Here is a 43,374-nt window from a genome sequence, read left to right on the forward strand (position 1 = left end):
GCTACCGCTTCGAGCGAACGGGAGAGATCAGCTTCCGGACGCCAGATTCAATATACAAGTAACCAAAGAAAGCAGCTTCCGATACGCCCGCGGTCACACGCAATTTGGGTAGTTCTCTCGTTGCAGATGGCACTCGCCTAAAGAGTGCCATCGAAGGACTAACCGGGCTTGGATCGCGCACGGTCTGACAAGCTAGTTTTCCAAGGGCGCTGGATCAGCACGAAACAGCTTCGGCACAGCGCTACGCGCTGCCGCCGGGTCTGCAAGGGAAACCAACGTGAGGAACACGCGGCGTGGTCAGAGGGAAGGGTAAGTAGAGAAGCACTCGCGGACCCGATTGGCCGTTCGGCCGCGAAGCGGGCTGGAGCTATTTGGTGCTGAACCAGTTTGTTGTGTGGTGCGATGACACAGACCGTGCGCGAGCCAAGCCCGATGGGGCCTATGAGGGCACTCTTTAGGCAGCCCACGATGGACGAGAGGACTACCCAAATTGCGTGTGACCGCGGGCGTATCGGGAGCTGCTTTCTTTGCTTACTTTCTTTGCAGCAGCAAAGAAAGTGAGTGCCGCCCCGCACAGGGGCAGTGCTAATAGACCGACACGAACAAAGGATTTCACGAGAGCGGAAGCGAACAAGCAACGCAACGCAACGCAACGCAACGACAACCCCCGGAGGGACACTTCAATGCCAACATTGATCCGCGGCGGCACCATCATCGACGCTGACCGCACCTACCGCGCCGATATTCTCTGCGCAGACCCGCAAGCCGGTGGCACGATCCTGGCGATAGGCCTCGACATAGAGGCACCGGCCGATACGCACACCATAGACGCCGGCGGTCAGTACGTCATGCCGGGCGGCATCGATCCGCACACGCACATGGAACTGCCCTTCATGGGCACCACCGCGAGCGACGATTTCTATACCGGCACCGCAGCGGGATTGTCAGGCGGCACGACGAGTATCATCGACTTCGTGATTCCGAGCCCGAAGCAACCACTCATGGATGCGTTCAAAGAATGGCGCGGCTGGGCTGAGAAAGCATCGGCGGACTACGGCTTTCACGTCGCGGTGACGTGGTGGGACGAGTCGGTGCATCGCGACATGGGCCTGCTCGTTCACGAACACGGTGTGTCGAGCTTCAAGCACTTCATGGCCTACAAAAACGCAATCATGGCCGACGACGAAGTGCTCGTGAACAGCTTCACGCGCTCGCTTGAACTCGGCGCGCTGCCGACCGTGCACGCGGAAAACGGCGAGCTCGTCTTTCAGTTGCAGAAGCAACTACTTGCGAAAGGCTTCAGGGGACCGGAGGCGCATCCGTTGTCGCGTCCGCCCGAAGTGGAAGGCGAGGCGGCCAATCGCGCGATCCGCATCGCGCAAGTGCTCGGCGTGCCGCTCTATATCGTGCATGTGTCGGCGAAAGATGCAGTCGATGTCATCGCCAAGGCGCGCAACGAAGGACTGCGCGTATTCGGTGAAGTGTTGCCGGGCCATCTGGTGATCGATGAATCGGTGTATCGCGATCCCGACTGGACGCGCGCCGCCGCGCACGTGATGAGCCCGCCGTTTCGCACGAGCGAGCACCGCGAAGCATTGTGGCACGGGCTGCAATCGGGACAGCTTCATACGACGGCGACGGATCATTGCGTGTTCTGCGCATCGCAGAAGGCGATGGGCCGCGAGGACTTCACGAAGATCCCCAACGGTTGCGGCGGCGTGGAAGATCGCATGTCGGTGCTGTGGCATCACGGCGTCAACATGGGACGTCTCACGCCGAACGAATTCGTGCGCGTGACATCGACGAACGCGGCGCAAATCTTCAATCTCTATCCGCGAAAGGGGGCGGTGCAGATAGGCGCGGACGCAGATCTCGTCGTATGGGATCCGAACGCGACCCGCACGATCTCCGTAAAGGCGCATCATCAAAAGGTCGATTTCAACGTCTTCGAAGGCATGCAAGTGCAGGGCGTCGCGACGCACACGCTCACGCGCGGCGCGCTCGCGTGGACCGACGGCGATCTGCGCGCGGAACGCGGCGCGGGACAGTATCTGAAGCGTCCGCCGAACGCGTCGTACTTCGAGGCGGCGCGCGTCGCCAACAAGCTGAAGGAACCGCATCCCGTGAATCGCGCTGAGTCGGCTTGATTTGCGCATCGGTCGACGAAGCTCCGCGTTGCATTCGACGCGGAGTTTTGTCACGTTTCGCGGCGTGGTCACGCGCCTGCAAGCATAATCCGGCAGGCTATCGATTTTTTGCGCCGCCCGATCATGCCGATGAAAATCACAAAGAAGCTACGCCGCCTCGCCGCGCCAGGTTTGCTCTGTCTGCCGCTCGCGTGCGCGGCAAATCCCAACGCGCTGTGGGAAATCGTCCACGACTACTGCGAGCCCGCCGCCGAGGGCGCGCAGGTCCGGCAGAAATGCGCGGACGTGAATCTGGCGGGCGGCTATGCGGTGCTGAAGGATATCGTCGGCGCCGCGCAGTATCTGCTGATTCCGACCGCGCGCGTGAGCGGCATCGAAAGTCCCGAACTGCTCGAGCCCCACGCGCCGAATTACTTTCGCGACGCATGGAATGCGCGCGGCTATGTCTTTCGCGCGTTGCGCCGGACGCTGCCGCGCGACGAAATTTCGCTCGCGATCAACTCGGCAAGCGGGCGCACGCAGAATCAATTGCACATTCATATCGACTGTCTCGCGTCGGATGTCGCCCAGACGCTGCGCGAACTGGGACCGGGCATCGGCACGGCGTGGAAGCCGCTGCCGGTGAGATTGCGCGGCCATGTGTACAGCGCGATGCGTATCGATGATGCTGATCTCGCGCATACGGATCCCTTCAAGCTCGTCGCGCCCTATGCCGCAAGCCGCGGCCAGACCATGGGCGAACAGACGCTGCTGCTCGTCGGCGCCGTGCGTGGCGATGGCGTGCATGCGTTCTTTCTTCTCAACGATCACGTTCAGCCAGGCAACTGGGCGTCATCCGAAGAGCTGCAGGATCATACGTGCTCGTTGGCCAATCGGTCTATAGAAAAGCCGTGAGGTTTTCAGAAGAATGAAGTGACGCAAATCGTTCGGAGTTCGGATGAATCGCAATCCGCAAATCAGAACTTTCGCGCCTTGTCACTTCTACTTCTGGGAACCACAATGAATGCACTTCGACATCACCTTTGACCCGTTGAAGGACGCGATCAATCGGCTTCAGCATGGTGTGTCGCTGGAGCTTGCGAGGGAGATTGCGTGGGACGATGTCGCGCCGAAGGTTGATGGTCGTCGCGACTATGGAGAGGTACGCGAAGTCAATTTCGCGCCCATTCGAGGCTTCATGTTTTGCGTAGTGTTCACGCAGAGAAGCGAAACGCGGCGCATCATCAGTTTGCGCCGCGCCAACAGAAGAGAGATAAATCGGTATGCAACAAACGTATAAAGGGTTCATCCTTCCTACGCCCGAGGAAGAGGCGGCGATTCAGCGCGGCATCGAACTCGATCCGGATACGTGGAATCTGTCCTACGAAGAGTTTGAGCGACTGGAATCATCCGCCGCTTATCATCGTCGGCAGTCGATGTCTGGCGAGCTTCCGGCCGCATGACCCTCACCCCGCGTCGCGCGTGTTCATCCGATGCGCAAACACACGCGGCGCAATCCCTTCGACACGCGCTTCCGGCAACACGCGCTTCAACGTTCGCAAGGTGAACGCAAGGTCTTCGCTAGCAGTATCGAATTCGAGCCGCAGTTCGCAACCTTCACGCTGCGCCTGACTCACGTAGATGCCAAGCGGCGAATGAAACAACGCGCGTATGCGTTCCCGCGACGCTTCGCTATCCGCGAAATGCGCAAGCGCCAGAACCCGCACACGTTGACATGCACCTAACCCATCATCCTGCAATTTTCGACGGCTGACCGCCCACGCAAGCGACATATCCATGGCCGTTGCTCCATCACGTTTCCCTTGTGTAGAAGGATAGGGCGGCTCGCGTCAACGTCGCGCAAAGACACGTGCGCCGCGTGTAAAAAACGTATCAATCGAAGCCATGAAAGACCGCATCGTCCGGACCGATGGAAGCAGGCGACTTCCATGCCGCATCGCGCATCGAGTGACGCACCTGATGCTCGACGCCGAGCAGCACCGCGAAAATCGCCATGCGAACCGCAATGCCGTTGTCGGTCTGACGGAAGATCGCGAGGCGCGAGTCGTGATTCAGATCGGTGGCGAGATCGTTCGCACCGGGGCGGCTGTCGCGCGGCAGCGGATGCATGATGAGCGTGTCGCGTCCGCATACATCGTCGACGAGCGCCTGGTTGATCTGGAAATCCGGCGTATAGCCTTCGATGGACTCATCGGCGAAACGCTCTTTCTGGATGCGCGTCGCGTAGACCACGTCGGCGCCCGCGAGTCCCGCGCGCAAGTCGCTCGTCTGTTCGATCACATGATCGCCGCGCGCGATGCGCTCGATGATATGCGCCGGCATCTCCAGCGAACCCGGCGACACGAGCGTGAACTTCAGCCCCTTGTAAAGCGAGAGCAGCTTGGCGAGCGAATGCACGGTGCGGCCGTACTTGAGATCGCCGACCATCGCGATATGCGCGCCATCGACGATCTTTCCGAGACGCGAAAACTCGCGCTGGATCGTATACAGATCGAGCAGCGCCTGACTCGGATGCTCGCCGGGGCCGTCGCCGGCATTGATGACGGGAATGTTCGTCGCGCGCGCGAATTCCGCGACGGAGCCCTGCTCCGGATGCCGCACGACAATCGCGTCGGCGTATCCGCTGATGACGCGGCTCGTGTCGTAGATCGACTCGCCTTTCGCCATCGAGGAAAAGGTGAAGCCGGTCGTGTCGCACACGGAGCCGCCGAGGCGCGCGAACGCCGCGCCGAAACTCACGCGCGTGCGCGTGCTGGCCTCGAAGAACAGATTTGCAAGCACCGCGCCTTCGAGCACGCGCGTGATTTTTTTGCGCCGCGCGATGGGCTGCATCATGTCGGCCGTGCGGAACAGCGCTTCAGCCGAGTCGCGCGAAAACTGGTCGATCGAAAGCAATTGCGGCCGGCCTTCGAAGTCGATGGCCAAATGTGCGCTTTGCGTATATGGGCCACCTTCCGGCAAACCGCCGAGAATCTCGCCGACATAGCGCGCGGCGATCTCCGGCATCGCGCGCGACTCCGGCGATTCGTCCGGCAGCAACCATGTGTCCAACGCACGCCGCGACACGCCGATGCGCGATGCGAACGCGTCGCGCGTCATGTTCAGACGCCGCATCGCATCGCGAAGAATCGTCTGCTGCTGAAGTTCCTGAGTCACCGTCACCGCTCCCGAAATATACGCGGTGCGTATATTAGGTCACTCGCCGATCAGATGCAAGACGAGTTCGCGCTGATGCTGCGCCGTCCGGTGCTCGAACACGTAGATGCCCTGCCAAGTGCCGAGCACCATCCGGCCAGCCTCGACGGGAATCGAAAGCTGCACCGTGGTCAGCGCGGTGCGCAGATGCGCGGGCATGTCGTCGGGGCCTTCGGTGTCGTGCACGTAGCGGCCGGGCGCTTCGGGCGCGACCGACTCGAAATAGCGTTCGAGATCCACGCGCACGTCGGGGTCGGCGTTCTCCTGAATCAGCAACGATGCCGACGTATGCCGGCAAAACAGCGTGAGCACGCCAGTGCGGATGTCCTGAAGGTCGATCCAGTGATCGACGTCGCGGGTGACTTCGTGCAGGCCGCGCGAGCCTGTCGCGACCGTCAGATGGTGGAGTGCCTGTTTCATGTCGGTCTCGGTGCGAGGAATGGGCGGTGCGCCACATCGTGAGTTTACCGACTTCCCGCGTGGCGTTCGATTCGACGCGATGAACTATGCTGTCTGGACGATGGCTCCACGAAAGGCGCGCACGATGACACGAAACGCGGCTTACGGAACGCTCGCGCTGGCGGCTGTGCTCGCCGCGGCCCCGTACGGGACACACGCCGAAGAAAGGCGCGAGAACCGCGGCAACGATCCGTTTCTGCACGTTTCGAGCGCCATCGCCGATTGCGCCGCTCCGCGCGGCCCGTTCGAAACGCATCAGGAATGGCTCGACGAAGCGCATTACCGCATCGAACGCGGCAATAGCTGCTGGATCGCGGGGCGCTGCCGGCTCGCCAACAGCTACGACTACGACAAGGAAATCGCCGAAAGCGTGACGCGGCGCCTGAATTCGCTCAACGCCTCGCTGCAGTGGCGCGAGAAAACGAGTTTGTGGCTCACGTTGCAGCGCCGCTTCATCTATCTCGACGGCTGCGTGTCGGGCGACTTCGACACGGCGCGCTTCGTGAAAGAGCTCGGCGAAACGGCCGATGTCGAAAAGGTCATCGACCGAACGACGCGCCGGCCGTGATCTCGCAATTGACCTAAGCTAAAAGAGAGACCAAACACGAGGAACCGCCGCGCATATGCGCGTCCGGCTTTCGCCGATGAAAACGAACTTCGCTGACTGGCTGTGCAGACGCGTGCGCCACGCGCTGCTGCTGATGGCGTTCGCCCTCGTGCCGATGAGCGCCGTAGCCGCCGTGGCGGCGCCCGTCGTCGTGATTCCGCTGAAGGGCGCGATCGGGCCGGCGAGCGCGGATTACGTCGTGCGCTCGCTCGCCCGCGCCGCAGACGAGCACGCGCAACTCGTCGTGCTCGAACTCGACACGCCCGGCGGCCTCGATCTCTCGATGCGCTCGATCATTCAGGCGATGCTCGCGTCGCCGGTGCCGGTCGCCGCGTTCATCGCGCCGAGCGGGGCGCGCGCTGCGAGCGCGGGCACGTACATCACGTACGCGAGCCATATCGCCGCGATGGCGCCCGGCACGAATCTGGGCGCGGCGTCGCCGGTGCAGCTTGGCATCGGCGGATCGGAGCGCGAGGGCAAGGCGGCGTCAAACGCAGACGCGCAATCGACCGAAACGCGCAAGCAGATGCAGGACGCCGCCGCCTACATCCGCGGCCTCGCGCAACTGCGCGGACGCAACGTGCAATGGGCCGAGCGCGCGGTGCGCGAGGCGGTCGCGTTATCGGCGACGGAAGCGCTGGAGCAGGAGGTCATCGACGTGACCGCCAACGACGTTCCCGACCTGCTCGCGAAACTCGACGGCCGTCATGTCAAAACCGCGAGCGGCGATCGCGTTCTCGCGACGAAACAGGCGCCGCTCGTCGTGCTGCAACCCGACTGGCGCAGCCGCTTTCTCGCGACGATCACCGACCCGAGCGTCGCGCTCATCCTGATGATGATCGGCATGTACGGCCTCTTCTTCGAGTTCGCGAATCCGGGCATGGTGCTGCCGGGCGTCGCGGGCGCGATCTGCCTGCTCGTCGGATTGTTCGCTTTGCAACTATTGCCGATCAGTTTCGTCGGACTCGGATTGATCGTGCTCGGCATGGGCTTTCTCGTCGCGGAAATGTTTCTGCCGACATTCGGCTCGCTCGGCATCGGCGGAATCATCGCGTTCGCGATCGGCGCGCTCATGCTGATCGATACCGACGTTCCCGGCTTCGGCATTCCGGTCGGGCTCGTTGCCGGGCTCGCGCTCTTCACGGCGCTCTTCGTGTTCACCGTGTCGGGCGTCGCGTTGAAAGCGCGCAAGCGGCCCGTCGTGAGCGGCGGCGAAGCGATGCTCGGCACCATCGGCGTGATGCTGGCGCACGAATCCGGCAGCGGTTGGGCGCGCGTGCAGGGCGAACGCTGGCGCGTGCAGGCGGACGCGCCGCGAGCGTTGCCGCAAGAAGGCGCGCGCGTGCGGGTGATTTCGCGCCACGGTCTCACGCTGACCGTCGAGCCGCTCGAAGGCGAACGCGAGGCGGGCCATTCCTGAACACATCGACAACGAGGCTTGAAAAATGGGGCTTACCTTCGGTTTCAGCGGCATTGTCATTGCGTTCGTCATCTTCATCGTCGCGGCGGTGCGTATTTTTCGCGAGTACGAGCGCGGCGTCGTGTTCATGCTCGGGCGCTTCTGGAAGGTGAAAGGGCCGGGGCTCGTGCTCATCATTCCGGTCGTGCAGCAGGTCGTGCGAATGGACTTGCGCACCGTCGTGTTCGACGTGCCGCCGCAGGACGTCATCACGCGCGACAACGTGTCGGTGAAGGTGAATGCGGTCGTGTACTTTCGCGTCGTCGATCCGGAGAAGGCGGTGATTCAGGTCGCGCGTTTTCTCGAAGCAACGAGCCAGCTCGCACAAACGACGTTGCGCGCGATTCTCGGCAAGCACGAGCTCGACGAGTTGCTGTCCGAGCGCGAGCGCCTCAATACCGACATCCAGCGCGTGCTCGATTCGCAGACGGACGCATGGGGCATCAAGGTATCGAACGTCGAGATCAAGGACGTCGACATCAACGAAACGATGATCCGCGCGATCGCCCGCCAGGCCGAAGCGGAGCGCGAGCGGCGCGCGAAGATCATCCATGCGGAAGGCGAGTTGCAGGCATCGGAGAAGCTGCTGCAAGCGGCGCAGATGCTCGCGCAGCAGCCGCAGGCGATGCAGTTGCGCTATCTGCAAACGCTCACGTCGATCGCCGGCGACAAGAACTCGACGATCGTCTTTCCGGTGCCGGTCGATCTCGTGAGTTCCGTCATCGACCGGCTGACCAAAGGCTCGACGCAAACTTAGACGAGAGCAGGGAAGTCGATCACCGTGTCGTTCACGCGGTTCACGAGGTTCGTGAAATTGATGACGCTCATCGCAAACAGCGTGTCGATGACTTGCGCTTCCGAATAGCCCGCTTCGCGCACTTCGGTAAGACGCGCCGCGTCGATCGTGCCGGTCGTGCCCGCGACATGCCGCACGAAGCGCACGAGCGCATCGCGCTTTGCATTGCCGGTCGCTTCGCCCGCGCGAATTTGCTGCGTTTCCTTCTGCGACAGCCCGACCATCTTGCCGACGAGCGTATGCGCGGCGGCACAGTAATCACAGCCCGCGAGTTCGCTGACGGCGAGCTTGATCGCTTCGACATCGGCCTTGTCGAGGCTGCTCTTCGCGAGAATCGCATCGCCGTTGAGCGCTGCGCCGAGCGCGGCCGGGCTATGCGTGCCGATGGTCGCGTAAGCGTTCGGCACCTTGCCCGCGGCCTTCTTGATCGCGGCGAAAAGATCGGCGGTGACGCCCGTTGCTTCGTTGACGTTGATTTGGGAAAGACGTGACATGGTGTGCTCCTTCGTTCGGTGGTTGGCCATGTGGATGGCATGGGTTGAACTTTAGGCGCGTGCGTCTTTCGCGTGAATGCTCGCGCGGCTCGTAAAACCGCGCGATCGTCTCATCGTGCGAATGCGGCGGCTTCGTGCCATGATCGGGGCTTCCGCACGCATCGCGAACGCGCACATGGACTATCTGACGAGCCTGAAGGTGTTTTGCACGGTGGTCGAAGCGAAGAGCTTCGCGCGTGCGGCCGACATACTCGGCTTGTCGCCGCCCGTCGTATCGCGTGCCATCGCCGGCCTCGAAGACCGCCTCGGCAGCCGGCTCTTCAATCGCACGACGCGGCAGATCTCGCTGACGGAAACCGCCGAGCGCTTCTTCGCCGACTGCTCGCGTCTGCTCGACGAATTGCAGGCGATGGAAGAGCGCGCGTCGAACCGCGCGAGCGAAGCGACCGGCCTGTTGCGGCTCGTCTCGCACACGACCGTGATGATGAGCCGCTACGCGCCGCTCGTCGCGAGCTTCAGGCGCGCGCATCCGCATGTGCGCCTCGACGTGACGCTGACGGAGCGACCCATCGATCTCGTCGGCGAAGGCTACGATCTCGCCATCGTGCTGCCTTTCATGCTATCGACCGATACCGCCGTCACGCGCCTGCTGGAAACCATTCCGCTCGTGCTCGTCGCGAGCCCCGCGTATCTCGCGCAACGTCCCGCGCCGCGCCATCCGTCCGAACTCGCCGATCATGTGTTCGTGCCGATGTCGCCGTCGATCCGCAAGCCGGCGCTCACGTTCCGCATCGGCGGCGAGGAACTGCGCGTGCCGCTCAGTCACGACATCACGTCGAACAGTGCGGTGTTCAATCGCGAGATGGCCTTGCAGGGCTTCGGCATCGGCGTGTTGCCGACGGCGCTCGTGGCCGACGAGGTCGCGTCGGGGCGGCTCGTCACGCTGCTCGACGCCTACGAGCGCGTCGATTCCGCGATCGAAATCCGGATCGCGTACAGCACGCGCGCGCTGTTGCCGGCCAAGGTGCGCGCGTTCGTCGAGCATGCCGTGCGCTTCTGCGCCGACGAGAGCCTGCGTCCCGACGCGCCGGCAAACCGTCTTCGCGCCTTGTAGCACAAGGCTCGGCGCGATTCTTTCCGTCTGCGTCATTCATTCATGCGCGCCGTGACGGTTGACTTGGTGCATATGCACAACTAGTCTTCCGGGCTATGACGGGCAATGGATTCAGGCCTTCCTTCAAACTTAATTGTGCATATGCACTTATCGCAAATGACGACTCCTACGACGAATATTCCTTCGGTAGCGGCGCCGGCGCTCGCGCGGCCCACGCGCAAGATTCCCTGGATGCTGCTCGCGCTTGGCCTGGTCGGGCTCGTGCTGATCGCGGCGGCGACGTACTGGGCGCTCGTGCTGCGCTTCATTCAGACGACCGACGATGCCTACGTCGGCGGCGATGTCACCGTGCTCGCGCCGAAGGTGAACGGTTTCGTCACCGACGTGCTCGTGCAGGACAATCAGCCCGTTAAGGCGGGGCAAGTGCTGATCCGCCTCGACGCCCGCGACTACGATGCGCGCCTCGCTCAAGCCGACGCCGAATTGTCGGGCGCGCGCGCGGCGGTGGTCGAGTTGCAGGCGAAGGACGCGCTGCAGGCGGCCGTCATCAACCAGCAGCAGGCGGAAGTGCGCGCGTCGTCGGCGGAACTCACGCGCACCGGGCAGGACCGTTCGCGCTATCGCCAACTCGTGAAGGACGATGCGGTGTCGAACCAGATCGTCGAGCGCGCGGACGCGGACTACACGAAGGCGCAGGCGGCGGTGGATCGCAGCGGCGCGTCGCTCGTCGCGGCCAAGCGTCAGTTGAGCGTGATCGAAGCGCAGATCGCCGATGCGCAGGCGCGCGTCGCGACAGCGGAAGCGGCACGTCGTGTCGCGGAGCTGAACGTCGAATACACGACGATCCGCTCGCCGGTCGATGGCTATGTCGGCAATCGCACGGCGCGCGTGGGCGTGCTCGCGAACGTGGGCACATCGCTGCTGACCATCGTTCCGTCGACGGGCCTTTGGGTCGATGCGAACTTCAAGGAAGATCAGTTGAAGAAGATGCGCGCGGGCGACGAAGCCGACGTCGAACTCGACGCATCGAGCGTGCCGCTCACCGGTCACGTCGAAAGTCTCGCGCCCGCGACCGGCGCGACCTTCAGCGTGCTGCCCGCCGAGAACGCGACGGGCAACTTCACGAAGATCGTGCAGCGGGTGCCGGTTCGCATCCGCCTCGATGTGCCGAAGGGCATGGAAACGGTGCTGCGTCCGGGCTTGTCGGCGACGGTGAAGGTGCATCTCGCGAAGCAGTCGAACGGCTGAGGAGCGCGGCGATGACACACACCATTCCTTCCGATCCCGCGAGCCAGCCGATACGGCAACGCGTGTTCGCCTTCGCGCTGATGTGCCTCGGCTTCTTCATGGCGACGCTCGATATCCAGATCGTCGCGTCGTCGCTCAAGGATATCGGCGGCGGATTGTCGGCGAGCCAGGACGAGCTGTCGTGGGTGCAGACGTCGTATCTGATCGCCGAAATTCTGGTCATTCCGATGTCGGGCTGGCTCTCGAAAGTGTTCTCCACGCGCTGGCTGTTCGTCGCATCGGCAATCGGCTTCACGCTCACGAGCATGTTGTGCGGCATGGCGTGGGACATCAATTCGATGATCCTCTTTCGCGGACTGCAAGGCGCGCTCGGCGCCGCGATGATCCCGACCGTCTTCACGACCGCCTTCGTGCTGTTCCCCGGCAAGCAGCGATTGATTGCATCTACAACTATCGGCGCGCTGGCGTCGCTCGCGCCCGCAGTCGGACCGGTGATCGGCGGATGGATCACCGATCAATGGTCGTGGCACTGGCTCTTCTATCTGAACGTGGTGCCGGGTCTCGTCGTCGCGTTGCTCGTGCCGAAGTACGTGCACGTCGACGAGCCCAATGTTTCGCTGCTGAAGAAGGGCGATTACATCGGCATCGTGCTGATGTCGGGCTTTCTCGGCTGTCTGGAATACGTGCTCGAAGAAGGGCCGCGCAAGAACTGGTTCGGCGACGACGTCATCATCGTCTGTGCGTGGATTTCGGGGATCTGCGGCTTCCTGTTCCTCGTGCATGCGTTCACGGCGAAGGATCCGATCGTCGATCTGCGTGCGCTCGCGGTGCGCAACTTCGCGATCGGCAGTCTGCTTTCGTTCGTGACGGGCATCGGCATCTTCGTGTCGGTGTTTCTGACGCCCGTGTTCCTCGCGCGCGTGCGTGGCTTCGATTCGCTGCATACGGGTCTCGCGCTGCTTTCCGTCGGCTGTTTTCAACTGCTTTCCATCGGCGTGTACGGGTTCGCGTCGCGCTTCATCGACATGCGCGTGCTGCTCGCATTCGGTCTGATCTGCTTCGGCGCGGGCTGTTACTTCTATACGCCGCTGACGCACGACTGGGGCTGGCAACAGTTCCTGCTGCCGCAGGCGCTGCGCGGCATCGGCCAGCAATTCGCGGTACCGCCCATCGTGACGATGGCGCTCGGTTCGCTTCCGCCATCGCGGCTCAAATCGGCGAGCGGGCTGTTCAATCTGATGCGCAATCTCGGCGGCGCAATCGGCATCGCGGTGAGCGCGACGATGCTCAACGATCGCCTCAATCTGCATTACCTGCATCTGAACGAGAGCGTGACGATTGGTCGGCCGGTCGTCGACGACATGATCGCGCGCAGTTCGGCGCATCTCGCTTCCGTCGCCGGCGATGCGTTGAACGCGTCGCAAGCGGGGCTGGCATCGCTGCACGCGCTCGTGATGCGCGAGGCGCTCGTGCTGACCTTCGCCGATTGCTTCTACGTGCTCGCGCTGTGTTTCCTCTTCGGCCTGATGACGGTGATGTTCGCCAAGCCGATCACGAGCGCGCCGCCTTCGTCCGACGCGCATTGAACCGGGCCTTATCTGGATGCTTCGATCATGAAGAAACTTCTCGTCGCAATACTTTCCGGCGTGACCGCGCTGACGCTCGCCGCGTGCGCGGTGCAGCCCGCCACGCACGCCGATCTTCCCGCGACGGTCAACGCGACCGCGCCCACGGACTGGAGCGTCGATGTGCCGAGACAGGCCGTCGATCCCGCTGCATGGTGGAATCAGTTCAACGATCCGGTGATGCATGAACTCGTCGCGTCGGTGCTGAACGATAACCTCGATGTTCAAGCCGCCGTCGAGCGCGTGAAGCAGGCGCAAGCGCTCACGACGCAACGCCGCGCGGCCTTGCTCCCGCAACTGGATGCGAGCGCGGGCGGCGCGTACACGCGGCAGAACACGCCGCCGCCGCTCGGCTATGTGAAGCAGGCGGGCTTCGGCCTCGCGCTGAGCTGGACGCCGGACGTGTTCGGCGGCGAGCGGCTGGAACTGCTGGCATCGCAGGCGCAGCTCGTCGGCCGCGAACACGCCGCGGATCAGATCAGGCTCGCGCTCGCCGCGGATACGGCCGCTGCGTATGTCGACCTTCGCTGGGCGCAGGCGGAATCGAAGATCCTGCAAGACAATCTGCAGATTCGCGAACGCGCGTTGAAACTCACGCAACGACGCCTGCAATACGGTCTGTCGACTCAGCTCGATGTCGCACGTGCGCAGAATCAGTTGAGCGACCTGCAATCGCGCATCCCGCGCACGCAATCGACGATCCAGCATCAGCTGAGTCTGATCGCGGTGTATTCGGGCCGCACGCCGGAATCCATCGACAGGCTGATGCTCGTGGATGCGGGCGACGCGCCCGTGATTCCCGTTCCCGCCAGCGGCGCGCCGCAGATGTTGCCGTCCGATGCCTTGTTGCGCCGCCCCGATGTGCTCGTCGCGTATGCGACCGTTCAGCAGCGCGCGGCGGAAGTGGGCGTCGCGCGTGCCGAGCGTTATCCGAAGTTCTCGCTGCGCTTGTCGGATGGCTTGCTCGCCTCGTCGTATCTCGGCTTGCCGACGCTGACCGATAACCTCTTTTCCGCCGCGCTCAACGCGACGAGCCCGATCTTCAACGCCGGACGCATCACGGCGCAGGTCGAGCAGAACGAGAGCCGGATGCGCGAGTCGGAACTGCATCTGCGTCAGACGATGCTCGAAGCGCTGAAGGATGTCGAGGATACGCGCAGCGATCTCGTCAGCACGACCGAATCGACCGCGCGTCTCACCGAAGCGCTCTCGGCATCCGGTCAATCGCTCACGCTGTCGACGCAGTTGTACAAGGGCGGCGCGGCCAGCTTTCTCGATGTGCTCGACGCGCAACAATCGTATCTGCGCGATGCCGATGCGCTGAATCAATCGAAGCGCGAACACGCGCTTGCCGCGGTGGCGCTTTATCGCTCGCTCGGCGGCGGTTGGAGCGCGACCGGCGACGACGATGCGATCAAGACCGCCAGCGATAAAACGGAGACGCCGAAATGAGTTTGATCGAAGAAACCGCCGCCGGCCTCGACGGTCTCGCGCAATTGCGCAGATTGATCGCAAGCGGGCGCAAGCCGGGCATTCTGGTATCGCTGGATTTCGATTTCATCGAAGTGGAAGCGGGCAGGGCAGTGTTCGCGGGCGTCCCCGGCGATCACGCGTATAACCCGATCGGCACCGTGCACGGCGGCTATGCGGCGACGCTGCTCGATTCCGCGTGCGGCTGCTCGGTGCATTCATGCCTGACCGCGACGCAGGCGTACACGACGCTCGAACTGAAGGTCGCGTATCACAAGGCGCTCACGCGCGACTCGGGCGTGTTGCGCGCGGAAGGACGCGTGCTGTCGATCGGACGGCGCGCCGCGTTCGCCGAAGCGACGCTCAAGGACGCGAGCGGCAGATTGTTCGCATCGGCGACATCTACGTTGCTTGTCATGGAGCGATAAAAAGCCCGGCTTTCCATCGCAGGAAGCCGGGCCGCGAGCAACCGCAAAAGCCGCTTATTTCACGCTTTCCAGCGCCTTTCGCACCGTCGCGAAGATCTGATCGATCTGATCGTCTTCGATGATGAGCGGCGGTGAGAACGCGAGGATATCGCCGGTGTAGCGCACGAGCACGCCCGCCTCGAAGCACTTGACGAACACTTCATACGCGCGCGCGCCGGGTGCGCCTTCGCGCGGATCGAGCTCGATGCCCGCGACGAGGCCAAGATTGCGAATGTCCTTCACGAACGGCGCATCGCGCAGCCCGTGTGCGGCGCTTTCGAACTTCGCGGCCTTCGATGCCGCGCGCTCGAACAGCTTGTCGCGCTGATACAGATCGAGCGTCGCGATGGCCGCTGCGGCCGCGACCGGGTGCGCCGAATAGGTGTAGCCATGGAACAGTTCGATGGCGTTGGCCGCGCCCGCGTTGACGACCGTGTCGTGCACGTTGCGATGCGCGGCGACGGCGCCCATCGGAATGGTCGCGTTGTTGATGGCCTTGGCCATCGTGATGAGGTCGGGCGTTACGCCGAAGTATTCACTGGCCGTCGCTTTACCCAAACGTCCGAAGCCGGTGATGACTTCGTCGAAGATCAGAAGAATGCCGTACTTCGTGCAGATATCGCGCAGCTTTTGCAGATAGCCTTGCGGCGGCACGAGCACGCCTGTCGAACCGGCGAGCGGCTCGACGATCACGGCGGCGATCGTCGACGGATCGTGCAGCGCGACGATGCGCTCGAGGTCATCGGCGAGATGATCGCCCCACGCGGGCTGGCCTTTCGTGAATGCGTTGTGCGCGAGATCGTGCGTATGCGGCAGATGATCGACCGACGGCAGCAGCGCGCCCGAGAACGTCTTGCGATTCGGCGCGATGCCGCCGACCGAAATGCCGCCGAAGCCGACGCCGTGATAGCCGCGCTCACGGCCGATCAGACGCGTGCGCTGGCCTTCGCCGCGCGCGCGGTGATACGCCAGCGCGATCTTGAGCGCCGTATCGACCGACTCGGAGCCCGAGTTCGTGAAGAAGATGCGGTCGAGGCCTTCGGGCATCAGGCTCGCGACTTTGGTCGCCGCTTCGAATGCGAGCGGATGGCCCATCTGGAAGGTCGGCGCGAAATCGAGCGTCGAAAGTGCCTTTTGCACCGCATCGACGATCTCGTCGCGGCAATGGCCTGCGTTCACGCACCACAGTCCGGCCGTGCCGTCGAGCACTTCGCGGCCATCGGTCGAGCGGTAGTACATGCCCTTGGCGCTGTCGAGCATGCGCGGCGCGGCCTTGAACTGGCGATTGGCGGTGAACGGCATCCAGAACGACGAGAGGTCTTCGATCACGGGGCGAGCGGTCATCACGGGGTCTCCTGAAGAAGTACGGCCACTGTATTCCCCGGCAAAATTGCAAGGCATAGACAGTTGCTTCACTGCGCTGCCAACTGTGCTGGCAGAATGCTGCAAACTGTATTGGCCGGCGGACTTTCTCCGCGTTATTCTCGACGCCATGATCGAACTCAAGCTGGAGCGCGGCGCGCGGCAGGCGCCGACGCTCGTCGAACAAATCGTGCGCGCGTTCTCCTCGGCGATCGAGGAGCAGACGTTGCGCGAGGGCGCGCTTCTGCCGTCGGTGCGGCGTCTTGCCGAAGCCGAAAGTCTCAGCACGTTCACGGTGACGGAAGCGTATGGCAGGCTCGTGTCGATGGGCCTCGTCACCGCGCGGCGCGGATCGGGTTATCGCGTGGCAATACGCGGGCGCAGCGAGCGCGTGCGCGCCGTCGAATGGCAGCCGCCGAGCCTCACCGCGACGTGGCTTTTGTCGGACGTATTCGCCGATCATTCCGTGCCGATCAAATCGGGCTGCGGCTGGCTGCCTAACGAATGGGTCAACGAGAGCGGTCTGCAGCACGCGTTGCGCGCGGTGAGCCGCGTACCGGCGGCGCGCATCGCGGATTACGGGCATCCGTACGGCTTCGCGCCGCTGCGCGAGCGGATCGCGGAGCAGATGGACCGCCACGGCTTGCCGATCGACGCCGCATCGAACGTGCTGCTGACCGCGGGCGCGACGCAGGCGCTCGATCTCATCGTGCGCACGCTGCTGCGTCCGGGCGATGCGGTCGTCGTCGAAGATCCGGGCTACTGCAATCTGCTGCAGATTCTGCGGCTCGCGGGTTTGCAGGTGCATGGCGTGCCACGCACGGCGGCCGGTGTCGATACCGACGTGTTCGAGCGCATCGTCGTCGAGCATCGACCGAAAGCGGTCTTTCTCAACACGACCTTGCAGAATCCGACGGGCGCGACCTTCGGCATGGCGTCGGCGTTTCGGCTGATGCAGATTGCGGAGCGGCACGGCCTGTGGGTCGTCGAGGACGATGTGAACCGCGAGCTCGCCGCGCCCGGCGCGCCGTTGCTCGCCGCCATGGAAGGGCTCAGCCGCGTGCTCTACGTCGGCGGTTTCGCGAAGACGATCACGCCCGCGTTGCGCTGTGGTTATGTCATCGCCGAGCGCGACGTATTGCGCGAACTGGCGCGCACGAAGATGGCGGTCGGGCTGACGTCATCGGAGGCGACGGAGCGCATCGTCGAGAAAGTGCTGACGGAAGGGCGCTACGCGCGGCATGTCGAATTCGTCGTGGAAAAGCTCAAGGATGCGCATGCGCTCGTCGAAGAACGCATGGATGCGCTGGGCGTCGAATTGTTCCGGCGTCCGCGCGCGGGGCTTTTCCTGTGGGGCGCGTTGCCGATCGATCCGGCGGATGGAAGCGACGTCGCGACACGCGCATTGCAGCACGGCATATGGCTCGCGCCCGGCTCTTATTTCCGTCCGGACGATGCTCAAAGCGCATGTTTTCGATTCAACGTCCCTTATTCCGTGGACGATGCGCTTTGGACATTTCTGGAAAGAACGATAAAAGGCTTTTAAAACGGACACGACAAACTCGCATCATCGTGTCCGTTAATCGGATATTTATTGCGCCACTTGCGAAGAAGCGGAAGCCGAAACTTGCCCGCGTTGAATCTGCGCGGTGCGTTCCGTATTGCCGAAATCGCCGCGTCCTTGTGCGGCTTCTTCCGCAGCGAAGGTCTGCGCGCTGACGCCATGCTGCGAAGCCGGCGCTCCGACATCGGGACGATAATGCGGCGCCGGTCCATAACCGCTTGCAAATGCCGAGCCGGCGAAAAGAGAACTCAATGCAATAGCAAAGCCCACTACGAGTCGCTTGTTCACGAGGACGCTCCAACGAAGATATGAGGAGATGCGGTTGTCCGAAGCGACAACTGCAATCGGAGAAGCGAATCGTTGCTACGAAACGCCGCCGACATGTGAACGCAGTGTAGAAGGACTGAGCCTTTTTTTAATCGCACGAAAAGCCAATTGAGTTTTCGTCGATCTCAAACAATGGGATGACGTCAGGGTTTCATACGGAAGCATCGCCCGTTGTCGTGGATGGCGATGTTTCGGCACCGCCTTGTTCCGGCAATGCGGCTTTTGCCGCGCGTTTGCGGGGCGCGCTGCGCTTCACCGCCGGTTTCACTGCCGGTTTCGCCGCGACGGATTTCCTTGCTGCCGGCGCCGCTGCTTTCTTCTTCGCAGCAGTTTTTTTCGCCGCCGCTTTCCTCGCTACAGCCTTCGGTTTGACCGCGTTCTCCGCACTTTCCGCATCGATCAGAAACTTGCTGCGATCCTTCACGTTCGCGATCCACGCGGGCGGGCGCGCCCAGCCGCTCCACGTTTCACCCGTCTTCGGATTGCGATACTTCGCGGGCAGCTTGCCCTTCTTCGCGAGCTTGGTCATCGCTTCGTGACGGCCGGCGGGCGCGGGGTACGCGACCTGCGGCTTGCCCGCGCGTTTGGCCTTCTTGCCGTGACGGTCGATATCCGCGGTCGTGAGGCCGTGCCTTTCCATCAGCGCGCGAATATCGTCGAGTACGGCTTGCGCGCGTTTCGCGATCAGCTTCTCGGTCTGCGCCTGGAGCTTCTTCAACTTCGCCTGCATCTGCTTGAGCGTCGCCATCGTTGTCTCCTTGTTGTCGGTTATGTATGTGAGTCTAGGCGAGAGCGAAGCAAGCGGGATAACCTCGCCGCCCGCGAACGAAGTTATCCGCATTGGATGGATCGTTCGCGGGCAACGTATTCCAAATCACTCGCCGTAGATATCGAAGTCGAAGTACTTCTGTTCGATGCGCTTATACGTGCCATCCTTGATCATCGCGGCGATGGCGCCGTCGAGCTTATCCTTCAGGTCCGTATCTTCCTTGCGCAGGCCGATTGCCGTGCCCGGACCGAAGATCGCACTGTCTTCCAGCGCGCCGCCCGCGAAACCGTAGGGCTTGCCGCGCGGCGTCTCGAGAAAGCCGCGTTCGGCTTGCACCGCGTTTTGCAGCGACGCATCGAGCCGTCCGGCGAGCAGATCCTGATAAACCTGATCCTGATCCGCATAGGACACGACCTTCACGCCTTTCGCGCCCCAATGCACCTTCGCATACGTTTCCTGCATCGAGCCTTGCTCGACGCCGACAGCTTTTCCCGCGAGCGATTCCGCCGTCGGCTGGATGTTCGAATCGCGTTTGGCGACGAGGCGCGTGGGCACGTGAAAGAGCTTGCTGGAGAACGCGATCTGCTTGACGCGCGCGGGCGTCATCGACATCGTGGAGAGCACGCCGTCGAACTTGCGCGATTTGAGGCCGGGAATCATGCCGTCGAATGCATTTTCGACCCATACGCATTTCGCGTTGAGACGCCGGCACAGTTCATTGCCGACATCGATATCGAAGCCGACCAGCGTGCCGTCGGGCGCTTTCGATTCGAAAGGCGGATAACTCGCATCGACGCCGAAGCGGATAGTCGACCACTCTTTTGCATGCGCTCCGATCGATACGGCAAGCATCGAACCCAACAACACCGTTACCAGCCTCTTCACGATAGTCCCTTCTTTCTATGAGTATTCGAATGGTTGGCGAATTAAACCGCCGTTGAAGATTATAGAGGCGTGCGCGCAGTGCAAAAGAAAAAGCGGCCGCGAAAAATCGCGGCCGCTCGAGACAAAACTGATAACTTTTCCGATGCTTAACCCGCGCGTACTTCGACGCGGCGCGGACGCGCCTGCTCGCGACGCGGAATCGTGAGTCTCAGCACGCCATTGCTGAGATTCGCGTCGATCTTCGTCGTGTCGAAGTCTTCGCTCACCGTGAAGGCGCGTACGAAACGCGGCGCGCGCAGTTCGGCATGATGCACGCGCACCGTGCCCGGCACAGGCAATGCTGCTTCGGCTTCGATGGTGAGGCGCGCATCGTGCACCTTCACGTCGAGCTTCTCGCGCGAGACGCCGGGCAGATCGGCCCACAGCGTGATGCCATTGCTATCCTCGACGATATCGACCGCCGGTGTGACCGTTGCGCGGCGTGCATTGTCTTCGTTCTTGCGCGCAGCGTCGTTCGTGTTTTGCGCGGCGACTTGAGTGTTCTCGGTCATGATGTGCTTCCTCTTACTGAATGGTGATCGCACGCGGCTTCGATGCTTCGCGCTTGCCGATGGTGATGGACAACGTGCCGTTCTCATAGCGCGCTTCGACCTTGTCCGCGTCCGCGTTTTGCGGCAGTTCGATCACGCGGCGGAAGCTGCCGGTGAAGCGCTCTTTCGCATACGTGCGCGCGCCTTCCACCGTTGCCTGCGCCTTGCGTTCGCCGCTAATGGTGAGCGTGCCTTTATCGACGGTCACATCGAGCGATGCAGGCTCGACGCCCGGCGCGAACGCGACGATATGAATCGCATCGTCCGTGCTGCCGATGTTCAGACGCGGGAAAGCATCCGCGCGGCTCGAACGCATGCTCGAAGGAAGATTGCCGAAGAGCGAGGACATCTGCCGCTGCATGCGGTCCAGTTCAGAGAAAACGTCGCCGCTGAAATAAAAGTCACTCATGGTCCAGTCTCCGATAGTGCGGCCAGCGCGGCCTGCAACAGGAAGTTGAATCGCCGACGCGGTTATCGCCGTCAGTGCATCGAAAGTAGGAGCGAAGGCTATCGTTTCAATACCGCCGCGCTATGTTTCAAGCGCAATTTTTTTTCTCCGGGCGGCTCTTGAAAGAAGCCGAAGCGCGCTTACATCCGTCCGAATGCGCTTCTTGCAGGTCGTTCTGCTACCGTCGAATACAGCGCAACTGCTGCTGTTTTTCATCTCATGGAGCCGGCATCATCATCGCGTGAAAGATCGATACGGATTCAGGCGAAGGAGCCGCTCATGGAACTCTTGAAGATGTTGCGCATCGTGCTTTGGAGCTTTTTCGGCGTGCGCAAGCGCGCTTCGCACAACGCAGACTTCGCGCAGGTCAGGTTGCCGCTATTGCCGGTCATCGCCGTGATGCTCGCGGGCGCATTCGGCCTGACGCTGCTGACGGTGGCGAAGCTCGCCACGGGCATCGCGCACTGAACGCACGAGGGCGCCGTCCCGCTCTTACAATGGCGATCGGATGATTGCCACGAGCGAGGACGGGAACGATGAAAGTATGCGTTTATGGCGCGGGCGCCATCGGCGGATGGATCGGCGTGAAGCTCGCGCAGGCGGGCTGCGATGTCAGCGTGGTCGCGCGCGGCGCGACGCTCGATGCGCTGAAGACGGAAGGGTTGCGGCTCGTCGAAAAGGACGCCACGCATGTCGTGAAGGTCGCGGCGAGCGCCGAACCCGCTGATCTCGGCGTGCAGGATCTCGTCGTGGTTGCAGTGAAGGCGCCCGCGATGGAATCCGTCGCCGCGCATATCGCGCCGCTGCTGTCGAATGAAACCCCCGTGCTGACCGCGATGAACGGTGTGCCGTGGTGGTTCTGCGACGGCCTTGGCGAACCGTTCACCGGCAAACGTCTTTCGTCCGTCGATCCGCAAGGCAAGATCGCCGCGGCGATTCCGGGCACGCAGACGGTCGGTTGCGTGGTGCACGCGAGTTGCTTCGTAGAAGCGCCGGGCGTCATCCGGCATCATCAGGGCAAGGGGCTGATTATGGGCGAGGCGACGGGCGCACCGACCGCCCGCACCGAATCGCTCGTTTCGCTCTTCTCGAAGGCGGGCTTCGACGCCACGCTCTCCGCGCAGATTCAACGCGACGTCTGGTTCAAGCTATGGGGCAACATGACGATGAACCCCATCAGCGCGATTACCGGCGCGACCACCGACCGCATTCTCAGCGACGATCTCGTGCGCGGCTTCGTCACGAACGTGATGCTCGAAGCGAAGGAAATCGGCGCGCGCTTCGGCATTCCCATCGAACAGAAGCCCGAGGATCGCCACGCCGTGACGCTCAAGCTCGGCGCGATGAAAACGTCGATGTTGCAGGACGTTCAGGCGGGCAAGGCGGTCGAGCTCGATGCGCTCGTCGCGTCCGTGCGCGAGTTGGGCGCGATGACCGGCGTGCCGACGCCGTTCACCGATGCGCTTCTCGGGCTCGCACGCCTGCACGCTCGCACGCTCGGGCTCTATCCGGCCTAGGCCGGCTCACCGCGCCACTCTGTCCGGCGAAGGCAGCACCTTCGCGCACACCCGACATCTTCAGAGGAACCCCATGGAGCAACAGGATCAGCGGGAAACCGCGAGCGAGCTCGTCGCAATGCGCGACATGCTGCGCGAGTTCGTCCGCGAGCGGGACTGGAGCCGCTTTCATTCGCCGAAGAATCTGGCTGCGGCGTTGTCGGTGGAAGCGAGCGAGTTGCTCGAACCGTTCACGTGGCTCGCCACCGGCGACAGAACCGAACTCGACGAATCGAAGCTACAAGCCATTCGCCACGAAATGGCGGACGTGCTCGCCTATCTCGTGATGCTCGCCGACTCCCTCGACGTCGATCTGCATCGCGCGCTGATCGAGAAGATGGCGCTGAACCGGTCGAAATATCCGGCGCACAAAGTGAAGGGCGACGCGCGCAAGTACACGGAGTACGACGACTGACACCCGGACGAACGCCACTGGCGCACGATGCGCCCGCGCGGTTAAGCTTGGCGTTCAGCCCGTTCCCTTAGAGGATTGTCGATGGACTTTTCGCTTTCTCCGGAGTTGACCGATCTGCAGGCGCGCGTGCGCGCTTTCATCGCTGAAGAGATCGTGCCGTTCGAGCGCGATCCGCGTTGCACGCTGCATGGCCCGAACGAAGCGCTGCGCGCCGAGTTGATCGCGAAAGGGCGCGCGGCGAAGCTGTTGTCGAGCCACGTATCGCCCGAATTCGGCGGCCTGGGCCTGAATCACGTCGCGAAAGCCATTCTGTTCGAGGAGGCGGGCTATTCGCCGCTCGGTCCGGTCGCGCTGAACATCGCCGCGCCCGACGAAGGGAACATGCATCTGCTCGAAGCCATCGCTACGCCGCAGCAAAAGGAGCGCTGGCTGCGTCCGCTCGCGGCGGGCGAGATTCGCTCGTGTTTCTGCATGACCGAGCCGCCGCCGGGTGCGGGCGCCGATCCGGCGATGCTGCAGACCATCGCCGTGCAGGACGGCGACGACTACGTGATCGACGGACGCAAATGGTTCATCACGGGCGCGGAAGGCGCGGCGGTCGCGATCATCATGGCGAAGTTCGCCGACGGTCCCGCGACGATGTTCCTCGCCGATATGTCGAGCCCCGGCATCGTGATCGAGCGCGCGATGGATTCGCTCGATACGTGCTTTCCCGGCGGCCACGGCGTCGTGCGCTTCGAGGGCCTGCGCGTGCCGAAGGAAAACGTATTGGGCGAGCCGGGCGAAGGATTTCGCTACGCGCAGGTGCGGCTATCGCCGGCGCGTCTCACGCACTGCATGCGCTGGCTCGGCGCCGCGCGGCGCGCGCACGATGTCGCGACGGCGCATGCGCGGCAGCGTCAGGCGTTCGGCAAGGCATTGGGCGAGCACGAAGGCGTCGGCTTCATGCTCGCCGATAACGAAATGGATCTGCACGTCACGCGTCTCGCCATCTGGCATTGCGCGTGGGTGCTCGATCAGGGCGTGCTCGGCAAGCACGAATCGAGCATCGCGAAAGTGGTGTCGTCGGAGGCGCTGTGGCGGGTCGTCGACCGCTCGGTGCAGGTGCTCGGCGGGCAGGGCGTCACGCACGAAACCGTCGTCGCGCGGATTTTCGCGGACATGCGCGCGTTCCGTATCTACGACGGTCCGTCGGAAGTGCATCGATGGAGCATCGCGCGGCGCATCCTGCGCGGGCCGAAGCCGCGCGGCGAATCGGCCTGACGAATGCGCGCTTACTGCACGCGGGTTTCGCCGCGAGCCTGCCGTTGCGCGATGATGCGGCTCGCGCGCATCGCGTTGTCCGGGTAGTCCAGCCAGTCGTTCGGATCGTAGCCGACCGAGCGCCACAGCAGAAATTCCTGCCGGACCTGGTCGCGCGTTTTCGGCGCGTTCGGATCGGTGGTTTGCGCCGGCGGTTGCGCGAGCGCGGACGCGGCGCAGCACAAAGCGAGCGCGCCGAGGATGATGCGGGAAATGGATGTCATGACGAATACCTCACACCGCGTAGCACGGCGATTTCATTCTAGGTGACGGAACGAAAACGCGCAGAACACGTTGTTCGCGTTCGGCGCGTCGCGTTTCATATGTCGTGTGCTGACGAACCGCCCTATACTCGATTTCTTCGGGCGGGGCGTTCCGGCGATTCATAGAACCATAGCCTGAGCCAACGAATACACGACAAACAGGCCCAGTCATGAGCACGTCGAGCGTTGCCATCACCAGCAGTTTTCCGGAGATGGACGAACTGAAAGCGATTCGCGTCGCGGGCGGCGCGCGCTTCGCGTGGCACACGATCGGCGAAGTGCGCGCACGCGAGCATATGTTTCCGATCCTGACCGCGGCGATCGGCTCGGACGATCCGCAAGCGCCCGCCATCGGCTTTTTCGGCGGCGTGCATGGGCTCGAATGCATCGGCACGCAACTCGTCCTCGAATACATGCGCGCGCTGTTGCGACGGCTCGAATGGGACGACACGCTGCATCATCAACTGCGCGCGGTGCGGCTCATCTTCATGCCGATCGTCAATCCCGGCGGCATGTTCGCGCGCACCCGCGCGAATCCGAATGGCGTCGATCTGATGCGCAACGCGCCGCAAAGCGCCGAAGGACGCGTGCCGTTTCTCGCAGGCGGACAGCGCATCGGGCCGTGGCTGCCGTGGTATCGCGGCCCGGCCGATGGCCGCATGGAAGTGGAGAGCGCGGCGCTGCTTTCCGTTGTCGAGGAACAGTTGATGTCGCGGCCGTTGAGCTTCGCGCTCGATTGTCATTCGGGCTTCGGCTGGGACGACAGCATCTGGTTTCCCTACGCGCGCACCGAGCGGCAAATGGCGCATCTGCCGGAAATGTTTCTGCTGAAGACGATGTTCGAGGAGTCGTATCCGCATCATGGCTACGCGTTCGAGCCGCAGAGTCATCAATACCTGCTGCACGGCGATCTGTGGGATTTCGCATATGACCGCTCGCGCGCACCCAACATCTTCCTTCCGATGACGCTCGAACTCGGCTCGTGGCGCTGGATTCGAAAGAATCCGATGCAGCTTTTCTCGCGCCTCGGCATCTTCAATCCGATCAAGGCGCACCGGACGAGGCGCGTGCTGCGGCGTCATCCGAACTTCTTCGATTTCCTCACGCGCGCGGCGTTCTCGTCGCGTCGCTGGCTGCCGAGCGGCGAATTCCGCGAGGACGTGCTGCGGCGCGCGCGCGAGCACTGGCAACGCACGGCCCTGCGATGAGCCAGTGGATCCTTCTGCGCGGCCTCACGCGTGAAGCGCGTCACTGGGGCGCGTTCGATGCGGCGCTCGCCGCGCATGGGCTCGCAGGCGCGGGCGAGCGCGCGATATGCATCGATCTGCCGGGCAATGGCGTCGAACGCGCGCATGGGGCGCCGCTTTCCGTCGTCAGGATGATGGCGTTCGTTCGCGAGCGCGCCGCCGCGCTGAACATACACATGCCGTGCCGCGTGCTTGCGATGTCGCTCGGCGCGATGGTCGCCACTGCGTGGGCCGAACATCATCCCGACGAGATCGAGCGGCTCGTGCTGATCAACACCAGCATGCGCCCGTTCGCGCGCGTGTCCGAACGCCTGCGTCCCAATGCGTGGCCGATGCTCGCGCGAATCGCGATGACGTGGACGCTGCCCGAGCGATGCGAAACGCTCATCCACGCGCTGACGTGCAGTCGTATCGACACGCGTGGCGCAGATATCGCGCACTGGGCGCATCTTCGGCGCACGCATGGCGCGAGCGCGGCGAACGCGCTGCGTCAACTCGCGGCGGCGGCGCGCTTTCGCGCGCGCGTCGATGCACCGCCATGTCCCGTATTGCTGCTATCGTCGGCGGCGGACCGGCTCGTCGATCCGATATGCTCGCTGCGCATCGCGGCGCAATGGCGTGCCTCGCACGCGGTGCATCCGTGGGCGGGCCACGATCTGCCTCACGACGATGCCAACTGGACGTGCGCAGCCATCGCCGCGTGGCTCGACGAGCGCAAGCGCACGCGTGACGTTTCCGTGACGAGTGCATGACACCCATTTGTTTCAAGGTCAATATGAAACCGCCCATCATCAATCTCGATGCGCTCGAACCGCAACCGCTGCCGCCGGAATTCGCGCCGACGGGTGCCGCCGCCGAACGTTACGCGCCGCGCATTGCGCGTATCGGCGGCATGCTCGGCGCGAGGAAGCTCGGCTATAGCCTCATCGTGCTCGAAGCGGGCAAGCGCGCGTTTCCGTTTCATCATCATCGCGTGAACGAGGAGATGTTCTTCGTGGTGGAAGGCGAGGGCGAAGTCCGCATCGGCCAGGAGACGCATGCGATTCGCGCGGGCGACGTCATCGCCTGCCCGCCGGGCGATGCATCGACGGCGCATCAGATCGTCAACACGGGCGCGCAACCGTTGCGCTACCTTGCGGTCAGCACGATGCAATCGCCCGAAGTGGTCGAGTATCCGGATACGGGCCGCCAGGCCGTGCTCGTCGCCGACGAGCCGGGCGTGAAGGGCTTGCGCGCCGTGTTTCGCGCAAGCGATTCGCTGCACTACTGGGACGGCGAATAGAAATGCAGCAGGCACGACGATGGCGAACACCGTCGTCGCTGCCTTCCATGCTTCGTCCATGTAACCGTCACGAATTTCCCGTTAGCGCATGTAACGGACGTGCGTTTCGCGCGACGCATAGGGGAAATCTCGTGTTGCAACGCAGCATCCCATTGCGTATGCTGTTCCTGGCAGGTGGCACAGGCCGCCGCCGCACGCATTCGAGCATCGACACGAACAATCAAACGCCGGCAAGCACAGAGCGTTTCATCGGGCGGGCCGGTAAGCATTACGGTCGTCAGCCTGAGGGAGCCGCACATATGGAACTGACCACATCGTCGCAACCGACGCTGCACGTCTTTCATCAGGAAGGAGGGTGGCATTGGGGCATCACCGTCGAGCGAGCGGCGGGAGGCGGAATGAAGGTCGTCGCGTATAGCGACGAAGGCTTCGGATCCGAGGAAGAGGCACGCGAGGACGGCGAACACGTCCTGCGCTCGGAAGACTGGCGCTCGCGCCAGAGTTTCAGCCGCAGCGAGCGGCGTCAAGGGTATTCCTGATCGGGGCGGCACACGCTCGCCCCCGTTATCGTCCCACCGTTCTTTTTTCCCCTCGTTGCACCCACGCCTCGCTGCATCTTTCGCCTGCACCGGAAACGCGCGACACTGAACGCATCCGCATTCCGACAAGGCGCGTCCCATGCCGTCCGTTCCCTGTCCCTCGCACGCGACACCCGACAATCCCCGTTTCGCAATACGCCGCATGACGCCGCGCGATGTCGACGTCGCGCTCGAATGGGCCGCGACCGAAGGATGGAATCCCGGTCTCGACGACGCCCGCTCGTTCTTCGCCGCCGATCCGCACGGATTTTTCGTCGGCACGTGGGACGGCGCGCCGGTCGGCTGCATCTCGGCGGTCGCATACGGCGATGCGTTCGGTTTCGTCGGCCTCTATATCGTGGTTCCGGAATGGCGCGGCAAGGGCTTCGGCATGCGCTTGTGGAACGAAGGCATGGCGTATCTCGGCGCGCGCACTATCGGGCTCGATGGCGTGCTCGCGCAGCAGCCCAACTATCGGAAATCCGGCTTCGTGTTGGCGTATCGCAACGTGCGCTATGAAGGCATCGCATCGGCGGATGAAGATCCTGCCGATGGAGCCACGATCACCGATGCGCTGAACATCCCCTTCGCGCGGCTTCTCGATTACGACACCCGCGTGTTCGCGTGCGAGCGCACCGCGTTCCTGCGAGCGTGGCTGTCGCAACCGCAGGCGCACGCGCGCGCACTCGCCGCGCTCGATGGCGACGCGGTGAGCGGCCTCGCCGTGATCCGGCGTTGCGGCGCGGGCCACAAGATCGGTCCGCTCTTCGCCGACGATCTGAGCACGGCGCGCGCGCTGTATCGTGGGCTCGTTTCCGTGCTGCCCGGCGAGACCGTGTTCCTCGACGTGCCCGAAATCAATCCTGCGGCGGTGGCGCTGGCGGTCGAACACGACATGACGAGCGTCTTCGAAACGGCGCGCATGTACACGCGTGCGGCCCCGGACGTGCCGCTCGCGCGTGTCTTCGGTGTAACGACCTTCGAGCTCGGCTGAGAACGCCAAAGACCGGTCAGGCCGGCGGCGTGCCGTCGTGGAAGAAGGTCTTCAGTTGCGAGCGCAGTTCGGGCGAATCCGTGTGCTGATGGACGGCGACGGCATGCTGCACGGCCGCTTCCATCAACTCGTCCTCGCTGTCGGCGGACAGGACGACGCTGCATTTCACGTCGCTCGGGCACTCGCGACAATCGATGTACTTGCGTGTCATGGCATCCTCCTCGCATGAGACGCTGAATCCAGTATAGGCGGCGCGCCGCGTCACGGTGACGAGGTTTGCGCGCGCGCGCACACTCCGGTAACGTGTGACGTCTGTGCCACGCGCGAGCCCGCTCATGAGCCACGATCATCCGCACCATCACGACCACGACCACGATCACGATCACGCCGGCAGTGAATTGCCGGAGATGGACCTGCGCGTGCGCGCGCTCGAATCGCTGCTGGTCGAAAAAGGGTATATCGATCCGCGAGCGCTAGACGTCTTCATCGAAACCTACGAGCACAAGGTCGGGCCGCGCAATGGCGCGCGCGTCGTCGCGAAGGCGTGGAGCGATCCCGCGTTTCGCACATGGCTTTTGGACGATGCCACCGCCGCCATCGCGTCGCTCGGTTTCACCGGCCGGCAAGGCGAGCACATGGTCGCGCTCGAGAACACGGAGGACGTACATAACATGGTCGTCTGCACGCTGTGCTCGTGCTACCCGTGGTCGGTGCTCGGGCTGCCGCCGGTCTGGTACAAGTCGGCGCCGTATCGCTCGCGTGCGGTGATCGATCCGCGCGGCGTGCTGCGGGATTTCGGCGTCGAATTGCCGGAACAGGTCGAGTTGCGCGTATGGGATTCGACCGCCGAAGTGCGCTATCTCGTCGTGCCGATGCGTCCCGCCGACACCGATCATCTCGACGAAGACGCGCTCGCCGATCTCGTCACACGCGATTCGATGATCGGCACGGGCGTCGCGCTCGCGCCGTCGCAGGCAACGGGAGCATCGGCATGAACGCGGCGCACGACATGGGCGGCATGCAGGCGTTCGGCCCCATCGAAATCGATGCCTGCGACGCGCCGGGCGCATCGCCGTTTCACGCGGAATGGGAGCGCCGCGTGCTGGCCGTCACGCTCGCGATGGGCGCGACGGGCCAATGGAACATCGACACGTCCCGTGCCGCGCGCGAAAGCCTGCCGCCCGCGCAGTATCTCGGCAGCAGCTATTACGAAATCTGGTTCGAAGGCTTGAAGAAACTCTTGACGGCGAAGGGACTCGCGAGCGCCGATGAGATCGCGAGCGGCCGTTCGCAATCCGCCGCGAAGCCGAACGTGCGCGTGCTGAAAGCGGAGGACGTAAGCGCCGCGCTGTTGCGCGGTGCGCCGGTCGATCGTCCGGCTGCGTCGGCGGCGCGCTTTTCCATCGGTGATGAAGTCCGCACGAAACTGATGAATCCGCCGACGCACACGCGTCTGCCGCGCTATTGCCGCGGCAAGCTCGGGCGCGTCGTCGCGGTGCGCGGCACGCACGTCTTTCCCGATGAAAACGCGCTCGGTCACGGCGAGCATCCGCAATGGCTCTACACCGTGCGTTTCGAGGCGAAAGACTTGTGGGGCGCGGACACGACCGCGTCGTCGGTGTGTGTCGATTGCTGGGAACCGTATCTCGAATGACCTCGACCGACGCTGAATCGAAGCTGAAAGAACTGCGCGCCGCGTTGCCCGAACTGCCTTTCGATGGCGACGGTCCCGTGTTTCGCGCGCCGTGGGAAGCGCAGGCGTTCGCGATGGCGCTCGCGTTGCACGAGCGCGGCGTGTTCACCTGGAAGGAGTGGGCGCACGCGTTGAGCATCGCGATCGAGGACGCGCAGGCGGCGGGCGATCCCGATCACGGCGACACGTATTACGCGCATTGGCTCAGCGCGCTCGAACGCCTCACTGCCGAAAAGGGATGCGTGAGCGACGCGATGCTTGCGCAGCGGCGCGACGAATGGGACGAGGCCGCGCGCGCCACGCCGCATGGCCAGCCGATCGTGCTTACGCGCGCATTGCCCGCCGCGACGCTCGATGCGTATCGCGCGGCGATCTATCGGATCGAAGCGCAGCCGGACATCGACATGAAGATCGGCGTCGGGAATCGCGATGTCGTTGCCTTGCTCGAAAAGCATGGCGTCGCAAGCGCGGTGTTCGTCACGGCGTTCAATCCGTTCGGTCATGTGCTCACGCCGCAAGAAAATGCGCTGCGCCAGCGGGCGCTGATCGAACGCGTCGGACAGATGGGATTGCAGGCGCTGCCGGGCGCGGGCGTCGATCCTCAGCATGTCTGGGTGGCCGAAGCGAGCCTCTTCGCGCTCGGCGCGACCCGCGACACCGCCGATACGCTGATGACGCAATTCGCGCAGAACGCCGTCGTGTATGTCGACCGCGCGGGCGTGCCGGAATTGCTGCTGCATCCGGATCATCGCTGAAACTAACCAACAGGAGAAACCCATGCCGCTCGTTCGCATCGATCTGCAGAAAGGCAAGGACAGCGCGTATCGCACGACTATCGGCGATGTCGTGTACGACGCGATGCGCTCGACACTCGACGTGCCCGAGAACGATCGCTTTCAGATCGTCGCGGAGCACGGCGCGACGGACTTCATCGTCGATCGCACGTATCTCGGCATCAGCCGCACGGACGATTGCGTCGTGATCCAGGTCACGCTCAACGAAGGCCGCGACCTCGCGAAAAAGAGCGCGTTCTACAAGGCGGTCGCCGATGGCTTGCACGAACGTCTCAAGCTGCGGCGCGAGGATGTTTTCATCAGCCTCGTCGAAGTGAAGAAGGAGAACTGGTCCTTCGGCAACGGCGAGGCGCAGTACGCTCCCAAATGACCGAAGCAACGATTCCCTTCGATGTCCGCCCGATGCCGCTTCCCGATCACGCGCCCGGCGACGTGCGCGTGTGGCTGCTTCATATCGATTTTTCGATGCCGCTCGACAGCGCCGCCTACGCCGTGATGAACGCGGATGAACGCGCGCGCGCCGCGCGTTTTCTGCGTCACGCGGATGGCGCGCGTTTCGGCGCGGTGCGTTGCGCGCTGCGGCATCTGCTCGCGGCCGAAACGGGCGACGATCCCGCGCGTCTCGCGTTCGATGCCGGCGATCGCGGCAGGCCGTTTCTCGTTCACCGGAACGCGCCGGATTTCAACGTGTCGCATTCGGGCGGCTATGGCTTGATCGCGATGTCGCGAGAAAGGCGCGTGGGCGCCGATATCGAGGAAGCGCGCGCGACGTTCGATTGGCGCGATCTCGCGCCCGCGGTGCTCGGGGATATCGACCGGCGCGAAATCGAAGCCTTGCCCGACGATGCCGCCCGAGACCGCGCGTTCTTCGACTGCTGGACGGCGAAAGAGGCGGTGCTGAAGGCGCACGGCGATGGCATCGGCAGCACGGATGTCGCGATGCACGGCTTTTCAGTTCTTCCGCGCAGGGACGTTCGCTATGCGGTGACGCGCGGCGCGGGCGCGTTCGACGCTATTTCGCTCACCGCGCCCGACGGATACGCTGCCGCGCTAGCCTGGTCCTATTGATGCGCCGCAGCGACGCTCACGCCACTTTGGTGCGGAGCAAATCCCGATGCGTGAGATACAGCCGCAAGTCGAATTCGATCTGATGGTAGCCGGGCTGCATCAACTCGCACAGGCGATAGAAGGCCTTGTTGTGATCGCTTTCCTTCAGATGCGCGAGTTCATGCACGACGATCATCCGAAGAAACTCGGGCGCGGTGTCCCTGAAAAGCGACGCAATGCGGATTTCCTTCTTCGCCTTGAGCTTCGCGCCCTGCACGCGCGAGATGGCGGTGTGCAGGCCGAGCGCGTGACGCAGCACGTCGAGCTTGCTGTCGTAGAAGACTTTGTCGATTGCAGGCGCGACGCGCAGGAATTCCTGCTTCAGATCTGAGCAATATTCATAAAGCGCGCGATCGGACTGAACGGCGTGCCTGTTCGGATAGCGCGCGTCGAGATACGAACCCAGTTGTTGCTGGGCGATCAGTCGGCGAACCTTGTCCTGCAGCACGTTCGGGTAGGCGCTCAGGTATTTCAGGTGTTGCATGACGGCCAAATTCGATAAAAATGCCTGCGTGCGCAGGCGGGCGTGGGACGCATCGGGCAGCGTCCGCAGCGTGATTTGCGCAGCGATTCAGCAATCATTTTAGTCAACGCCGCGCGGCCTCGCCGACGCCGTTCGCACAAGCGTGTTTCGACGCACGCAATTGCGTAAGTTTATGTTTCAGGCCGGTTTCGACCCCAGCGACCGTGCGAACATGCGCCCTCTTCGGGCAAGGGCGACAAAGGCGGTTTCTTCATGGCATCGAGCAAGGCTCATCATGCGACGGGATGGGCGGCAGGCATCATCGCGGCGGCGATCGTGACGCATCCGGCCACGGCGGGCGGCGCGAACATGCTCGCGGGCGTTTTCGCGCTGCTCGCGGGCGTCGCCGGGGCGACCGCGCCGGACTGGCTCGAAGTCGCGTGGTGGACGCGCGCGCGCAAGCTCTGGATCACGCATCGCACGCTCACGCACTGGGGCATCGGCTGGGTTGCGCTGCTCGCGCTTTCGTATCACTTTCTCGGCCGGCATCCGGCGGCGCCCGTCGCGTTCGGCTTCGCGTGCGGCGGGCTCATGCATCTCTTCGCGGACTGGCCGAACCCGCTCGGCGTGCCTTGGATCGCCGCGCGCCATTCGCTCAATCTATGGACGAGCGGCCATTGCGATCTGATCATCGTCGCGGCTGCGTGGGCTGCAGCGCTTTTCGTCGTCGACGATGTCTGGTTTCATCATGTCTATGGCCGCATGCTGCTGAACGCACTACATATCTAGCACGACATCGCGAGGAGTCACGTTCTCATGCAACCGAATCCCATGCGCAATCGCTTCGCTTTCTTCCTTGCCGCCTTTCTCGCGATGCTCGCGCTCGGCGGCTGCGCGGGCTTCTTCAATCGCGACGCGATGCGCGTGAGCGTCGCGGGCATCGAGCCGCTCGAAGGGCAAGGGCTGGAGATGCGTTTCGCCGTGAAGCTGCGCATTCAGAACCCGAACGACGCGCCGATCGACTTCGATGGCGTCGCGCTCGATCTCGATCTCAACGGCCGCGCATTCGCGAGCGGCGTCAGCGATCAGCGCGGAACGGTGCCGCGTTTCGGCGAAACGGTGCTGTCCGTGCCGGTGACGGTATCGGCATTCTCGATGGCGCGCCAGGCGTTCGGCTTCGCGAGCGGCGACACCGTCAGCAAGGTGTCGTATGCGGTGCGCGGCAAACTCGCGGGCGGCGCGTTCGGCGGCGCGCGCTTCGCCGACAGCGGTTATGTCGATCTGCCGGGCATGGGCGCGCCCGGCTACTAGGGCGCGGACGGCTCCCACGGATCGTAAGGCACGACGCGATCCGCCTCGTTGGCGTCGTTGCGGGCGATCACGGCGCGCGCTGCTTGCGTCGCGCTCAGATTGACCGGCTGATGCGGCACGCCCGGCGGAATGAATACGAAGTCGCCCGGCTCGTTGATGACCGATTCCGCCAGTCCCGGCCCATAGCGCGTCTCGATGCGTCCTTCGAGTATGTAGATGCCGGTCTCGTAGCCAACGTGGATGTGCGGCTCGCCGCGTCCGCCCGGCGGCACGACGACGATATGCATCGCGAGTCCGCGCGTGCCCGCCGTCTTCGCCGACAGCCCGATGAAATACGGCAGATGCTGAACCGTCGCGAGTTGCTCTTTCGGACGCACCGTGACGACCGTCTGCTGCGCTGTCTCTTCAGTGAAATCCTGCATGGCGATGCCTCCGTGAGCCGCTCTTCAGCTATCGACAATAGTCGAAAGCCGATGTCGCGCAAAGGTCATGCGATGCGGCTAACGTAGCCGGAATGCGCGCACCGTCTTTGTGCAACCGCACATGCCCGACCCGCGAGCGATGCGCCGGGGCGGCGCATAATCTCCTTGATTCGAAGCGCGAGCCGCAATCGCACCGCAACCGAAAGCCTCGGGAGGACACCATGCTGGTCAAGAACGAAGCGCGGGTCGAACATCTCATCAACGATCTTCTCGAGTTCGCGAGAGGGCGATTGCCGGAGCCAAGCTTCAAGGTCATCGAGCCGCTGCTTCGCTATTACTACGAGCAGGTCGATGTCGAGGATATCGCGAGCCGCGATGTCGCCGATCTCTACGGCGCCGCGATGGCGCACTGGCAGACCGCGCAGAAGTTCGTGCCGGGGCGCGAGGTGCTGCGCGTCTACAACCCGAATCTGGAGCAGCACGGCTGGCATTCGGATCACACGGTCGTCGAGATCGTCAACGACGACATGCCGTTTCTCGTCGATTCGGTGACGATGGAACTCAACCGCCTGGGGCTCGCGCTGCATTCGGCGATTCATCCGGTGTTTCGCGTCTGGCGCGCGAGCAAGGGCGCGCATACGGGCGAGATCGAGCGCATCGGTCAGGGTCATGCCGAAGCGGGCGACGGCAACTCCGAGCTCGAATCGTTCATCCATTTCGAAGTCAATCGCTGCGGCGACGGCGAGCGTCTCGACGAAGTGCGCGAGAACATCGCGCGCGTGCTCGGCGACGTGCGCGCGGCGGTCGAAGACTGGCCGAAAGTCACCGAGGCCGCGCGTGTAGCGATAGACGATCTGAAGGCGCGCGATACGACGCCCGACGGCATCGAGTCCCGCGCGTTCCTCGAATGGATGGTCGCCGATCACTTTACGTTCCTCGGCTGCCGCGATTACGAACTCGTCGAGCATGAAGGCGGCTTCGCGCTGCGCGGCGTGGCCGGCTCGGGCCTCGGCATTTTGCGCGAAACCTTGCGCGCGCCGTCCGACGGGGACGTGACGCCGCTGCCGCCGGGCGCGGCCGCGATCATCGAAGGCGCGGCGCCGATCTTTCTGACGAAGGCGAATTCGCGCGCGACGGTGCATCGGCCGGGCTATCTCGACTATGTCGGCGTGAAGCGCACGTCGCCGGATGGCAAGGTGATCGGCGAACGGCGCTTCCTCGGTCTCTATACGTCGACGGCGTATCTCGTGCCCACGTCCGAGATCCCGATCGTGCGCCGCAAATGCGCGAACATCGTGCGGCGCGCGGGCTTTCTCGCGAAGGGGCATCTGGCGAAGTCGCTTATCACGGTGCTCGAACAATATCCGCGCGACGAACTGTTCCAGGCCGATGAAGACGTGCTCTTCGATATCGCCATCGGCGTGCTGCGTTTGCAGGAACATCAGCGCACGCGGCTTTTCGTGCGGCGCGACCGCTTCGACCGCTTCGTGTCATGCCTCGTCTTCGTGCCGCGCGACAAGTTCAACACCGACTTGCGCCGCCGCATCAGCCGTGTGTTGATGGAAGCGTTCAACGGCAAGAGCATCGAGTTCACGCCGCTCCTGTCCGAATCGCCGCTCGCGCGCATTCATATCGTCGTGCGTGCGGACAGAGGCGCGATGCCCGAAGTCGATACCCGCGAACTCGAAGCGCGCGTCGTGCAGGTCGCGCGCCGCTGGCAGGACGATCTCGCCGATGCGCTCATCGACAGTCACGGCGAGGAAGCGGGCAACCGGCTCCTGCAGCGTTATGCCGATTCGTTCCCGGCGGGTTATCGCGAGGACTATCCGGCGCGCACGGCGGTGCGCGACATCGAATTGATCGAGGCGACGCATACGCGGCCCGGCGGCTTGTCGATGAGCCTGTACCGGCCGATCGAAGCCGGACGCCGCGCGTTTCGCTTCAAGGTGTATCGCGTCGGCGATCCGATCGCGCTGTCGCACAGCCTGCCGATGCTGGAGCATCTCGGCGTGCGTGTCGATGAAGAGCGGCCGTATCTGATCGAGCCGACCGGCGCGCCGAATGCGTGGATCCACGATTTCGGGCTGGAGTTGCAGGACGACGTGGAATTCGATATCGATCGCGTGAAGCCGCTCTTCGAAAACGCGTTCGCGAGCGTGTGGTCGGGCGAGATCGAGAACGACGACTACAACCGTCTCGTTCTGCGCGCGGAGTTCGGCGCGCGCGACGTGACGATCATGCGCGCCTATGCGAAATATCTGCGGCAGGTTGGCTCGACCTTCAGCGATGCGTATATCGAGCGCGCGCTGATCGGCAATCCGCTGATCGCGAAGAAGCTGCTGCAACTCTTCATGGTGCGTTTCGATCCGGCGCGCGGCGGCTCGGCGGAAGATCGCGACAAGGCCGCCGAACGCGTGCTCGCCGATATCGAAGCCGCGCTCGACAAGGTGCCGAATCTCGACGAAGACCGCATCCTGCGTCAGTTTCTGGGCGTCATCACGGCGACGGTGCGAACCAATCATTTCCATCGCGATGCGCAAGGCCAGCCGCGTCCGTATGTGTCGTTCAAGCTCGATCCGTCGATAGTGCCGGGCTTGCCCGAGCCGAAGCCGATGTTCGAAATCTGGGTCTATGCGCCGCGCGTCGAGGGCGTGCATTTGCGCGGCGGACGCGTTGCGCGCGGCGGGCTGCGCTGGTCGGACCGGCGCGAGGATTTCCGCACCGAAGTGCTCGGCCTCATGAAAGCGCAGATGGTGAAGAACACGGTAATCGTGCCGGTCGGATCGAAAGGCGGCTTTGTCGTGAAGAATCCGCCGCCCGTATCGGATCGGGAAGCGTTTCTCAATGAAGGCATCGCGTGTTATCAGATGTTCCTGCGCGGCCTGCTCGACGTGACCGACAACCGCACGCCCGATGGCATCGTGCCGCCGCCCGATGTCGTGCGCCACGATCCCGACGATCCGTATCTCGTCGTCGCCGCCGACAAGGGCACGGCCACGTTCTCCGACTACGCGAACGCGATCGCGCACGAATACGGCTTCTGGCTCGACGATGCCTTCGCGTCCGGCGGGTCGGTCGGCTACGACCACAAGAAGATGGGCATCACGGCGCGCGGTGCGTGGGAATCGGTGAAGCGGCATTTCCGCGAGATGAACTTCGATACGCAGACGACCGATTTCACCGTGGTCGGCATTGGCGACATGTCCGGCGACGTCTTCGGCAACGGCATGCTGCTGTCGCGCCATATCAGGCTGATTGCGGCGTTCGATCATCGGCATGTGTTTCTCGATCCGACGCCCGATGCGGCCACGAGCTTCGATGAGCGCGCGCGTCTTTTCGCGCTGCCGCGCTCCAGCTGGGCCGACTACGATCCCGCATTGATCTCGACGGGCGGCGGCGTCTATCCGCGCACGGCGAAGTCGATTCCGATCTCGCCGCAAGTGCAGGCGGCGCTCGGCATCAGCGCATCGGTGCTCGCGCCGAACGAACTGATCCGCGCGATCCTGCTGGCCGAGGCGGATCTGCTCTATAACGGCGGCGTCGGGACGTATGTGAAGTCGAGCGCGGAGACGCATCAGCAAGTCGGCGATCGAACGAATGATGGCGTGCGCGTGAACGGCGCGGAACTGCGCGTGAAGGTCGTCGCGGAAGGCGGCAATCTCGGGCTCACGCAACTGGGGCGCATCGAGTTCGCGCAGAAGGGCGGCCGCATCAATACGGATGCCATCGATAACTCGGCGGGCGTCGACTGTTCGGATCACGAGGTCAACATCAAGATTCTGCTTGGCCTCGTCGTCGCGGATGGCGAGATGACCGAGAAGCAACGCAACGCGCTGCTCGCCGAAATGACCGATGAAGTCGGCCTGCTCGTGCTGAAGGACAACTATGCGCAGACGCAGGCGCTGTCGATCGCAAAGCGCCATGTCGCCGAAACGCTCGACGCCGAAGCCCGCATGATGCGCTTCCTCGAACGCGCCGGGCGCCTGAAACGGCGCATCGAGTTCCTGCCGAACGACGACGACATCAACGAGCGCGCGGCGGCGAAGTCGGGGCTGACGTCGCCAGAACGCGCGGTGCTGCTCGCGTACGGCAAGATGTGGCTCTACGACGAACTGCTCGAATCGGACGTGCCCGAAGACGCGCTCGTCGCGGACATGCTGCCCGAGTATTTCCCGAAGCCCTTGCAGCAGCGCTATAGCGAGACGATGCAGCGCCATCCGCTGAAGCGCGAGATTCTCGCGACGCATCTGACGAACGCGCTCGTGAATCGTGTGGGCTGTACGTTCGTGCATCGGCTGATGGAAGAGACCGATGCGCGCCCGAGCGATATCGTGCGCGCGGCGCTGATGTCGCGCGATGTCTTCGATCTCGACGATTTGTGGCGCAGCATCGACGGACTCGACAACATCGTCGCGGATGAAGTGCAGGCGCGCATGTTCGTCGATGTCGTGCGTCTGCTCGACGATACGTCGCTGTGGTTCCTGCGTCATCTGAAGCACAACGGATCGGGCTCGAACGAGGCGAAGGGTTTGCTCGCGCGTTGCCGCGAGGCGGCGCTTCGACTCGCGCCGCAACTGCCGGCGCTCTTGCCCGCGACGCAGCTCGACGCGTGGTACGCGCGGCGGCGCGATCTGGAGGATGCGGGCGTCGAGAGCAGTCTCGCGGCGCGCGTCGCGAGCGGCGAGATCGCGACCGCCGTGCTCGACAGCGCGGAAGTGGCGGCGTGTTCCGGGCGCGGCCTGGAGCTTGTGGCGAGCGTGTATTTCGGCATCGGCACGTTGCTCGATTATCGCGGCATCGCCGAACGGGCGATGGCACTGCCGATCACGACGCACTGGGACTTGCTCGCGCGCGCGGCGGCGCTGGAAGAGCTCGCGCGATTGAAGCGCGCGCTGACGGTGAGCGCGCTCGAACAGTCGCGCGGCATCGATGCGCCGGATGTGATCGTCGAGAGCTGGCGCGCGAAACGGCAGGACGCGCTGGATCGGTACACGCGCTTGCTGGCCGAATTGCGGGCGAGCGGCGGCGCGAGTTTGTCGATGCTGCTGGTGGTCGTGAGGGAGATGGCGGTGCTGGAGAGAGCGTAGGGACCGTGGGGATTGGCGGCCTTTTATCAATTCTCAACAAATCGTCTCAGGCGTTCCCCTCGGCACTCATTTTTAGGAACTGTCCTTCTTTTTGAAAGATTTGAATTGCCAAATAATTGTCGATTTTTCGAAAGCACCTGTCTGACGGCAGGTGTTTTCAAGATTCGACGTTTTGGAGGCAATTCATGAGCGTTATCAAAGGGCGCCTGGCGATCGCGGTTGCGGTCGCGTCCGTTGCAGTTCTGTTTGGCGGATGCGCGACCGAGGCGTCGCACTCGGTTGCGGTTCCCGCCGTCGCGAGTTCCCAGAAGCCGTTCGCGGGCAAGCCCGTGCCCGTGGCCATCGGCAAGTTCGACAATCGCTCGAATTACATGCGTGGCGTGTTCTCGGATGGCGTCGATCGCCTCGGCAGTCAGGCGAAGACCATCCTCGCCACGGCCTTGCAGCAAAGCCGACGCTTCACCGTGCTGGATCGCGACAACCTTGGCGAAACGAAACAGGAAGCCGGGTTCGCGAACAAGGCGCAGTCGATTCGAGGCGCGAATTACATCATCACCGGCGACGTGACGGAGTTCGGCCGCAAGGATGTCGGCGATCAGCAATTGTTCGGCATTCTCGGACGCGGGAAGACTCAGGTGGCCTATGCGAAGGTCAGCCTCAATATCGTCGATATCGCCACGTCCGAGATCGTGACGTCGAGCCAGGGCGCCGGTGAATTCAGTTTGTCGAGCCGCGAAGTGATCGGCTTCGGCGGAACGTCGAGCTATGACTCCACGCTCAATGGCAAGGTGCTCGATCTTGCGATCAGCGAAGCGGTCAATCACCTGGCCGAACAAGTCGATGCCGGCGCCCTGCCGGCCGCAAAGTAATTCCACTCGTTTTCATCCGAACAACAACATGATCGTCAAGATTCACAAACTGACCGGCTTCGCGCTGCCGGTCGCGGTGGCGTGCTCGCTGCTGACGGGTTGCGCAACACAGACCACGTCGCTTTATCAATGGGACGGCTATCAGCCGCAGGTGTACGAATACTTCAAGGGACAAACGAGTCCGTCCGACCAGATCGCCGCACTCGAAGCGGCCCGCGAGAAGGTCTTCGCAAAGGACAAGACATTGCCTCCGGGTTTTCGCGCGCATCTCGGCATGTTGTACGCGACCGTGGGCAAGGGCGCCGAGGCTCGTCAGCAATTGACCGAGGAAAAGGAGCGCTTTCCCGAGTCGTCTACGTATATGGATTTTCTGTTGAGCAAACTTCAGTAAGCACCGACCATGACTTTCAATATTTCCCGCAAACTCATCGCGGTGCTGTCGGTCCTCTTGACGATGACCGCATGCGCTTCGCGCTCGCCGAGCCAGACGGACTACACGGCGTTCCGCAACAGCAAGCCGCGTTCGATTCTCGTTCTTCCGCCTGTCAACGACTCGAAGGATGTTGGCGCGACCTACGGCATGCTGTCCCAGATGACGATGCCGCTCGCCGAGGGCGGTTACTACGTCGTGCCGGTCGCCGAGATGGAAGAGACCTTCAGGCACAACGGTCTGACGACTGCAAACGACATCCAGGACGTTTCGGCGGCGAAGCTGCGCAGCATTTTCGGCGCGGACGCAGCGTTGTACACGAAGATCACCGCATACGGCTCGTCGTATCAAGTGGTCGCGAGCACGACTCAGGTCACGGCCGCGGCGAAGCTCGTCGATCTGCGCTCAGGCGAAACGCTTTGGAGCGGTTCGGCCACGGCGAATGGCAAGGAGGTCGGCACGAACGTGAGCGTCGGGTCCGGTCTCATTGGCGCGCTTGCGCAAGCTGCTGTCACGCATGTCGTGAATGTCACCAGCGACAAGTCATGGGCCGTTGCGGGACTCACTAGTCAGCGCTTGCTGGCAACGGGTGGATCGAACGGTCTGCTGTATGGGCCACGCTCGCCGAAATACGGAACGGACTGACCGGGACATAACGCGAGAAGCGACAACGCGCCGAATCATCGGCGCGTTTTTTTTCGCCGATTAAACCGTCGTTTCCTTAATAGATGATCGTTAAATAAGGAATACACAGCAAAGCCATGAAGCACTGTATCCACTCGCTCGCCGCATCGGCAACTTTGTCCGATACATGCTAGATCGCATGCACGATTTAACTGCTCGGGCACTTTACATCGCGTAAATCAAGGCATTAAATCAACAGGCGGGCCGAAGCGTCCGCTTGTTGCAATTCATCCCCGTTCTCGTGATTTCTCCGACGTGCATCCGATCGACATGCCACGCACGATCCGATGGCGGGTTCCTTGCGCTTTCGCGTACCAACTGGCAGGGTCGGACACGTCGCGGCGCTTCATATAGCAGCGAGGTCTCACAATGAGCAACATTTCAGGCGAAGCGATCGACACCCTCAAGGCGTCGGTGCGAGGCAGGCTCATCACACCGTCGGATTCCGATTACGACGAAGCGCGCAAGGTCTGGAACGCGACTATCGACAGGCGCCCCGCGCTCATCGTGCGTTGCGCCGGCGCGGCTGACGTCATCGCCGCGCTAGCGTTCGCGCGCGAGCAGGGCGTACTCGTTTCGATTCGCGGCGGATCGCACAACATCGCGGGCAGCGCAGTCAGCGACGACGCCTTGATGATCGATCTCTCCGCGCTGAAGTCCGTGCGTATCGATCCGCAAGCGAAGCGCGCCTATGTCGAGCCCGGCGCGCTGCTCTCCGACTTCGATCACGAAGCGCAGGCATTCGGCCTCGCGACACCGCTCGGCATCAACTCGACGACGGGCGTCGCCGGTCTCACGCTCGGTGGCGGCTTCGGCTGGATCAGCCGCAAGTTCGGCGTGACAGTCGACAATCTCGTCGCAGCGGAGATCGTCACGGCCGACGGCACCTGGCGCCGCGTGAGCGCGGACAGCGAGCCCGATCTCTTCTGGGCATTGCGCGGCGGCGGCGGCAACTTCGGCGTCGTGACGCTCTTCGAATATCAGCTGCATGAAGTCGGTCCGCAGATATACGGCGGCCTCGTCGTCTTTCCGCTCGAACAGGCGAATGAGGTTCTGCCGAAGTATCGCGAGTTCGTCGCGCAATGTCCCGACGAGCTCACCGTGTGGGCCGTGCTGCGTCTCGCGCCGCCGCTGCCGTTTCTTCCCGAGGACGCGCACGGCAAGCCCGTGGTCGTGTTGGCGAGTTGCTATGTCGGCCCGGTCGAAAACGGCGAAAGGGCGCTCGCGCCCGTACGCAGCTTCGGCACGCCCTATGGCGAACATCTCGGCGCGATGCCGTTCGCAGCATGGCAGAAGGCATTCGATCCGCTGCTCACGCCGGGTGAGCGCAACTACTGGAAATCGCACAACTTCGCGAGTCTGAACGACGCAACCTTCGACATCCTGACGAATGCGGTGAAGTCGCTTGCGTCGACGCAGTGCGAGGTCTTCATCGGCGCGATGGGCGGGCAGACGAATCGCGTGCCGGTCGATGCAACCGCTTATGCGAATCGCGATTCGATCTACACGATCAACATTCACGGCCGCTGGAGCGAGGCCGCGGACGACGAGAAGTGCACGAAGTGGGCGCGCGACATGTTCTCCGCGATGACGCCGCATGCAATCGGCAGCGTCTACGTGAACTTCATGACGGGAGAAGAAGGAGACCGTGTGAGAGCGGCGTATGGTCCGAATTACGAGCGGCTCGCCGAAGTGAAGCGGCGCTACGATCCGGATAACCTGTTCCGCAGCAATCAGAACATCACGCCGGCGGCGTGACGGCAGGTGCGTCGTGTTTCGCGATGTAACACGACCCACCGCAACCGTCGTTCACGGCCGGGTTCGTTTTCGGGCCGAATAGCGCCTGCCGCA

General features: G+C 63.3%; 48 protein-coding genes. 34 read left to right on the forward strand and 14 right to left on the reverse strand.

Features of this window, described 5'->3' with window-relative positions:
* The first annotated feature begins 683 nt into the window (after positions 1 to 683).
* From hydA to NCT05_RS18105, 4 genes are all read left to right on the forward strand, one after another.
* The gene (gene hydA / locus NCT05_RS18090) at positions 684 to 2,147 is read left to right on the forward strand and encodes a dihydropyrimidinase (protein WP_250502879.1); all 1,464 of its coding nucleotides are present in this window, start codon (positions 684 to 686) and stop codon (positions 2,145 to 2,147) included.
* A 129-nt stretch (positions 2,148 to 2,276) separates the two neighbouring features.
* Entirely contained in the window at positions 2,277 to 3,041 is a 765-nt protein-coding gene (locus NCT05_RS18095) for a CDP-diacylglycerol diphosphatase (protein ID WP_235366335.1), read from the forward strand.
* 109 nt (positions 3,042 to 3,150) lie between these two features.
* The gene (locus NCT05_RS18100; protein ID WP_034471857.1) at positions 3,151 to 3,426 is read left to right on the forward strand and encodes a BrnT family toxin; all 276 of its coding nucleotides are present in this window, start codon (positions 3,151 to 3,153) and stop codon (positions 3,424 to 3,426) included.
* Positions 3,410 to 3,589 (forward strand): hypothetical protein, encoded by a 180-nt coding sequence (locus NCT05_RS18105; RefSeq protein ID WP_008353711.1) that lies wholly within the window; start codon positions 3,410 to 3,412, stop codon positions 3,587 to 3,589. The genes NCT05_RS18100 and NCT05_RS18105 overlap by 17 nt, the downstream gene beginning before the upstream one ends.
* Before the next feature lie 3 nt (positions 3,590 to 3,592).
* Here the strand turns inward: NCT05_RS18105 and NCT05_RS18110 are convergent, their stop codons facing one another.
* The 3 genes from NCT05_RS18110 to NCT05_RS18120 form a co-directional block, all read right to left on the reverse strand.
* Positions 3,593 to 3,925: a hypothetical protein gene (locus NCT05_RS18110; protein WP_008353709.1), complete on the reverse strand. Its 333-nt coding sequence runs from the start codon at positions 3,923 to 3,925 to the stop codon at positions 3,593 to 3,595.
* 94 nt (positions 3,926 to 4,019) lie between these two features.
* Entirely contained in the window at positions 4,020 to 5,303 is a 1,284-nt protein-coding gene (locus NCT05_RS18115) for an aspartate carbamoyltransferase (RefSeq protein ID WP_409014153.1), read from the reverse strand.
* A gap of 39 nt (positions 5,304 to 5,342) precedes the next feature.
* Positions 5,343 to 5,762 (reverse strand): secondary thiamine-phosphate synthase enzyme YjbQ, encoded by a 420-nt coding sequence (locus NCT05_RS18120; protein ID WP_250502880.1) that lies wholly within the window; start codon positions 5,760 to 5,762, stop codon positions 5,343 to 5,345.
* Between the two features lie 124 nt (positions 5,763 to 5,886).
* Between NCT05_RS18120 and NCT05_RS18125 the strand changes: the two genes are divergently transcribed.
* The 3 genes from NCT05_RS18125 to NCT05_RS18135 all read left to right on the forward strand — a co-directional run bounded on the left by NCT05_RS18125 (position 5,887) and on the right by NCT05_RS18135 (position 8,624).
* On the forward strand, positions 5,887 to 6,369 hold the full coding sequence (locus tag NCT05_RS18125) for a BON domain-containing protein (protein WP_250435612.1): 483 nt from the start codon (positions 5,887 to 5,889) through the stop codon (positions 6,367 to 6,369).
* A gap of 76 nt (positions 6,370 to 6,445) precedes the next feature.
* Positions 6,446 to 7,828 (forward strand): NfeD family protein, encoded by a 1,383-nt coding sequence (locus NCT05_RS18130; protein WP_502800881.1) that lies wholly within the window; start codon positions 6,446 to 6,448, stop codon positions 7,826 to 7,828.
* 25 nt (positions 7,829 to 7,853) lie between these two features.
* Complete coding sequence (locus tag NCT05_RS18135) at positions 7,854 to 8,624, forward strand: slipin family protein (protein WP_250502881.1); 771 nt, start codon at positions 7,854 to 7,856, stop codon at positions 8,622 to 8,624.
* On the opposite strand, the gene NCT05_RS18140 is transcribed toward NCT05_RS18135, so the two are convergent.
* Positions 8,621 to 9,157: a carboxymuconolactone decarboxylase family protein gene (locus NCT05_RS18140; RefSeq protein ID WP_008353697.1), complete on the reverse strand. Its 537-nt coding sequence runs from the start codon at positions 9,155 to 9,157 to the stop codon at positions 8,621 to 8,623. The two genes, NCT05_RS18135 and NCT05_RS18140, sit on opposite strands and share 4 nt — an antisense overlap.
* Positions 9,158 to 9,332: 175 nt before the next feature.
* Between NCT05_RS18140 and NCT05_RS18145 the strand changes: the two genes are divergently transcribed.
* The 5 genes from NCT05_RS18145 to NCT05_RS18165 all read left to right on the forward strand — a co-directional run bounded on the left by NCT05_RS18145 (position 9,333) and on the right by NCT05_RS18165 (position 15,042).
* Entirely contained in the window at positions 9,333 to 10,271 is a 939-nt protein-coding gene (locus NCT05_RS18145) for a LysR family transcriptional regulator (RefSeq protein WP_250502894.1), read from the forward strand.
* 156 nt (positions 10,272 to 10,427) lie between these two features.
* A complete protein-coding gene (locus NCT05_RS18150; protein ID WP_250502882.1) occupies positions 10,428 to 11,519 on the forward strand; it encodes an HlyD family secretion protein in 1,092 nt (363 codons plus the stop codon).
* 11 nt (positions 11,520 to 11,530) lie between these two features.
* On the forward strand, positions 11,531 to 13,105 hold the full coding sequence (locus NCT05_RS18155) for a DHA2 family efflux MFS transporter permease subunit (protein WP_175979173.1): 1,575 nt from the start codon (positions 11,531 to 11,533) through the stop codon (positions 13,103 to 13,105).
* Between the two features lie 27 nt (positions 13,106 to 13,132).
* A complete protein-coding gene (locus tag NCT05_RS18160; RefSeq protein WP_250502883.1) occupies positions 13,133 to 14,596 on the forward strand; it encodes an efflux transporter outer membrane subunit in 1,464 nt (487 codons plus the stop codon).
* Complete coding sequence (locus tag NCT05_RS18165) at positions 14,593 to 15,042, forward strand: PaaI family thioesterase (protein WP_008353692.1); 450 nt, start codon at positions 14,593 to 14,595, stop codon at positions 15,040 to 15,042. Before NCT05_RS18160 ends, NCT05_RS18165 begins: the two co-directional genes overlap by 4 nt.
* Before the next feature lie 54 nt (positions 15,043 to 15,096).
* Here the strand turns inward: NCT05_RS18165 and aptA are convergent, their stop codons facing one another.
* A complete protein-coding gene (gene aptA / locus NCT05_RS18170; RefSeq protein ID WP_250502884.1) occupies positions 15,097 to 16,425 on the reverse strand; it encodes an omega-aminotransferase AptA in 1,329 nt (442 codons plus the stop codon).
* Positions 16,426 to 16,573: 148 nt separating this feature from the next.
* Here aptA and NCT05_RS18175 point away from each other — a divergent pair, with 148 nt between their 5' ends.
* Positions 16,574 to 17,989 (forward strand): aminotransferase-like domain-containing protein, encoded by a 1,416-nt coding sequence (locus tag NCT05_RS18175; RefSeq protein WP_175979176.1) that lies wholly within the window; start codon positions 16,574 to 16,576, stop codon positions 17,987 to 17,989.
* Between the two features lie 45 nt (positions 17,990 to 18,034).
* Here NCT05_RS18175 and NCT05_RS18180 read toward each other — a convergent pair whose 3' ends face one another.
* From NCT05_RS18180 to NCT05_RS18200, 5 genes are all read right to left on the reverse strand, one after another.
* The gene (locus NCT05_RS18180; RefSeq protein ID WP_008353687.1) at positions 18,035 to 18,295 is read right to left on the reverse strand and encodes a hypothetical protein; all 261 of its coding nucleotides are present in this window, start codon (positions 18,293 to 18,295) and stop codon (positions 18,035 to 18,037) included.
* Positions 18,296 to 18,485: 190 nt separating this feature from the next.
* Complete coding sequence (locus NCT05_RS18185) at positions 18,486 to 19,082, reverse strand: H-NS histone family protein (protein WP_250435620.1); 597 nt, start codon at positions 19,080 to 19,082, stop codon at positions 18,486 to 18,488.
* A gap of 126 nt (positions 19,083 to 19,208) precedes the next feature.
* Positions 19,209 to 19,955, reverse strand: coding sequence for an ABC transporter substrate-binding protein (locus NCT05_RS18190; protein WP_284502730.1), 747 nt, complete (start codon positions 19,953 to 19,955; stop codon positions 19,209 to 19,211).
* Between the two features lie 179 nt (positions 19,956 to 20,134).
* The gene (locus NCT05_RS18195; protein ID WP_250435622.1) at positions 20,135 to 20,539 is read right to left on the reverse strand and encodes an Hsp20/alpha crystallin family protein; all 405 of its coding nucleotides are present in this window, start codon (positions 20,537 to 20,539) and stop codon (positions 20,135 to 20,137) included.
* A gap of 13 nt (positions 20,540 to 20,552) precedes the next feature.
* Positions 20,553 to 20,987 carry an Hsp20/alpha crystallin family protein gene (locus NCT05_RS18200; protein WP_008353683.1) on the reverse strand — a complete coding sequence of 145 codons (435 nt, stop codon included), beginning with the start codon at positions 20,985 to 20,987 and terminating at the stop codon, positions 20,553 to 20,555.
* Between the two features lie 318 nt (positions 20,988 to 21,305).
* Between NCT05_RS18200 and NCT05_RS18205 the strand changes: the two genes are divergently transcribed.
* The 4 genes from NCT05_RS18205 (at position 21,306) to NCT05_RS18220 (ending at position 24,260) form a co-directional block, all read left to right on the forward strand.
* Positions 21,306 to 21,494, forward strand: a complete 189-nt coding sequence (locus NCT05_RS18205; protein ID WP_008353682.1) for a DUF2970 domain-containing protein — start codon at positions 21,306 to 21,308, stop codon at positions 21,492 to 21,494.
* A gap of 68 nt (positions 21,495 to 21,562) precedes the next feature.
* Entirely contained in the window at positions 21,563 to 22,543 is a 981-nt protein-coding gene (locus tag NCT05_RS18210; RefSeq protein ID WP_250502885.1) for a 2-dehydropantoate 2-reductase, read from the forward strand.
* Positions 22,544 to 22,616: 73 nt separating this feature from the next.
* Positions 22,617 to 22,997, forward strand: coding sequence for a nucleotide pyrophosphohydrolase (locus NCT05_RS18215; protein WP_008353680.1), 381 nt, complete (start codon positions 22,617 to 22,619; stop codon positions 22,995 to 22,997).
* An 81-nt stretch (positions 22,998 to 23,078) separates the two neighbouring features.
* Positions 23,079 to 24,260: an acyl-CoA dehydrogenase family protein gene (locus tag NCT05_RS18220; protein ID WP_250502886.1), complete on the forward strand. Its 1,182-nt coding sequence runs from the start codon at positions 23,079 to 23,081 to the stop codon at positions 24,258 to 24,260.
* A gap of 11 nt (positions 24,261 to 24,271) precedes the next feature.
* Here NCT05_RS18220 and NCT05_RS18225 read toward each other — a convergent pair whose 3' ends face one another.
* Positions 24,272 to 24,523, reverse strand: a complete 252-nt coding sequence (locus tag NCT05_RS18225) for a DUF4148 domain-containing protein (RefSeq protein WP_033537146.1) — start codon at positions 24,521 to 24,523, stop codon at positions 24,272 to 24,274.
* Between the two features lie 209 nt (positions 24,524 to 24,732).
* Here NCT05_RS18225 and NCT05_RS18230 point away from each other — a divergent pair, with 209 nt between their 5' ends.
* The 5 genes from NCT05_RS18230 to NCT05_RS18250 all read left to right on the forward strand — a co-directional run bounded on the left by NCT05_RS18230 (position 24,733) and on the right by NCT05_RS18250 (position 28,663).
* The gene (locus NCT05_RS18230) at positions 24,733 to 25,770 is read left to right on the forward strand and encodes a M14 family zinc carboxypeptidase (RefSeq protein WP_033537145.1); all 1,038 of its coding nucleotides are present in this window, start codon (positions 24,733 to 24,735) and stop codon (positions 25,768 to 25,770) included.
* The gene (locus NCT05_RS18235) at positions 25,767 to 26,561 is read left to right on the forward strand and encodes an alpha/beta fold hydrolase (protein ID WP_250502887.1); all 795 of its coding nucleotides are present in this window, start codon (positions 25,767 to 25,769) and stop codon (positions 26,559 to 26,561) included. Before NCT05_RS18230 ends, NCT05_RS18235 begins: the two co-directional genes overlap by 4 nt.
* A gap of 23 nt (positions 26,562 to 26,584) precedes the next feature.
* Entirely contained in the window at positions 26,585 to 27,091 is a 507-nt protein-coding gene (locus NCT05_RS18240; protein WP_033537144.1) for a cupin domain-containing protein, read from the forward strand.
* Positions 27,092 to 27,390: 299 nt separating this feature from the next.
* Positions 27,391 to 27,630 (forward strand): hypothetical protein, encoded by a 240-nt coding sequence (locus tag NCT05_RS18245; protein ID WP_008353671.1) that lies wholly within the window; start codon positions 27,391 to 27,393, stop codon positions 27,628 to 27,630.
* A 139-nt stretch (positions 27,631 to 27,769) separates the two neighbouring features.
* Entirely contained in the window at positions 27,770 to 28,663 is an 894-nt protein-coding gene (locus tag NCT05_RS18250; RefSeq protein WP_502800882.1) for a GNAT family N-acetyltransferase, read from the forward strand.
* Positions 28,664 to 28,679: 16 nt separating this feature from the next.
* Here the strand turns inward: NCT05_RS18250 and NCT05_RS18255 are convergent, their stop codons facing one another.
* On the reverse strand, positions 28,680 to 28,874 hold the full coding sequence (locus NCT05_RS18255) for a DUF1059 domain-containing protein (protein ID WP_008353669.1): 195 nt from the start codon (positions 28,872 to 28,874) through the stop codon (positions 28,680 to 28,682).
* A 124-nt stretch (positions 28,875 to 28,998) separates the two neighbouring features.
* Here NCT05_RS18255 and nthA point away from each other — a divergent pair, with 124 nt between their 5' ends.
* From nthA to NCT05_RS18280, 5 genes are read left to right on the forward strand one after another with little or no spacing between them, the layout of a single operon-like run.
* Entirely contained in the window at positions 28,999 to 29,658 is a 660-nt protein-coding gene (gene nthA, locus NCT05_RS18260; RefSeq protein ID WP_008353668.1) for a nitrile hydratase subunit alpha, read from the forward strand.
* On the forward strand, positions 29,655 to 30,317 hold the full coding sequence (gene nthB / locus NCT05_RS18265) for a nitrile hydratase subunit beta (protein WP_008353667.1): 663 nt from the start codon (positions 29,655 to 29,657) through the stop codon (positions 30,315 to 30,317). Before nthA ends, nthB begins: the two co-directional genes overlap by 4 nt.
* A complete protein-coding gene (locus tag NCT05_RS18270; protein ID WP_250502888.1) occupies positions 30,314 to 31,111 on the forward strand; it encodes a nitrile hydratase accessory protein in 798 nt (265 codons plus the stop codon). Before nthB ends, NCT05_RS18270 begins: the two co-directional genes overlap by 4 nt.
* Before the next feature lie 22 nt (positions 31,112 to 31,133).
* On the forward strand, positions 31,134 to 31,520 hold the full coding sequence (locus NCT05_RS18275) for a tautomerase family protein (protein WP_008353665.1): 387 nt from the start codon (positions 31,134 to 31,136) through the stop codon (positions 31,518 to 31,520).
* Positions 31,517 to 32,218 (forward strand): 4'-phosphopantetheinyl transferase family protein, encoded by a 702-nt coding sequence (locus NCT05_RS18280; RefSeq protein ID WP_250502889.1) that lies wholly within the window; start codon positions 31,517 to 31,519, stop codon positions 32,216 to 32,218. The genes NCT05_RS18275 and NCT05_RS18280 overlap by 4 nt, the downstream gene beginning before the upstream one ends.
* 16 nt (positions 32,219 to 32,234) lie before the next feature.
* On the opposite strand, the gene NCT05_RS18285 is transcribed toward NCT05_RS18280, so the two are convergent.
* Positions 32,235 to 32,741: a M48 metallopeptidase family protein gene (locus NCT05_RS18285; RefSeq protein WP_008353662.1), complete on the reverse strand. Its 507-nt coding sequence runs from the start codon at positions 32,739 to 32,741 to the stop codon at positions 32,235 to 32,237.
* 252 nt (positions 32,742 to 32,993) lie between these two features.
* On the opposite strand from NCT05_RS18285, the gene NCT05_RS18290 reads away from it, so the two are divergent.
* Positions 32,994 to 33,509 carry a metal-dependent hydrolase gene (locus NCT05_RS18290; RefSeq protein ID WP_008353661.1) on the forward strand — a complete coding sequence of 172 codons (516 nt, stop codon included), beginning with the start codon at positions 32,994 to 32,996 and terminating at the stop codon, positions 33,507 to 33,509.
* A 27-nt stretch (positions 33,510 to 33,536) separates the two neighbouring features.
* A complete protein-coding gene (locus tag NCT05_RS18295) occupies positions 33,537 to 34,031 on the forward strand; it encodes an LEA/WHy family protein (protein WP_175979188.1) in 495 nt (164 codons plus the stop codon).
* Here NCT05_RS18295 and NCT05_RS18300 read toward each other — a convergent pair.
* The gene (locus tag NCT05_RS18300) at positions 34,028 to 34,453 is read right to left on the reverse strand and encodes a cupin domain-containing protein (protein WP_008353659.1); all 426 of its coding nucleotides are present in this window, start codon (positions 34,451 to 34,453) and stop codon (positions 34,028 to 34,030) included. The genes NCT05_RS18295 and NCT05_RS18300 overlap by 4 nt on opposite strands.
* Before the next feature lie 221 nt (positions 34,454 to 34,674).
* Between NCT05_RS18300 and NCT05_RS18305 the strand changes: the two genes are divergently transcribed.
* From NCT05_RS18305 to NCT05_RS18325, 5 genes are all read left to right on the forward strand, one after another.
* The gene (locus NCT05_RS18305) at positions 34,675 to 39,540 is read left to right on the forward strand and encodes an NAD-glutamate dehydrogenase (protein WP_250502890.1); all 4,866 of its coding nucleotides are present in this window, start codon (positions 34,675 to 34,677) and stop codon (positions 39,538 to 39,540) included.
* Positions 39,541 to 39,725: 185 nt separating this feature from the next.
* Positions 39,726 to 40,409: a CsgG/HfaB family protein gene (locus NCT05_RS18310; RefSeq protein ID WP_175979191.1), complete on the forward strand. Its 684-nt coding sequence runs from the start codon at positions 39,726 to 39,728 to the stop codon at positions 40,407 to 40,409.
* Positions 40,410 to 40,437: 28 nt separating this feature from the next.
* Complete coding sequence (locus tag NCT05_RS18315) at positions 40,438 to 40,800, forward strand: DUF4810 domain-containing protein (protein WP_008353656.1); 363 nt, start codon at positions 40,438 to 40,440, stop codon at positions 40,798 to 40,800.
* A gap of 9 nt (positions 40,801 to 40,809) precedes the next feature.
* Complete coding sequence (locus NCT05_RS18320) at positions 40,810 to 41,484, forward strand: DUF799 domain-containing protein (protein ID WP_250435634.1); 675 nt, start codon at positions 40,810 to 40,812, stop codon at positions 41,482 to 41,484.
* Between the two features lie 408 nt (positions 41,485 to 41,892).
* A complete protein-coding gene (locus NCT05_RS18325; protein ID WP_250502891.1) occupies positions 41,893 to 43,281 on the forward strand; it encodes an FAD-binding oxidoreductase in 1,389 nt (462 codons plus the stop codon).
* Positions 43,282 to 43,374: the final 93 nt, after the last annotated feature.

The sequence above is a fragment of the Caballeronia sp. AZ7_KS35 genome, assembly GCF_023631045.1.
Lineage (GTDB): Bacteria > Pseudomonadota > Gammaproteobacteria > Burkholderiales > Burkholderiaceae > Caballeronia > Caballeronia zhejiangensis.

Excerpts from the sequence above, each read along its gene's own strand:
- hydA (WP_250502879.1), top strand. The coding sequence starts at position 684 with ATGCCAACATTGATCCGCGGCGGCACCATCATCGACGCTGACCGCACC.
- NCT05_RS18095 (WP_235366335.1), top strand. The coding sequence starts at position 2,277 with ATGAAAATCACAAAGAAGCTACGCCGCCTCGCCGCGCCAGGTTTGCTC.
- NCT05_RS18100 (WP_034471857.1), top strand. The coding sequence starts at position 3,151 with ATGCACTTCGACATCACCTTTGACCCGTTGAAGGACGCGATCAATCGG.
- NCT05_RS18105 (WP_008353711.1), top strand. The coding sequence starts at position 3,410 with ATGCAACAAACGTATAAAGGGTTCATCCTTCCTACGCCCGAGGAAGAG.
- NCT05_RS18110 (WP_008353709.1), bottom strand. The coding sequence starts at position 3,925 with ATGGATATGTCGCTTGCGTGGGCGGTCAGCCGTCGAAAATTGCAGGAT.
- NCT05_RS18120 (WP_250502880.1), bottom strand. The coding sequence starts at position 5,762 with ATGAAACAGGCACTCCACCATCTGACGGTCGCGACAGGCTCGCGCGGC.
- NCT05_RS18125 (WP_250435612.1), top strand. The coding sequence starts at position 5,887 with ATGACACGAAACGCGGCTTACGGAACGCTCGCGCTGGCGGCTGTGCTC.
- NCT05_RS18130 (WP_502800881.1), top strand. The coding sequence starts at position 6,446 with ATGAAAACGAACTTCGCTGACTGGCTGTGCAGACGCGTGCGCCACGCG.
- NCT05_RS18135 (WP_250502881.1), top strand. The coding sequence starts at position 7,854 with ATGGGGCTTACCTTCGGTTTCAGCGGCATTGTCATTGCGTTCGTCATC.
- NCT05_RS18140 (WP_008353697.1), bottom strand. The coding sequence starts at position 9,157 with ATGTCACGTCTTTCCCAAATCAACGTCAACGAAGCAACGGGCGTCACC.
- NCT05_RS18145 (WP_250502894.1), top strand. The coding sequence starts at position 9,333 with ATGGACTATCTGACGAGCCTGAAGGTGTTTTGCACGGTGGTCGAAGCG.
- NCT05_RS18150 (WP_250502882.1), top strand. The coding sequence starts at position 10,428 with ATGACGACTCCTACGACGAATATTCCTTCGGTAGCGGCGCCGGCGCTC.
- NCT05_RS18155 (WP_175979173.1), top strand. The coding sequence starts at position 11,531 with ATGACACACACCATTCCTTCCGATCCCGCGAGCCAGCCGATACGGCAA.
- NCT05_RS18160 (WP_250502883.1), top strand. The coding sequence starts at position 13,133 with ATGAAGAAACTTCTCGTCGCAATACTTTCCGGCGTGACCGCGCTGACG.
- NCT05_RS18165 (WP_008353692.1), top strand. The coding sequence starts at position 14,593 with ATGAGTTTGATCGAAGAAACCGCCGCCGGCCTCGACGGTCTCGCGCAA.
- aptA (WP_250502884.1), bottom strand. The coding sequence starts at position 16,425 with ATGACCGCTCGCCCCGTGATCGAAGACCTCTCGTCGTTCTGGATGCCG.
- NCT05_RS18175 (WP_175979176.1), top strand. The coding sequence starts at position 16,574 with ATGATCGAACTCAAGCTGGAGCGCGGCGCGCGGCAGGCGCCGACGCTC.
- NCT05_RS18185 (WP_250435620.1), bottom strand. The coding sequence starts at position 19,082 with ATGGCGACGCTCAAGCAGATGCAGGCGAAGTTGAAGAAGCTCCAGGCG.
- NCT05_RS18190 (WP_284502730.1), bottom strand. The coding sequence starts at position 19,955 with ATGCTTGCCGTATCGATCGGAGCGCATGCAAAAGAGTGGTCGACTATC.
- NCT05_RS18195 (WP_250435622.1), bottom strand. The coding sequence starts at position 20,539 with ATGACCGAGAACACTCAAGTCGCCGCGCAAAACACGAACGACGCTGCG.
- NCT05_RS18200 (WP_008353683.1), bottom strand. The coding sequence starts at position 20,987 with ATGAGTGACTTTTATTTCAGCGGCGACGTTTTCTCTGAACTGGACCGC.
- NCT05_RS18205 (WP_008353682.1), top strand. The coding sequence starts at position 21,306 with ATGGAACTCTTGAAGATGTTGCGCATCGTGCTTTGGAGCTTTTTCGGC.
- NCT05_RS18210 (WP_250502885.1), top strand. The coding sequence starts at position 21,563 with ATGAAAGTATGCGTTTATGGCGCGGGCGCCATCGGCGGATGGATCGGC.
- NCT05_RS18215 (WP_008353680.1), top strand. The coding sequence starts at position 22,617 with ATGGAGCAACAGGATCAGCGGGAAACCGCGAGCGAGCTCGTCGCAATG.
- NCT05_RS18220 (WP_250502886.1), top strand. The coding sequence starts at position 23,079 with ATGGACTTTTCGCTTTCTCCGGAGTTGACCGATCTGCAGGCGCGCGTG.
- NCT05_RS18225 (WP_033537146.1), bottom strand. The coding sequence starts at position 24,523 with ATGACATCCATTTCCCGCATCATCCTCGGCGCGCTCGCTTTGTGCTGC.
- NCT05_RS18230 (WP_033537145.1), top strand. The coding sequence starts at position 24,733 with ATGAGCACGTCGAGCGTTGCCATCACCAGCAGTTTTCCGGAGATGGAC.
- NCT05_RS18235 (WP_250502887.1), top strand. The coding sequence starts at position 25,767 with ATGAGCCAGTGGATCCTTCTGCGCGGCCTCACGCGTGAAGCGCGTCAC.
- NCT05_RS18240 (WP_033537144.1), top strand. The coding sequence starts at position 26,585 with ATGAAACCGCCCATCATCAATCTCGATGCGCTCGAACCGCAACCGCTG.
- NCT05_RS18245 (WP_008353671.1), top strand. The coding sequence starts at position 27,391 with ATGGAACTGACCACATCGTCGCAACCGACGCTGCACGTCTTTCATCAG.
- NCT05_RS18250 (WP_502800882.1), top strand. The coding sequence starts at position 27,770 with ATGCCGTCCGTTCCCTGTCCCTCGCACGCGACACCCGACAATCCCCGT.
- NCT05_RS18255 (WP_008353669.1), bottom strand. The coding sequence starts at position 28,874 with ATGACACGCAAGTACATCGATTGTCGCGAGTGCCCGAGCGACGTGAAA.
- nthA (WP_008353668.1), top strand. The coding sequence starts at position 28,999 with ATGAGCCACGATCATCCGCACCATCACGACCACGACCACGATCACGAT.
- nthB (WP_008353667.1), top strand. The coding sequence starts at position 29,655 with ATGAACGCGGCGCACGACATGGGCGGCATGCAGGCGTTCGGCCCCATC.
- NCT05_RS18270 (WP_250502888.1), top strand. The coding sequence starts at position 30,314 with ATGACCTCGACCGACGCTGAATCGAAGCTGAAAGAACTGCGCGCCGCG.
- NCT05_RS18275 (WP_008353665.1), top strand. The coding sequence starts at position 31,134 with ATGCCGCTCGTTCGCATCGATCTGCAGAAAGGCAAGGACAGCGCGTAT.
- NCT05_RS18280 (WP_250502889.1), top strand. The coding sequence starts at position 31,517 with ATGACCGAAGCAACGATTCCCTTCGATGTCCGCCCGATGCCGCTTCCC.
- NCT05_RS18285 (WP_008353662.1), bottom strand. The coding sequence starts at position 32,741 with ATGCAACACCTGAAATACCTGAGCGCCTACCCGAACGTGCTGCAGGAC.
- NCT05_RS18290 (WP_008353661.1), top strand. The coding sequence starts at position 32,994 with ATGGCATCGAGCAAGGCTCATCATGCGACGGGATGGGCGGCAGGCATC.
- NCT05_RS18295 (WP_175979188.1), top strand. The coding sequence starts at position 33,537 with ATGCAACCGAATCCCATGCGCAATCGCTTCGCTTTCTTCCTTGCCGCC.
- NCT05_RS18300 (WP_008353659.1), bottom strand. The coding sequence starts at position 34,453 with ATGCAGGATTTCACTGAAGAGACAGCGCAGCAGACGGTCGTCACGGTG.
- NCT05_RS18305 (WP_250502890.1), top strand. The coding sequence starts at position 34,675 with ATGCTGGTCAAGAACGAAGCGCGGGTCGAACATCTCATCAACGATCTT.
- NCT05_RS18310 (WP_175979191.1), top strand. The coding sequence starts at position 39,726 with ATGAGCGTTATCAAAGGGCGCCTGGCGATCGCGGTTGCGGTCGCGTCC.
- NCT05_RS18315 (WP_008353656.1), top strand. The coding sequence starts at position 40,438 with ATGATCGTCAAGATTCACAAACTGACCGGCTTCGCGCTGCCGGTCGCG.
- NCT05_RS18320 (WP_250435634.1), top strand. The coding sequence starts at position 40,810 with ATGACTTTCAATATTTCCCGCAAACTCATCGCGGTGCTGTCGGTCCTC.
- NCT05_RS18325 (WP_250502891.1), top strand. The coding sequence starts at position 41,893 with ATGAGCAACATTTCAGGCGAAGCGATCGACACCCTCAAGGCGTCGGTG.